57 protein-coding genes (2 of these 57 running past the window's edge) are annotated in these 56,577 nt (G+C 54.0%); 31 read left to right on the top strand and 26 right to left on the bottom strand.

Translation table 11 applies throughout. The features are described from left to right. Together dinF and QZQ97_RS18090 are read left to right on the top strand one after the other, a co-directional pair. Positions 1–759, top strand: partial view of an MATE family efflux transporter DinF gene (dinF, locus tag QZQ97_RS18085; RefSeq protein WP_311994589.1) — the 3' portion only. It extends 579 nt beyond the left edge of the window; the window shows 759 of its 1,338 coding nt (coding positions 580–1,338); its start codon lies beyond the left edge, outside the window; its stop codon occupies positions 757–759. A 318-nt stretch (positions 760–1,077) separates the two neighbouring features. Beyond that, on the top strand, positions 1,078–1,287 hold the full coding sequence (locus tag QZQ97_RS18090; RefSeq protein ID WP_061799184.1) for a CsbD family protein: 210 nt from the start codon (positions 1,078–1,080) through the stop codon (positions 1,285–1,287). A gap of 120 nt (positions 1,288–1,407) precedes the next feature. Here the strand turns inward: QZQ97_RS18090 and zur are convergent, their stop codons facing one another. From zur to QZQ97_RS18110, 4 genes are all read right to left on the bottom strand, one after another. After that, on the bottom strand, positions 1,408–1,920 hold the full coding sequence (gene zur, locus QZQ97_RS18095; protein ID WP_013814747.1) for a zinc uptake transcriptional repressor Zur: 513 nt from the start codon (positions 1,918–1,920) through the stop codon (positions 1,408–1,410). Positions 1,921–2,105: 185 nt separating this feature from the next. Then, a complete protein-coding gene (locus QZQ97_RS18100; RefSeq protein ID WP_311994590.1) occupies positions 2,106–2,864 on the bottom strand; it encodes an anti-sigma factor family protein in 759 nt (252 codons plus the stop codon). Next, positions 2,861–3,310, bottom strand: coding sequence for an RNA polymerase sigma factor (locus QZQ97_RS18105; RefSeq protein ID WP_442995282.1), 450 nt, complete (start codon positions 3,308–3,310; stop codon positions 2,861–2,863). Before QZQ97_RS18105 ends, QZQ97_RS18100 begins: the two co-directional genes overlap by 4 nt. Positions 3,311–3,395: 85 nt before the next feature. After that, positions 3,396–3,929: a tetratricopeptide repeat protein gene (locus tag QZQ97_RS18110; protein WP_311994591.1), complete on the bottom strand. Its 534-nt coding sequence runs from the start codon at positions 3,927–3,929 to the stop codon at positions 3,396–3,398. 203 nt (positions 3,930–4,132) lie between these two features. On the opposite strand from QZQ97_RS18110, the gene dusA reads away from it, so the two are divergent. After that, positions 4,133–5,143, top strand: coding sequence for a tRNA dihydrouridine(20/20a) synthase DusA (gene dusA, locus QZQ97_RS18115; RefSeq protein ID WP_004948772.1), 1,011 nt, complete (start codon positions 4,133–4,135; stop codon positions 5,141–5,143). Positions 5,144–5,298: 155 nt separating this feature from the next. Further along, positions 5,299–5,517, top strand: a complete 219-nt coding sequence (pspG, locus tag QZQ97_RS18120; RefSeq protein ID WP_006317798.1) for an envelope stress response protein PspG — start codon at positions 5,299–5,301, stop codon at positions 5,515–5,517. A 305-nt stretch (positions 5,518–5,822) separates the two neighbouring features. Here the strand turns inward: pspG and QZQ97_RS18125 are convergent, their stop codons facing one another. Next, on the bottom strand, positions 5,823–6,806 hold the full coding sequence (locus QZQ97_RS18125) for a quinone oxidoreductase (RefSeq protein WP_311994592.1): 984 nt from the start codon (positions 6,804–6,806) through the stop codon (positions 5,823–5,825). Between the two features lie 180 nt (positions 6,807–6,986). On the opposite strand from QZQ97_RS18125, the gene dnaB reads away from it, so the two are divergent. Continuing rightward, the gene (gene dnaB / locus QZQ97_RS18130; protein WP_004948763.1) at positions 6,987–8,411 is read left to right on the top strand and encodes a replicative DNA helicase; all 1,425 of its coding nucleotides are present in this window, start codon (positions 6,987–6,989) and stop codon (positions 8,409–8,411) included. 17 nt (positions 8,412–8,428) lie between these two features. After that, the gene (alr, locus tag QZQ97_RS18135; protein WP_311994593.1) at positions 8,429–9,508 is read left to right on the top strand and encodes an alanine racemase; all 1,080 of its coding nucleotides are present in this window, start codon (positions 8,429–8,431) and stop codon (positions 9,506–9,508) included. Positions 9,509–9,551: 43 nt separating this feature from the next. Here the strand turns inward: alr and QZQ97_RS18140 are convergent, their stop codons facing one another. Next, on the bottom strand, positions 9,552–10,319 hold the full coding sequence (locus QZQ97_RS18140; RefSeq protein WP_311994594.1) for a transporter substrate-binding domain-containing protein: 768 nt from the start codon (positions 10,317–10,319) through the stop codon (positions 9,552–9,554). A gap of 13 nt (positions 10,320–10,332) precedes the next feature. Further along, a complete protein-coding gene (locus QZQ97_RS18145) occupies positions 10,333–11,721 on the bottom strand; it encodes an amino acid permease (protein WP_311994595.1) in 1,389 nt (462 codons plus the stop codon). 354 nt (positions 11,722–12,075) lie between these two features. Here QZQ97_RS18145 and QZQ97_RS18150 point away from each other — a divergent pair, with 354 nt between their 5' ends. The 6 genes from QZQ97_RS18150 to maa all read left to right on the top strand — a co-directional run bounded on the left by QZQ97_RS18150 (position 12,076) and on the right by maa (position 16,332). Further along, complete coding sequence (locus tag QZQ97_RS18150) at positions 12,076–12,543, top strand: Lrp/AsnC family transcriptional regulator (RefSeq protein ID WP_004948752.1); 468 nt, start codon at positions 12,076–12,078, stop codon at positions 12,541–12,543. Between the two features lie 313 nt (positions 12,544–12,856). Then, positions 12,857–13,474 (top strand): YitT family protein, encoded by a 618-nt coding sequence (locus tag QZQ97_RS18155; protein ID WP_006317804.1) that lies wholly within the window; start codon positions 12,857–12,859, stop codon positions 13,472–13,474. A 41-nt stretch (positions 13,475–13,515) separates the two neighbouring features. Further along, positions 13,516–14,709: an amino acid aminotransferase gene (locus QZQ97_RS18160; RefSeq protein ID WP_311994596.1), complete on the top strand. Its 1,194-nt coding sequence runs from the start codon at positions 13,516–13,518 to the stop codon at positions 14,707–14,709. A 125-nt stretch (positions 14,710–14,834) separates the two neighbouring features. After that, complete coding sequence (locus QZQ97_RS18165; protein ID WP_006317808.1) at positions 14,835–15,251, top strand: secondary thiamine-phosphate synthase enzyme YjbQ; 417 nt, start codon at positions 14,835–14,837, stop codon at positions 15,249–15,251. A gap of 4 nt (positions 15,252–15,255) precedes the next feature. After that, a complete protein-coding gene (locus QZQ97_RS18170) occupies positions 15,256–15,609 on the top strand; it encodes an MmcQ/YjbR family DNA-binding protein (RefSeq protein ID WP_311994597.1) in 354 nt (117 codons plus the stop codon). A gap of 165 nt (positions 15,610–15,774) precedes the next feature. Then, positions 15,775–16,332, top strand: coding sequence for a maltose O-acetyltransferase (gene maa, locus QZQ97_RS18175; protein WP_311994598.1), 558 nt, complete (start codon positions 15,775–15,777; stop codon positions 16,330–16,332). A 34-nt stretch (positions 16,333–16,366) separates the two neighbouring features. On the opposite strand, the gene QZQ97_RS18180 is transcribed toward maa, so the two are convergent. Both QZQ97_RS18180 and uvrA read right to left on the bottom strand, forming a co-directional pair. Continuing rightward, positions 16,367–17,419: an NAD(P)-dependent alcohol dehydrogenase gene (locus QZQ97_RS18180; RefSeq protein WP_126528839.1), complete on the bottom strand. Its 1,053-nt coding sequence runs from the start codon at positions 17,417–17,419 to the stop codon at positions 16,367–16,369. A gap of 224 nt (positions 17,420–17,643) precedes the next feature. Then, entirely contained in the window at positions 17,644–20,478 is a 2,835-nt protein-coding gene (gene uvrA / locus QZQ97_RS18185) for an excinuclease ABC subunit UvrA (protein ID WP_311994599.1), read from the bottom strand. Positions 20,479–20,755: 277 nt separating this feature from the next. Here uvrA and ssb1 point away from each other — a divergent pair, with 277 nt between their 5' ends. Next, positions 20,756–21,292: a single-stranded DNA-binding protein SSB1 gene (ssb1, locus tag QZQ97_RS18190; RefSeq protein WP_006317814.1), complete on the top strand. Its 537-nt coding sequence runs from the start codon at positions 20,756–20,758 to the stop codon at positions 21,290–21,292. 61 nt (positions 21,293–21,353) lie between these two features. Here ssb1 and QZQ97_RS18195 read toward each other — a convergent pair whose 3' ends face one another. Continuing rightward, positions 21,354–22,103, bottom strand: a complete 750-nt coding sequence (locus QZQ97_RS18195) for a 3-oxoacyl-ACP reductase family protein (RefSeq protein WP_311994600.1) — start codon at positions 22,101–22,103, stop codon at positions 21,354–21,356. A 129-nt stretch (positions 22,104–22,232) separates the two neighbouring features. Between QZQ97_RS18195 and QZQ97_RS18200 the strand changes: the two genes are divergently transcribed. Further along, on the top strand, positions 22,233–23,150 hold the full coding sequence (locus QZQ97_RS18200; protein WP_311994601.1) for a LysR family transcriptional regulator: 918 nt from the start codon (positions 22,233–22,235) through the stop codon (positions 23,148–23,150). 57 nt (positions 23,151–23,207) lie between these two features. Here the strand turns inward: QZQ97_RS18200 and bhsA are convergent, their stop codons facing one another. Beyond that, positions 23,208–23,468 (bottom strand): multiple stress resistance protein BhsA, encoded by a 261-nt coding sequence (bhsA, locus tag QZQ97_RS18205; RefSeq protein ID WP_311994602.1) that lies wholly within the window; start codon positions 23,466–23,468, stop codon positions 23,208–23,210. 197 nt (positions 23,469–23,665) lie between these two features. Here bhsA and QZQ97_RS18210 point away from each other — a divergent pair, with 197 nt between their 5' ends. From QZQ97_RS18210 to QZQ97_RS18230, 5 genes are all read left to right on the top strand, one after another. Further along, positions 23,666–24,109: a lipocalin-like domain-containing protein gene (locus tag QZQ97_RS18210; protein WP_311994603.1), complete on the top strand. Its 444-nt coding sequence runs from the start codon at positions 23,666–23,668 to the stop codon at positions 24,107–24,109. Further along, the gene (locus QZQ97_RS18215) at positions 24,106–24,774 is read left to right on the top strand and encodes a glutathione S-transferase family protein (RefSeq protein WP_311994604.1); all 669 of its coding nucleotides are present in this window, start codon (positions 24,106–24,108) and stop codon (positions 24,772–24,774) included. The genes QZQ97_RS18210 and QZQ97_RS18215 overlap by 4 nt, the downstream gene beginning before the upstream one ends. Before the next feature lie 47 nt (positions 24,775–24,821). Then, positions 24,822–25,229: a VOC family protein gene (locus QZQ97_RS18220; protein ID WP_311994605.1), complete on the top strand. Its 408-nt coding sequence runs from the start codon at positions 24,822–24,824 to the stop codon at positions 25,227–25,229. A 349-nt stretch (positions 25,230–25,578) separates the two neighbouring features. Beyond that, the gene (locus tag QZQ97_RS18225; protein ID WP_311994606.1) at positions 25,579–26,940 is read left to right on the top strand and encodes an NCS2 family permease; all 1,362 of its coding nucleotides are present in this window, start codon (positions 25,579–25,581) and stop codon (positions 26,938–26,940) included. A gap of 183 nt (positions 26,941–27,123) precedes the next feature. After that, on the top strand, positions 27,124–28,773 hold the full coding sequence (locus tag QZQ97_RS18230; protein WP_311994607.1) for a Na+/H+ antiporter: 1,650 nt from the start codon (positions 27,124–27,126) through the stop codon (positions 28,771–28,773). A gap of 38 nt (positions 28,774–28,811) precedes the next feature. On the opposite strand, the gene QZQ97_RS18235 is transcribed toward QZQ97_RS18230, so the two are convergent. Further along, positions 28,812–29,699 (bottom strand): LysR family transcriptional regulator, encoded by an 888-nt coding sequence (locus QZQ97_RS18235; RefSeq protein WP_311994608.1) that lies wholly within the window; start codon positions 29,697–29,699, stop codon positions 28,812–28,814. A gap of 134 nt (positions 29,700–29,833) precedes the next feature. Between QZQ97_RS18235 and QZQ97_RS18240 the strand changes: the two genes are divergently transcribed. Both QZQ97_RS18240 and QZQ97_RS18245 read left to right on the top strand, forming a co-directional pair. After that, positions 29,834–30,256, top strand: a complete 423-nt coding sequence (locus QZQ97_RS18240) for a CidA/LrgA family protein (RefSeq protein ID WP_311994609.1) — start codon at positions 29,834–29,836, stop codon at positions 30,254–30,256. Next, complete coding sequence (locus QZQ97_RS18245) at positions 30,249–30,938, top strand: LrgB family protein (RefSeq protein WP_311994610.1); 690 nt, start codon at positions 30,249–30,251, stop codon at positions 30,936–30,938. The genes QZQ97_RS18240 and QZQ97_RS18245 overlap by 8 nt, the downstream gene beginning before the upstream one ends. Positions 30,939–30,994: 56 nt before the next feature. Here QZQ97_RS18245 and QZQ97_RS18250 read toward each other — a convergent pair whose 3' ends face one another. The 3 genes from QZQ97_RS18250 to lpxP all read right to left on the bottom strand — a co-directional run bounded on the left by QZQ97_RS18250 (position 30,995) and on the right by lpxP (position 37,354). Continuing rightward, on the bottom strand, positions 30,995–34,939 hold the full coding sequence (locus QZQ97_RS18250; protein ID WP_311994611.1) for a non-ribosomal peptide synthetase: 3,945 nt from the start codon (positions 34,937–34,939) through the stop codon (positions 30,995–30,997). Positions 34,940–35,607: 668 nt separating this feature from the next. Next, a complete protein-coding gene (locus QZQ97_RS18255) occupies positions 35,608–36,306 on the bottom strand; it encodes a CTP synthase C-terminal region-related (seleno)protein (RefSeq protein WP_311994612.1) in 699 nt (232 codons plus the stop codon). Between the two features lie 127 nt (positions 36,307–36,433). Further along, positions 36,434–37,354, bottom strand: coding sequence for a kdo(2)-lipid IV(A) palmitoleoyltransferase (gene lpxP / locus QZQ97_RS18260; RefSeq protein ID WP_311994613.1), 921 nt, complete (start codon positions 37,352–37,354; stop codon positions 36,434–36,436). 552 nt (positions 37,355–37,906) lie between these two features. On the opposite strand from lpxP, the gene QZQ97_RS18265 reads away from it, so the two are divergent. The 10 genes from QZQ97_RS18265 to QZQ97_RS18310 all read left to right on the top strand — a co-directional run bounded on the left by QZQ97_RS18265 (position 37,907) and on the right by QZQ97_RS18310 (position 47,234). Next, positions 37,907–39,127 (top strand): tyrosine-type recombinase/integrase, encoded by a 1,221-nt coding sequence (locus tag QZQ97_RS18265; RefSeq protein ID WP_110621006.1) that lies wholly within the window; start codon positions 37,907–37,909, stop codon positions 39,125–39,127. Positions 39,128–39,473: 346 nt separating this feature from the next. After that, positions 39,474–39,665 carry a helix-turn-helix transcriptional regulator gene (locus tag QZQ97_RS18270; protein WP_071824747.1) on the top strand — a complete coding sequence of 64 codons (192 nt, stop codon included), beginning with the start codon at positions 39,474–39,476 and terminating at the stop codon, positions 39,663–39,665. 10 nt (positions 39,666–39,675) lie between these two features. Continuing rightward, positions 39,676–39,972, top strand: coding sequence for a hypothetical protein (locus QZQ97_RS18275; protein ID WP_110621010.1), 297 nt, complete (start codon positions 39,676–39,678; stop codon positions 39,970–39,972). After that, positions 39,969–42,275, top strand: coding sequence for a VapE domain-containing protein (locus QZQ97_RS18280; protein WP_126171312.1), 2,307 nt, complete (start codon positions 39,969–39,971; stop codon positions 42,273–42,275). The genes QZQ97_RS18275 and QZQ97_RS18280 overlap by 4 nt, the downstream gene beginning before the upstream one ends. Before the next feature lie 218 nt (positions 42,276–42,493). Next, a complete protein-coding gene (locus QZQ97_RS18285) occupies positions 42,494–43,795 on the top strand; it encodes a hypothetical protein (protein WP_126171311.1) in 1,302 nt (433 codons plus the stop codon). Between the two features lie 1,060 nt (positions 43,796–44,855). After that, on the top strand, positions 44,856–45,734 hold the full coding sequence (locus QZQ97_RS18290) for a hypothetical protein (RefSeq protein WP_126171310.1): 879 nt from the start codon (positions 44,856–44,858) through the stop codon (positions 45,732–45,734). Between the two features lie 322 nt (positions 45,735–46,056). Then, positions 46,057–46,221 carry a hypothetical protein gene (locus tag QZQ97_RS18295; protein WP_165367314.1) on the top strand — a complete coding sequence of 55 codons (165 nt, stop codon included), beginning with the start codon at positions 46,057–46,059 and terminating at the stop codon, positions 46,219–46,221. Between the two features lie 111 nt (positions 46,222–46,332). Beyond that, entirely contained in the window at positions 46,333–46,638 is a 306-nt protein-coding gene (locus QZQ97_RS18300) for a hypothetical protein (protein ID WP_126171307.1), read from the top strand. Between the two features lies 1 nt (position 46,639). Beyond that, a complete protein-coding gene (locus tag QZQ97_RS18305) occupies positions 46,640–46,825 on the top strand; it encodes a hypothetical protein (protein WP_126171306.1) in 186 nt (61 codons plus the stop codon). Positions 46,826–46,865: 40 nt separating this feature from the next. Further along, positions 46,866–47,234 carry a hypothetical protein gene (locus QZQ97_RS18310; RefSeq protein ID WP_311994614.1) on the top strand — a complete coding sequence of 123 codons (369 nt, stop codon included), beginning with the start codon at positions 46,866–46,868 and terminating at the stop codon, positions 47,232–47,234. 234 nt (positions 47,235–47,468) lie between these two features. Here the strand turns inward: QZQ97_RS18310 and fis are convergent, their stop codons facing one another. The 11 genes from fis to msrP form a co-directional block, all read right to left on the bottom strand. Next, positions 47,469–47,765, bottom strand: coding sequence for a DNA-binding transcriptional regulator Fis (gene fis, locus QZQ97_RS18315; RefSeq protein ID WP_000462905.1), 297 nt, complete (start codon positions 47,763–47,765; stop codon positions 47,469–47,471). A 21-nt stretch (positions 47,766–47,786) separates the two neighbouring features. After that, positions 47,787–48,752, bottom strand: coding sequence for a tRNA dihydrouridine synthase DusB (gene dusB / locus QZQ97_RS18320; protein WP_037416196.1), 966 nt, complete (start codon positions 48,750–48,752; stop codon positions 47,787–47,789). A gap of 382 nt (positions 48,753–49,134) precedes the next feature. Continuing rightward, entirely contained in the window at positions 49,135–49,869 is a 735-nt protein-coding gene (locus QZQ97_RS18325; RefSeq protein ID WP_311994615.1) for a carbonic anhydrase, read from the bottom strand. Between the two features lie 184 nt (positions 49,870–50,053). Then, complete coding sequence (gene prmA, locus QZQ97_RS18330) at positions 50,054–50,935, bottom strand: 50S ribosomal protein L11 methyltransferase (RefSeq protein ID WP_311994616.1); 882 nt, start codon at positions 50,933–50,935, stop codon at positions 50,054–50,056. 11 nt (positions 50,936–50,946) lie between these two features. Next, positions 50,947–52,392, bottom strand: coding sequence for a sodium/pantothenate symporter (panF, locus tag QZQ97_RS18335; RefSeq protein WP_311994617.1), 1,446 nt, complete (start codon positions 52,390–52,392; stop codon positions 50,947–50,949). Then, entirely contained in the window at positions 52,382–52,624 is a 243-nt protein-coding gene (locus tag QZQ97_RS18340) for a YhdT family protein (RefSeq protein WP_013814717.1), read from the bottom strand. The genes panF and QZQ97_RS18340 overlap by 11 nt, the downstream gene beginning before the upstream one ends. Positions 52,625–52,777: 153 nt before the next feature. Further along, on the bottom strand, positions 52,778–54,127 hold the full coding sequence (gene accC, locus QZQ97_RS18345) for an acetyl-CoA carboxylase biotin carboxylase subunit (RefSeq protein ID WP_212557157.1): 1,350 nt from the start codon (positions 54,125–54,127) through the stop codon (positions 52,778–52,780). A 10-nt stretch (positions 54,128–54,137) separates the two neighbouring features. Continuing rightward, positions 54,138–54,605, bottom strand: a complete 468-nt coding sequence (gene accB / locus QZQ97_RS18350) for an acetyl-CoA carboxylase biotin carboxyl carrier protein (RefSeq protein WP_311994618.1) — start codon at positions 54,603–54,605, stop codon at positions 54,138–54,140. 32 nt (positions 54,606–54,637) lie between these two features. Continuing rightward, positions 54,638–55,090, bottom strand: coding sequence for a type II 3-dehydroquinate dehydratase (gene aroQ, locus QZQ97_RS18355; RefSeq protein ID WP_004948665.1), 453 nt, complete (start codon positions 55,088–55,090; stop codon positions 54,638–54,640). Positions 55,091–55,331: 241 nt separating this feature from the next. Next, positions 55,332–55,931 (bottom strand): protein-methionine-sulfoxide reductase heme-binding subunit MsrQ, encoded by a 600-nt coding sequence (gene msrQ, locus QZQ97_RS18360; protein ID WP_311994619.1) that lies wholly within the window; start codon positions 55,929–55,931, stop codon positions 55,332–55,334. Then, on the bottom strand, positions 55,932–56,577 hold the 3' portion of the coding sequence (gene msrP, locus QZQ97_RS18365; RefSeq protein WP_311994620.1) for a protein-methionine-sulfoxide reductase catalytic subunit MsrP. It continues 356 nt past the right edge of the window; only the last 646 of its 1,002 coding nucleotides appear in the window; the start codon falls outside the window, past its right edge; it ends in the stop codon at positions 55,932–55,934.

Consider the following 56,577-nt stretch of genomic DNA (forward strand, 5'->3'; position numbering starts at 1 on the left):
GCGGCGATAGCCACCGCTATCTCTGAATATGCCACGTTATTGTTGGGGTTATGGCTTGCCTGGCGGGTGATGCGCGTACGCGGTATTTCCGCACCGATGCTGCGCCAGGCCTGGCGCGGTAATCTGCGGCGCTTGTTGGCGCTGAATCGCGACATTATGTTGCGTTCATTGTTGCTGCAATTGTGTTTTGCTTCACTGACCATCTTCGGTGCCCGGCTTGGCGGTGATGTGGTGGCGGTAAACGCAGTGCTGATGAATTTACTGACTTTCACTGCCTATGCGCTCGACGGTTTTGCCTACGCGGTAGAGGCACATTCCGGTCATGCCTATGGCGCCCACGACGACAGCCAGCTGCGCAAGGTGTGGCGCGCGGCATGTCGCCAGGCTTGCCTGGTCGCGCTGGCCTTTGGGGTGGTGTATGCCTTTGCCGGGCAGCATATCGTGGCAGCGCTAACCTCTTTGCCGGAATTGCGTACGTTGGCGAGCCATTATCTGCCGTGGCAGGTCGTGCTGCCGCTGGTCGGTGTGTGGTGCTATCTGTTGGATGGCATGTTTATTGGCGCTACCCGCGGCGCAGAAATGCGCAACAGCATGGCGGTGGCGGCCATCGGTTTCGGCCTGACGTTGTTTACCGTCCCCGTATTAGGCAACCACGGATTATGGCTGGCGCTGGCGGTGTTTCTGTCGCTGCGGGGCATTGCGCTGGGCTGGTTCTGGCACCGTCACCGGCTGCACGGCACCTGGTTTGCGGTGCGATAAGTCAGTGAGCCTTACCGAAAATCAAGTAATTTATCTTATGTTTTTATTTATATTTGCTTACATGTTTCGACGTATCGATCCCTTCGGATAGTGCTTTGTTTGTTAGCGTGTTTTTCTGATTAATTGTTTTTTAATGGGGTTTTATTCTGGTTTTTGTTCTGTTTTCGTTATCTGCGTCTACACTTAATCATGTGACTGGCTAAATGAATGGGGGAGTGGCAACCCTTTGGTTGGCGGTAATAGACCATAAAAATTGCTTGGTTAGACGCCCTGTCAGCACAGTGTCAAACTGATTTAGCACAAGTTAACGGAGAGACTATGAACAAAGATCAAGCCGACGGTAACTGGAAACAGTTCAAAGGGAAAGTGAAGGAACAATGGGGCAAGCTGACCGATGACGATTTGGCGGTCATTGAAGGGAAACGCGAACAGCTTGTCGGTAAAATCCAGGAGCGTTACGGCTACCAGAAAGAGGCGGCCGAGAAAGAAGTTAAATCCTGGGAAGACCACAACAAATATCGCTGGTAGCGAGCAGGGCCACAGCGGACGGTGGCCGTAAGCGACTGACTGTAGCCGGCCTGGCGTTTTTTCATCCCCTTAACGCCACGGCCGCAGGTACAGGGAAGTGCCTGACCAACCCCGCGTAATTTATTTTTTCTTGATGGCGATACTGTGATCGTGCTCGCCGCAATCATGCTTGCTGTCGCAGGCCTCTACCTCAACACAGCCTGAACACAGGCCATGCGCTTCCACCACGCTGTGGCGCAGCACAAAACCTGACTCTTTCGCCAGCTTTTGCAGCGTTTCCTCGACCCCTTCGGTGGTGCGCTCAGTCACCTGAGCACAGCGATCGCAGATAAACAGGGCAGAGGTATGCATCGGTTGTTCGAAGTGATGGCACAACACATAGCTGTTGGCTGACTCCACCCGATGAATAAACCCTTGTTCCAAAAGAAAATCCAACGCGCGATATACCGTTGGCGGTTTAGCCTGCGGTTCAGCCACACGCAGCAGATCCAGCAGGTCATAAGCGCTGATGGCACCGGGCTGTTGTGCCATCAGGCGTAACACTTCCAGCCGCTGCGGTGTCAGCCGCACATTGCGTTGCTGGCAGAGTTGTTCTGCCTGCGCCAGCAGCTTTTCCTGGGTGCTTGAGTTCATGGCAAATATCCCGGTACGTAAAAAAGCCGATTTTATCATGATTAAGCGTAATCGCCGAGAGTCGCCCCCTTTTCCGCTGATAAGAGTGTTTCGGGAGGCAGGGGCAGGGTTCGCGCTCCTGAAAAAAAGAGGAAAATCAATCTCTATGCCGATATCTGAACGGTGAGCAACGCTCATTCCCTCTCTCACACGGAAAGTGAGCGTTGCAGGCGCTCCGCCAGCGTGGCCATTTCCGTCGCCGGATTATGGCCAATCAGCATAAAGCTGTGGCTGCCATCGGCCCAATACACCACATTCATCCCTTGGCGGCGCTCGCTTTGTGCGGCTTCCGGCTTGCCCGGTTGTTGAATAATGCACAGTGCCAGCGGGCCAAACCGGGCATCCAGCCAGGTCAACTGAGCAATGCGACGATCGTCGTAAGCCAGCACGCGGGCATTTTTCAGTTCTGCACCCTTTAATGCCAGTTTGGGGGCGGGGAGGGCAATGCCCAGCCGTTCGCTGGTGTGCTGCAACTGGCTGGCGAGCTGTGCAGGGGATCCCTCGAAGCCTGCCAGCGTTTCCGGGGTGTAGAGCGCCATATACTGGGCGACCAGGCCGCGCCAGTTGTCTTCCGGCTGATTGACATGCTGCCAGGCACGATCGCCCGCGACGCCCAACGCGAGAATACCAACTGCAGCGGCAATCAGGACACGGCGACTGATACCGCGTTGCGGTACAGGAACGGCAAGTGGCCACCTGTCTTGTAGTTGTAGCACCGGCGCATCATCCAGCAAAGGGGCGAACGCCTGTTTGAACGGCAGGCTGCTGCGCTCCAGTAATGCCAACCGAGCGGCCAATGCCGGTTCGTCGGCCAGGCGCTGTTCCAGGCTGCGGCGCTGCTGGGGATCCAGTTGATTGTCCAGATAGGCGACCAGCAGTTCATCCGCAGCGTAATATGAGCTCATGATCGTTCTCCTTTTGACTGCGGGGCGCGGGTTTGCAGCGCGCTGTCGTTTGCAAGCCGTAGACGTGCCGCTGCCAGGCGGCTCATGATGGTGCCGATGGGGACGTCCAATACCTCGGCCGCCTCCCGGTAAGAAAGCTCCTCCACGTACACCAGGAATAGCGTATTGCGCTGCGCCTCCGGCAAGCGATTGACCCGCTGCATCACCTCATTGGCCCATATCGCCTCTTCACCGTTTTCCTCGCCGGCCAGATCGTCGACGTCGACAAAACCCTGCCCCTGACGAATATGCCGGGCACGGACTTCATTCAGCCAAATGGAATGCAGAATCGAAAACAGCCAGCGATCCATACGCGAGCCCAGAGTAAATTGTGCGGCGCGCTCCAGCGCCCGCACACAGGTGGCTTGTACCAAATCGTCGGCGACATCCCGCCGGTGAGAGAGCACTAAACCATAGCGCCACAGGCGGGAAAGATACTGGCCGATTTCGTTGCGTATTGCGTCGCTGCTGATATTTGCCTCCGGCCTTACCCTAGGATTCGGGGTGGTGATCGATGGCCGCCGCCAGATCGCGATACTCTTCGCAGCCGGTGCCGCACAGCGATTGGATCACGCTGAGCTGTTCTTTCGCCAGATCCGGACGGCCTTTCACCATATAGGCCTCGCCCAGATATTCGCGGACTTTCGGGTAGTTGGGATCGAGCGCTACTGATTTTAAATAGTAGCCGATCCCTTCATCCGTGCGCCCGAGCTTGCGGGTGGCGTAGCCCCGGTAGTTCAGCGCCACGGCGGTGTTGGGATTTTTCAGGGTGTTCAGCATGTCGAGGGCATCCTGATAGCGGCCGCTTTTTGCCAGCGCATAGGCGTAGTTCGCTCGATCGTTGTCGTCGATCATGCTGCTTTTATCCACCATGCAGGTCTTGGTTTTTGTGTCGTATATCTGGCCTTTCGGGCAGGTCGGCGTGGTTTGGCCGCTGCCGTCACCCCCCATCGCCAGGGCCGCGCCGGAAAACAGCAAAGAGCCGGCAATAACGGGCAGCAACAGGCGTTTAACGAAACTGTTCATGGTTTTTTCCTCATTGGAAAGGAGACGAATTGCCCCCTTGGTGAGAGAACACCTGAAGGGGCGTTTTTATTCGTTTTTTCTTTTTCTTTTTGGCCTGATGGCACGGCGGTTTTCCCAACGCCGCCGATTGTCGTTATAATAGCCGTTTGCGGCAGTACGCCGTTCGTTGAATCCCAGACAGATCAGGTAGCCAGTAACTCAGCATGACGACAGACAACCACGCTTCAAAATATGCCGCCAATCGTTTCTCCATTGCGCCGATGCTCGACTGGACCGATCGTCATTGCCGTTACTTCCATCGCCTGCTGACCAAAGAAACGTTGCTGTACACCGAAATGGTGACCACCGGCGCGATTATTCACGGCAAAGGCGACTATCTGGCCTACAGCGAAGAAGAACATCCGGTGGCGTTGCAACTGGGCGGCAGCGATCCGGCAGCGCTGGCGCACTGTGCCAAACTGGCCGAACAGCGCGGCTACGACGAGATTAACCTCAACGTCGGTTGCCCGTCCGATCGCGTGCAGAACGGCATGTTCGGCGCCTGTCTGATGGGGCAGGCGACGCTGGTTGCCGACTGCATCAAGGCGATGCGTGACGTGGTGTCGATCCCGGTGACGGTCAAGACCCGCATCGGCATTGACGACCAGGACAGCTACGAGTTTCTGTGTGATTTTATCGCCACCGTCGCCGGGCGTGGCGAGTGCGACATGTTTACCATCCATGCGCGCAAGGCCTGGTTGTCCGGCCTCAGCCCGAAAGAAAACCGTGAAGTGCCGCCGCTGGATTATCCGCGCGTGTACCAATTGAAACGGGATTTCCCGCAGCTGACTCTCGCCATCAATGGCGGTGTGAAAACGCTGGAAGAAGCAAAGCAGCATCTGGAGCATCTGGATGGCGTGATGATGGGGCGCGAGGCTTATCAGAATCCGGGCATTTTGGCGCGGGTCGACAGCGAACTGTTTGGCCGCCAGACCGAGGTCATGGACAGCGTGGCGATTATCGAATCGCTGTATCCGTATATTGAACGTGAACTGTCGAACGGCACCTATTTGGGGCACATTACCCGCCATATCCTCGGCCTGTTCCAGGGCGTACCGGGCGCGCGCCAGTGGCGTCGCCATCTGAGCGAGAACGCCCACAAACCGGGTGCCGATGCGCGCGTGGTGGAAGCTGCGCTGGATCTGGTACGTCTGCCGCGTACCGAAGTGGCGTAATACACAAATAATTTGACTAACAGTTAGTCTTTTTCATCAGGCATTCAGCGCTCTGCTGTTTGCCTGTTTTTATATTTCAATTACTTATATTTCCCGCCGTTCTGGCACGTATCTTGTAATACTCCTGCAGAGACTTTATTTGCGAAGGAGCAATCATGTTAGAACTCTTCTTTCTCATTGGCTTTGTAGTGATGCTGATGGTGACCGGGATTTCGCTGCTGGGCGTGTTTGCCGCGTTACTGGTCGCGGCGGCGTTTATGCTGCTGGGCGGCCTGTTTGCGATGGTGATAAAGCTGTTGCCCTGGTTGATTTTGGCGGTGGTGGGCGTTTGGATATACCGTTCGATGCAGAAGCCGCAAATACGCCGTTACTGATTTTTTGTCGAGTAATCAGACAGTCACGCTGAAATTTGCGTAACGAATTCATCGTGAATGCGGCGACGATCACACCTTGGTGTTTTAAATGCGAATGCGGCACATTAAGCGTGTTTTTCGCGTTTGGAGGCTGGTAGGATATTTGTCGATGCAGCGATGCGACCTATTTCATCACCGCAAGAGACAATAATACCCAATACGAGCGTTGCTAAAGCAACCCCCTGTCTCTGGCGGACTCTGCTCTACCCCTACAAATGCAGTAATAGAAAGGGCTCCTTGCGGAGCCCTTTTCTTTTGCCTGGGGATCAGGGGATCAGCAGGCTCGAACCGCTGGTGTTGCGGCTTTCCAGCACCTCATGCGCACGCTGCGCATCGGCCAGCGCAAACTTTTGCTCTTCTTTTACGTCGACCTTGATTGCGCCGCTGCCGATCAACGAGAACAGCTCATTGCTGGCGAATTGCAACTCGTCGCGGTTAGTGACGTAACCGTTAAGCGAAGGACGGGTGACGTACAGCGAACCTTTCTGGTTCAGCAGTGCCAGATCGACGCCGGTTACCGGGCCGGAGGCGTTGCCGAAGCTGACCATCAGCCCACGGCGTTTCAGGCTATTGAGTGAAGCCTGCCAGGTGCTTTGGCCCACCGAGTCGTACACCACGCCGACTTTTTCGCCCTGCGTCAGTTCAGCCACGCGTTGGGCGATATCTTCTTTATGGTAATTGATGGTCGCCCAGGCGCCGGCGCGTTTAGCCAGTTCAGCTTTTTCGTCAGAGCCGACGCTACCGATAAGCTTAGCGCCGAGCGCCTTGGCCCACTGGCAAGCAATCAACCCGACGCCGCCTGCGGCGGCATGAAACAGAAACACTTCACCCGGCTGCACTTCATGGGTTTGGCGCAGCAGATAATGTACCGTCAGCCCTTTCAGGAACGAGGCGGCACCCTGCTCAAAGCTCAGGTTATGCGGCAGGATCGCCACTTTCTCCACCGAAACATTGTGAACGTCGCTGTAGGCGCCGAGTGACGACTGGGCGTAAACCACGCGGTCGCCCGGTTTCACCGCGCTGACGCCGGCGCCCACCTTGATCACCACGCCGGCCGCTTCGGTGCCCAACCCGCTTGGCAGACTGGCGGGCGGGTAAAGACCGCTGCGAATATAGGTATCGATGTAGTTGATGCCGATCGCCTTATTCTCAACCTGCACCTCACCGGCTGCCGGATCGATAGGTGTAAAATCAACGTATTGCAACACTTCCGGGCCGCCGGTGGCGGAGAATTGAATGCGCTTTGCCATTTCATTACCTCATTGGGGTGTCTGATTTCACCCTACGCGTTTTAGTATCGACGATCCAGTTTAGCCGGGTGCGGATTGATACCTTTTTTGCATCGGTTATGCCGCGGGAATCACAGATAAAAATCACGTATACTCTCGCGTCAGGATTCTCCATTCGCAACCGGATAAAGAATACGCTTCATGGCAGGAAAAAAACCAACCAACAAAACTTACGCGGACGAAGCCAGAGATCGCCCCCGAGATCGCCAGATGGAAGGGCTGAAGATGCCGCCACATTCGCTGGAGGCGGAACAGTCCGTGTTGGGCGGTTTGATGCTGGATAACGAACGCTGGGATAACGTATCGGAACGCGTGGTCTCCAACGATTTCTTCAGCCGCCCGCATCGCCTGATCTTCACCGAGATGCAGCGGCTGTTGGAAATGAGCCGGCCTATCGACCTGATCACCCTGTCTGAATCGCTCGAGCAGCGCGGCGAACTGGATTCGGTGGGCGGTTTCGCCTATCTGGCCGAGCTGTCGAAAAATACCCCAAGCGCCGCCAACATCGGCGCTTATGCTGACATCGTGCGTGAACGTGCGGTCGTGCGCGAAATGATCTCGGTGGCCAATGAGATCGCCGACGCCGGTTACGATCCGCAGGGCCGCAGCAGCGAAGATCTGCTCGATTTGGCCGAGTCGCGGGTATTCCAGATCGCGGAAAATCGCGCCAGTAAAGATGAAGGCCCGAAAGGCATCGAGCGCATTCTGGAAGACACCGTTTCGCGTATCGAACAGCTGTACCAGCAGCCGCACGACGGGGTTACCGGCGTGGACACCGGCTATCAGGATCTCAACAAGAAAACCGCCGGTTTGCAAAAATCGGACCTGATCATCGTCGCCGCCCGTCCTTCGATGGGTAAAACCACTTTCGCCATGAACCTGTGCGAACACGCCGCGATGACGCAGGAAAAACCGGTGCTGATCTTCAGCCTGGAGATGCCCGGCAACCAGATCATGATGCGTATGCTGGCGTCGTTGTCGCGCGTCGACCAGACGCGTATCCGTACCGGTCAGCTCGATGACGAGGACTGGGCGCGAATTTCCAGCACCATGGGCATTCTGCTGGAGAAGCGCAATATGTACATTGACGACTCCTCCGGCCTGACGCCAACCGAAGTGCGTTCCCGCGCGCGCCGTATTTTCCGCGAGCATGACGGCCTCAGCCTGATCATGATCGACTACCTGCAGCTGATGCGCGTGCCGGCCTTGTCCGACAACCGTACGCTGGAGATCGCTGAAATTTCCCGCTCGCTGAAGGCGTTGGCGAAAGAGCTGCAGGTGCCGGTGGTGGCGCTGTCGCAGCTGAACCGAAGCCTGGAGCAACGTGCCGACAAACGCCCGGTCAACTCCGACCTGCGTGAGTCCGGTTCCATCGAGCAGGATGCCGACTTGATCATGTTCATCTACCGTGACGAGGTTTATCACGAGAACAGCGACATGAAAGGGATTGCCGAAATTATTCTGGGTAAGCAGCGTAACGGCCCGATCGGTACCGTGCGCCTGACCTTTAACGGCCAGTGGTCGCGTTTCGATAACTACGCGGGGCCACAATATGATGATGAATAATCAACTAAGGAATTGAAATGAAAGCGGCAACCGCTGTTATCGACCGCCGCGCTCTGCGACATAATCTGCAACAGGTGCGCCGCCAGGCGCCGCAAAGCCGCCTGATTGCCGTTGTGAAAGCAAACGCTTATGGACATGGCCTGCTGGAAACAGCTCATACTCTGCAAGACGCCGACTGCTACGGTGTGGCGCGCATCGGTGAGGCGTTGATGCTGCGCTCCGGCGGCATCGTGAAACCGATCCTGTTGCTGGAAGGCTTCTTTTGCGCGGAGGATTTGCCGGTGTTGGTGGCGAATAACATCGAAACCGCGGTGCACAGCATCGAACAGCTTGAAGCGCTGGAGCAGGCCGAGCTGGCGCGTCCGGTGCCGGTATGGATGAAGCTGGATACCGGCATGCACCGTCTGGGCGTGCGTCCGGAACAGGCCGAAGCGTTTTACCGGCGTCTGAGCGCCTGCCGTAACGTGGCGCAGCCGGTCAATATCATGAGTCACTTCAGCCGCGCCGATGAACCGGACTCTGACGCTACGCTCAAGCAAATGCAGTGCTTCGAAAGTTTTGCCCGTGGCAAGCCGGGCCAGCGCTCGATCGCCGCTTCGGGCGGTACTTTGCTGTGGCCGGATGCGCACAATGACTGGGTGCGCCCGGGCATTATCCTGTACGGCGTTTCTCCGATGGAGGATGCCTGCGGCAGCCAGTTCGATCTGCAGCCGGCGATGACGCTGAAGTCCAACCTGATTGCGGTGCGCGACCACAAGGCCGGCGAGTCGGTGGGTTACGGCGGCACCTGGGTGAGCGAAGGCGACACTCGGCTGGGCGTGGTGGCGATGGGTTACGGCGACGGTTACCCGCGCAGTGCGCCTTCCGGTACCCCGGTGTGGATCAATGGCCGTGAAGTGCCGGTGGTCGGCCGGGTGTCGATGGACATGATTTCGGTCGATCTCGGGCCGGGCGCGACCGATAAGGTCGGCGATGAAGTGGTGCTGTGGGGCAAGGCGCTGCCGGTTGAGCGCATTGCCGCCTGTACGGGCATCAGCGCCTATGAGCTGATTACCAAGCTGACGCAGCGCGTGGCGATGGAATATATCGGCGAATAGCCTGTCGTGGGCCGGCAAGGTGCCGGCCCCAACCTTCAACGTGTTACTTCTTTACCGCCAGCCACTGATCGATAATGCTCTGATACTCACCGGTCGCTTTGGCCAGGTGCAGCCACTGATCCACATACAGCTTCCAGCTCAGATCATCACGCGGCAACATATAGGCCTTTTCGCCGTATTGCAGCGGTTTGTCCGGATTTACCGCGCACAGTTTCGGGTAGCGCTTTTGCTGATACAGCGCCTCGGAAGCATCGGTGATCATCACATCGGCTTTCTTGTCCACTAACTGCTGAAAAATACCCACGTTATCATGGGTCAACGTCAGCTTGGCGTTGGGCAAGTAAGCATGTACGAACGCTTCGTTGGTGCCGCCCGCCGGTTCCAGCAGGCGTACGGATGCTTTGTTGATCTGCTCGACAGTCCGGTATTTCTTCACGTCGGTGCAGCGCACCAGCGGGATTTTACCGTCGGTATCCAGCTTATCGGCGAAGAACACCTGTTTTTGCCGCTGTAGCGTGACAGAAATGCCACCCATGGCGATGTCGCATTTGCCGGCGACAAAGTCCGGCGTCAGGGTTTTCCAACTGGTTTTCACCCACTTCACTTTGGCACCGAGGCTCTTGGCCAGCGATTCCGCCATGGCGATATCAATGCCTTCGTAGCTGCCGTCTTCCTTCAAAAAGGTGTAGGGCTTGTAATCGCCGGTGGTGCAAACTTCCAGCGTGCCCTGTTGTGTCACCTTATCCAGATGGGATTGGGCGCTGGCGCTCCCGGCGGCGACCAGCAGTGCGAGAGGTAATAGCTTTTTCATCTGTTTCCCTTGCTTATACGTTATTGGATTCAGCAATGGCGCCCGGCGCGGCGGCGTTCTTTTTCTTCAGCAGATAGCTTGTCGCCAGCACCAACAGCCAAACCGGAATCAACCCTACCGAAATCCGGATGCCTGGCGTCATAAACATAATGACCAAAATCCCGGCTAAAAACAGCAGACAAATCAGATTGGTGAGTGGGTAACCCCAACTTTGGAAACGCGTTTGCTGCCCGGCCAGCCGCTTGGCGCGCCGAAACTTCAGGTGGGTAATGCAGATCATTGCCCAGTTGATCACTAATGCGGACACCACCAACGCCATCAGCAATTCAAACGCTTTGCCCGGCATCAGGTAATTGAGCAGCACGCACAATGCGGTCACCAGGGCCGACACGCTCAGCGCAGCCAGCGGAATGCCGCGCCGGTTGATCTTCAGCAGTGCGCGCGGTGCGTTGCCTTGTTTCGCCAGCCCAAACAGCATGCGGCTGTTGCAATACACGCAGCTGTTGTACACCGAGAGGGCGGCGGACAGCACCACCATGTTCAGCAGCGTCGCCACCAGATTGCTGTCCAGCGCATGGAAGATCAGGACGAACGGGCTGCCGCCTTCCACCACCTTCTGCCACGGATACAGTGACAGCAGCACCGCCAGTGCGCCGACATAAAACAGCAGAATACGGTAAATCACCTGATTGGTGGCCTGCGGGATACTTTTCTCCGGGTTATCCGCTTCGGCGGCGGTAATGCCGACCAGCTCCAGACCACCGAATGAGAACATGATCACCGCCATTGCCATCACCAGACCGCTGATGCCGTTAGGGAAGAAACCGCCGTATTGCCACAGGTTGGCCACGCTGGCGTCTGGCCCGCCGTGCCCGCTGGCCAACAGCCAAGCGCCAAATGCGATCATGCTGATGATCGCCGCCACTTTGATGATGGAAAACCAGAACTCCATCTCGCCGTACACTTTGACGCTGGTCAGGTTGATGGCGTTGATCGCCACAAAGAATACCGCTGCGGAGACCCAGGTCGGGATTTCCGGCCACCAGTACTGCACGTAAATGCCCACGGCGGTCAGTTCTGCCATGCTCACCAACACGTACAGCACCCAATAGTTCCAGCCGGACATAAAGCCGGCAAAACCGCTCCAGTATTTGTTGGCAAAGTGGCTGAAGGAACCGGCCACCGGTTCCTCCACCACCATTTCGCCCAGTTGGCGCATGATAAGGAAAGCGATAATCCCGGCGATGCCGTAACCGAGCAGCACCGAAGGGCCGGCCATTTTTATGGTCTGGGCGATGCCGAGAAACAGGCCGGTGCCGATGGCGCCGCCGAGAGCGATCAGCTGGATGTGACGGTTTTTTAACCCTCTTTTCAACTGGTTTTCTGACTGATGATTGTCCATCTGTGTTCCCCAAAAAGGTAAATGCGTGTCGTTGGGGATTTAGCAACTATCGGGCCAGCGGGTAAGGCGGATGGGGGCGCTTCACTAATAACCTGCTGAAAACATTATTTAATTATTTTTCACTTTGACTCACGGACTGTGCATTAAATTGTGATTATTGCGGTATTTAAGGCGTTTTAGCCTTATTTTTCGCGCGTAATGCTCGTATTGGGTGCTGGTGATGACCGGAAATGGGCCAGGGTGGTGCAATGAAACTGTGAGGCGTCGCCGGGGAATCAAAACGGGGGGGATTACAGGGGCAAAAAAACTGATAGTCTGTAACGTCAACATTTCTTAACGGGTTTACAGGTGGCTATGTACAACATTGACGATTTTGATATGAAAATCCTGACGCTGTTACAGGCCAATGGCCGTCTGACCAATCAGGAACTGAGTGAGTTGGTGGGGTTGTCCGCTTCCCAGTGCTCACGGCGGCGCATCAGCCTGGAACAGGCTCAGTTGATCCGCGGTTACCATGCGCGGTTGGCACCGGAGGCCGTTGGGCTGGGGATGGTGGGATTAATCGAAGTGAGCCTGACCAACCATGCTCAGGAGCATGTGGACAGCTTTCATCGCATGCTGGAAGAGGTTGACGCTATTCTCGACGCCTATAAAACCACCGGCGACGCTGACTATCTGTTAAAGGTGGCGGTGGCCGATCTGGCCGCGTTGAGCGACTTTATCAGCAAAACCCTGTCGATGCACAAGAGCGTAGCGCACGTGAAAACCGCGGTGGTACTGAACCGGCTGAAAGAAAACGGGTTGCTGCCGGTAGCGCGCTGATCGGGCATTGCCGCCTCCATTTAATGAACCATTTAGGGGCGACTTGCACCATTAATGGGCATTTAATGCGGAGGTTGGTCTATAAATCTGCATTTAATGCGTGATGTTTGCGGTTTTTTTGTTTTTTATGCGTATTTTGTGCATTTTTTATTTTAAATAAAAACAGCGGCTTATTGTGCGTAAATGCCTAACATCCTGCGAAATCGTATGATGACGGCTGTTTTGCTTATCTTATGGTGTGGCTTTTGCATTATTCAGCGTACAAGCCCGGTTCACCGGGTGGTGATGGCAACCTACTTTGAGTAATAACACCATGGATAACTGCATCAGCCCTGAAGACAATATTTCCCATACTCTGCTGGAAGACGTGCTGGCGATCCTGATCGGCACACTGATGGTGTCGTTCGGCGTCATCCTGTTGCGACAGGCCGGCGCACTGACCGGCGGCACCGCCGGATTGGCCTTTTTAATCAATTACCTGACACCGCTTTCGTTCGGCGTAGCGTTCTTTTTGCTCAACCTGCCGTTCTATTATCTGGCGATCCGCCGTATGGGGTGGGCATTCACCGTCAAAACCTTCTGCTCGGTGGCGCTGGTGTCGATATTTTCCGATTTGCACCCCTATTTCATCCATTTTGATCGCCTGCAGCCTTTTTATGCAACGGTGTTCGGTAGCATGATCATGGGATTAGGGTTTATTGTGTTATTTCGTCATAAGGCCAGCCTGGGCGGCGTCAATATTCTCGCGCTGTATCTGCAGGACAAATACGGTTTGCGCGCCGGCAAGTTGCAAATGGCGGTCGATATTTCTATCGTGTTGGCCTCACTGTTTGTGGTGAATATTTCCCTGCTAATTGCGTCTATATTAGGTGCAATGGTGCTGAATCTGATTATCGCGATGAACCATCGCCCTGGTCGTTACAGCGTTTGAATCTGTACCCTGTGAATAACCCAATCTAGGAGAACGACCCCGTGTTCCAGAACGTTGATGCCTATGCAGGCGATCCTATCTTGTCGCTGATGGAAAAATTCAAAAAAGACACACGTGCGCACAAGGTTAACCTGAGTATCGGCCTTTACTATGACGAGCGGGGTATTATCCCGCAGATGAAGGCGGTTGCCGCAGCGGAAGCGCAGTTGAACAGCGTGGATCAGGGGGCGTCGGTGTATCTGCCGATGGAAGGCCTGCTGCCTTACCGTACCGCCATCCAGCACCTGCTGTTCGGTGCCGAGCACCCGATGCTGCAGCAGGGGCGTATCGCCACCATTCAGACCGTAGGCGGTTCCGGCGCGCTGAAAGTAGGTGCCGACTTCCTGAAAAGCTACTTCCCGGATTCGCAGGTGTGGGTCAGCGATCCTACCTGGGAAAACCATATTGCCATCTTTGGCGGTGCCGGTTTCAAAGTGAACACCTACCCGTACTTTGATGGCGAAAGCCTGGGCGTGAAGTTTGACGCCATGCTGAGCGCGTTGAAACAGCTGCCGAAACACAGCATTGCGCTGCTGCATCCGTGCTGCCACAACCCGACCGGCTCTGATCTGACCAATGCCCAGTGGGATGAAGTGGTCAAGGTGATCGCCGAACGTGAGCTGATCCCGTTCCTCGATATCGCCTATCAGGGTTTTGGCGGCGGTATTACCGAAGATGCCTACGCTATCCGCACTATCGCCGCCGCCGGCCTGCCGTGCCTGGTGAGTAACTCGTTCTCGAAAATCTTCTCGCTGTATGGCGAACGCGTCGGCGGTCTGTCGGTGGTGTGCGAAAGCGAAGAAGCCGCCGGGCGCGTGCTGGGACAATTGAAGGCCACCGTACGCCGCAACTACTCCAGCCCGCCGAACTTCGGTGCGCAGGTGGTGGCGAAGGTGCTGAACGATACGCAGTTGAACGCCCAGTGGCTGGCGGAAGTGGAAACCATGCGCACCCGTATCCTTGAGATGCGTAAAACGCTGGTCGAGGCACTGAAAATCGCGTTGCCGCAGCGTAACTTCGATTACCTGCTGCAGCAGCGCGGGATGTTCAGCTACACCGGTTTCAGCGTGGCGCAGGTCGATCGCCTGCGTGAAGAGTTCGGCGTGTACCTGATCCACAGCGGGCGCGTTTGCATGGCCGGCCTGAACCACAACAACGTGCATCAGGTGGCCGAGGCGTTTGCCGCAGTGCAGTAATGTTGTTAGGGTGAATTGAAGTTCGCAAAGGAGCGATAGCGATATCGCTCCTTTTTTGTTGTCGGTTTGCCGCCAAAGTTGCCGCAAACCGGATAGAGAATATACTCATTGAGGGGCGCTCACTCATGTGGCATCAGCAAACGCTTATCCTCAGCGCAAAAGCGCGTGGTTTTCACCTGGTTACCGAAGAGATTACCGACCAGTTAACCCACTTACACCGCCTGCAAACCGGCCTGCTGCATTTGTTGTTGCAGCATACCTCGGCCTCGCTGACGCTCAACGAGAACTGCGATCCCACGGTGCGAGCCGACATGGAACAGCATTTCCTGCGTCAGGTACCCGAGAACGCACCCTATCAGCATGACTACGAAGGGCTGGACGACATGCCGGCGCACATCAAATCCTCGCTGCTGGGCGCATCTTTAACGCTGCCTGTGAGTCACGGGCGGCTGATGTTGGGCACATGGCAGGGGATTTGGCTGGGGGAGCACCGCATCCACGGCGGTTCACGCCGTATTGTGGCCACTTTACAGGGGGAGTAACCCAATGAATAACACAGCACTGCTGGAATACTGCATGGCGAAGCCGGGCGCGGAACAAAGCGACCAGAACCAGTGGCAGGCCAGCCAGATCAAGGTCGGCGACGTGATGTTCGCCATGGTATGCGAGGTGCAGGGCCGGCCGGCTCTGGCGGTGAAATCAAGCCCGGAGTTGGCGGAAAGCCTGCGCGAGCATCACCCCGAGATCGTCGCCTGCGACGGCATGAACAAGGCCCACTGGAATACGGTGTTTCTCGACGGCAACTTGCCGAACTCGCAATTTTATACCCTGATCGACAGTTCATATCAGCTGGTGCTGGAAGGGTTACCCGACCACGTGCGGCAGGAACTGCGCGCTTAACCGGCAGGGCAGGCGTGGCTGCCTGCCTTTTCCGCTCATTCATCTCCTTTTTTCTCTTTAAATTGTGATCGCGATTCGAAAATGGGAACGTTCCCTTTTTGTTGAGTACCAGGAAAGACTAGGCTTTTTTAATCGATGAGCCGTGAGACCAAAGGATAACGTGAGATGACCATGAGTGAAGAAAAACGCAAGATGATTGCCGGAGAACTGTACGATGCCGGTGACGAGCTGCTACGCAGCGAACGCAAGCATGCACGTCAGCTGGTGCACCATTACAACCATTCATCCCCGGACGAGGGCGACCTGCGTAAACAGTGGCTGACGGAGTTGCTGGGCCAGTATCAAGGGGGAACCATCGAACCGACGTTCCGCTGCGATTACGGTTATAACATCTATCTGGGGAAGAATTTCTACGCCAATTTTGACTGCGTCATCCTGGACGTGTGCGAAGTGCATATTGGCGATAACTGCCTGTTGGCGCCGGGCGTGCATATTTACACTGCTACCCATCCGCTGGATGCGCACACCCGCATCGGCGGTGCGGAGTTCGGCAAACCGGTAAGCATCGGCAATAACGTGTGGATTGGTGGCCGGGCGGTAATTAACCCTGGTGTCACTCTGGGAGATAACGTGGTGGTGGCGTCCGGGGCGGTAGTCACCAAGGACGTGCCGGCCAACTGCGTGGTCGGTGGCAATCCGGCGCGGGTGATTAAACAGTTGTGACAAAAAACGGGCGCCGCAGTGGGCGCCCGTAGCATTACGCTCGCAGAGAGTTGATATCCACCACGAAACGGTATTTCACGTCGCTTTTCAGCATGCGCTCATAGGCTTCGTTGATTTGCTGCATCGGGATCAGTTCGATATCCGAAGTAATACCGTGCTGGCCGCAAAAATCCAGCATTTCCTGGGTTTCTGCAATGCCACCGATCAGCGAACCGGCGAGGCGGCGGCGTTTCATTATCAGGTTAAACACCTGCGGCGACGGGTGATCGTGTTCCGGTGCACCAACCAGCGTCAAGGTGCCATCGCGCCGCAGCAGGTTGAGGAACGGGTTCAGATCGTGCTGAGCCGCCACCGTGTTGAGAATAAAATCGAAGCTGTTGACGTGCTGCGCCATTTCTTCCGGGTTGCGCGAGATCACCACTTCATGAGCGCCCAGGCGTTTGGCGTCTTCAACTTTGGAGGCCGACGTGGTGAACAGCACCACATGAGCGCCCATGGCTCGCGCCAGCTTGACCCCCATATGCCCCAAGCCGCCGAGGCCGACGATACCGACCTTCTTGCCCGGCCCGGCGCCCCATTGGCGCAACGGCGAATAGGTGGTGATACCGGCGCAAAGCAGCGGCGCAACGCCGGCCGGATCGAGATTTGCCGGCACCCGCAGCACAAAGTCCTGATCCACCACCATAGCGGTTGAGTAGCCGCCGTAGGTGATGGCACCGGTTTGCCGATCCTGGCCGTTGTAGGTGCCGGTAAAGCCGTTTTCGCAGTATTGCTCCAGCCCTTCGTCACAGCTCGGGCAACTGCGACAGGAATCGACCATGCAGCCGACGCCGACCAGATCGCCGACCTGATGGCGCGATACGTGGCTGCCGACGGCGGTTACGCGGCCAACAATTTCATGGCCGGGCACCACCGGGAAAATCGAGTTGTTCCATTCGTTGCGGGCCTGGTGCAGATCAGAATGGCAGACGCCACAGAACAGAACCTCGATTTGCACATCGTGGTCGCGGAGGGCGCGCGGTGTGTAATCGAAAGGAACGAGCGCTGACTTCGCGTCATGCGCGGCATAGGCATGCGTAATGTTCATGGTAACTCCAGTCATCAGTGAATGGGGGAGAATGTTTTCCGGCAGCAGGGTGCCGGTGAGACGCGGCCCAGGTCATACGGGCGGCGCAGAGGGAACATTGATGATAAAAGCTGCGAGCAGGGAGGGAAATGCCTGAAAATGTCTAAATCTTGCCTGTTTCTCTTTAATTTTGGCGAACGGATGAAAGGGCGGGCCGCAAACGGCCCGCCGGCAAGCAAGAAAGGTTATTTCTTCATTTTCAGTAACGGCTTGAGGAAGCGAGCGGTATGCGAAGCTTCGCAGTTGGCCACGGTTTCCGGCGTGCCGGAGACCAGGATCTCACCGCCGCCGCTGCCGCCTTCCGGCCCCAGGTCGACAATCCAGTCCGCCGTTTTAATCACGTCCAGGTTGTGCTCAATCACCACGATGGTATTGCCCTGATCGCGCAGCTGATGCAGCACCGCCAGCAGTTGCTGGATATCGGCGAAGTGCAGCCCGGTGGTCGGCTCGTCAAGAATATACAGCGTCTGGCCGGTACCGCGTTTAGACAGCTCGCGCGCCAGCTTGACGCGTTGCGCCTCACCGCCGGACAGCGTGGTCGCCGACTGGCCGAGGCGAATGTAGGACAGGCCGACGTCCATCAGCGTTTGCAGCTTGCGCGCCAGCGCCGGCACCACGTCGAAGAAATCGCGCGCTTCTTCGATGGTCATCTCCAGCACTTCGTGGATGCTCTTGCCTTTGTACTTCACCTCCAGCGTTTCACGGTTATAGCGCTTGCCTTTGCACTGGTCGCAAGGCACGTAGATATCCGGCAGGAAATGCATTTCCACCTTGATCACGCCGTCGCCCTGACAGGCCTCACAGCGCCCGCCCTTGACGTTAAAGCTGAAACGGCCCGGGTTATAGCCGCGGCTGCGCGACTCCGGTACGCCGGCGAACAGTTCGCGCACCGGGGTGAAGATGCCGGTGTAGGTGGCCGGATTGGAACGCGGGGTGCGGCCGATCGGGCTCTGATCGATGTCGATCACTTTGTCGAAATGTTCGAGGCCGGTCACTTCGCGGAATGGAGCAGGTTCGGCAATGGTGGCGCCGTTGAGCTGGCGTTGGGCGATCGGGAACAGCGTGTCGTTGATCAACGTGGATTTGCCGGATCCGGAGACCCCGGTGATGCAGGTAAACAACCCCACCGGCAGCGTCAGCGTCACGTCTTTCAGGTTGTTGCCGCGCGCGCCGCTCAGCTTCAGCACCTTGGTCGGATCGGCCGGCACGCGCTGCTCAGGAATGGCAATCTCGCGTTTGCCGCTGAGGAACTGGCCGGTCAGCGATTCGGGCTGCGCCATGATGTCTTCGACGGTACCTTCCGCCACGACCTGGCCGCCGTGTACGCCGGCGCCGGGGCCGATGTCGATCACATGATCGGCGGCGCGGATGGCATCTTCGTCATGCTCCACCACGATCACCGTGTTGCCCAGGTTACGCAGGTGGATCAGCGTTTCCAGCAGGCGTTCGTTGTCACGCTGGTGCAGGCCGATCGACGGTTCATCAAGAACGTACATTACGCCCACCAGGCCGGCGCCGATCTGGCTGGCCAGGCGAATACGCTGCGCCTCGCCGCCGGACAGAGTTTCCGCCGAGCGCGAGAGCGACAGGTAGTTCAGCCCGACGTTCACCAGGAATTTCAGGCGGTCGCCAATCTCTTTCAGGACTTTTTCGGCGATCTGGGCGCGTTGGCCGCTGAGCTTCATGTTCTGGAAGAAGGTCATGGCGTGGCCGATGCTCAGATCGGAGATTTCCGGCAGCGTGGTGTCTTCGACAAACACGTTGCGCGCTTCTTCGCGCAGGCGGGTGCCGTGACACGAGGCGCAAGGGCGGTTGCTGATAAACTTCGCCAGCTCTTCGCGCACCGCGCTGGATTCAGTCTCTTTATAACGGCGTTCCATGTTGTGCAGCACGCCTTCGAACGGATGGCGGCGCACGGTGGTATCACCGCGATCGTTAATGTATTTGAACTCGATCGACTCTTTGCCGGAACCGCTGAGCACCGCTTTCTGCACGTTGGCATCCAGGGAGTTGAACGGCGCTTCGACGTCGAAGGCATAATGTTCCGACAGCGAACGCAGCATCTGGAAATAATAAAAGTTGCGGCGATCCCAACCGCGGATCGCACCGCCGGCCAGCGAAAGCTCGGGGTTCTGCACCACGCGCTCCGGATCGAAGAACTGCTGCACGCCCAGGCCGTCACAGGTCGGGCAGGCGCCGGCCGGGTTGTTGAACGAGAACAGGCGCGGTTCCAGCTCGCGCATGCTGTAGCCGCAGATCGGGCAGGCGAAGTTGGCGGAGAACAGCAGCTCATCCGCTTTTTCGTCGTCCATGTCGGCCACTACCGCCGTGCCGCCGGACAGTTCCAGCGCGGTTTCGAACGATTCCGCCAGGCGCTGCGCCAGATCGTCGCGCACCTTGAAGCGATCGACCACGACTTCAATGGTGTGCTTTTTCTGCAGTTCCAGCTTCGGCGGATCGGAGAGGTCGCACACTTCGCCGTCGATGCGCGCCCGGATATAGCCCTGGGTCGCCAGGTTTTCCAGCGTTTTGGTGTGTTCGCCCTTGCGGTCTTTCACCACCGGCGCCAGCAGCATCAGGCGTTTGCCTTCCGGCTGGCTGAGTACGTTGTCCACCATCTGGCTGACGGTTTGCGCCGCCAGTGCTACATGGTGATCCGGGCAGCGTGGTTCGCCGACCCGGGCGAACAGCAGGCGCAGGTAATCGTGGATTTCGGTGATGGTGCCGACCGTGGATCGCGGGTTATGCGAGGTGGATTTCTGCTCGATGGAAATCGCCGGCGACAGACCTTCAATATGGTCGACGTCCGGTTTTTCCATCAGCGAAAGAAACTGGCGTGCATAGGCGGAGAGCGACTCGACGTAGCGGCGCTGCCCTTCGGCATACAGCGTATCAAAAGCCAGCGAGGACTTGCCTGAACCGGACAAACCGGTGACGACGATCAGTTTGTCACGCGGGATAATCAGGTTGATGTTTTTGAGATTATGGGTTCGAGCACCACGAACTTCGATATTGTCCATTTACACTTCCCGTCTTGATGATACACCGCGCCTGTCTGGATTTAGTGCGGGTGATTTTGTGATCAAACGCGCAAAAAATCGGCACAGCCAGTACGAAACGCATAATTATGACACAAAAAAACCTGAATGAATATCCAGTATACGAATGCAACAAGGTCGTTCGAAAGGACAATTCTGGAATACAATACGCAGTTATCAACACGGGTGTCGTTTCAGGCTGAGCGTGTTAAACTTACTCGTTTATACTGTGTAAAAATCAATCATCAGGAGAGTTCTCATGGCCAGCAGAGGCGTAAACAAAGTAATTCTGGTCGGGAATCTGGGCCAAGACCCGGAAGTCCGTTACATGCCGAATGGCGGCGCAGTGGCCAACATTACCCTGGCGACCTCCGAAAGCTGGCGTGACAAAGCGACTGGCGAGCAGAAAGAAAAAACCGAGTGGCACCGCGTTGTGTTGTTCGGCAAGCTGGCTGAAGTTGCGGGCGAATATCTGCGTAAAGGTTCCCAGGTGTATATCGAAGGTGCCCTGCAGACCCGCAAATGGACCGATCAGGCTGGCGTAGAAAAATACACCACCGAAGTTGTGGTTAACGTTGGCGGCACCATGCAGATGCTGGGCGGCCGTCAAGGCGGCGGCGCACCTGCAGGCGGTGGCCAGGCAGCAGGTGGCCAGGGCGGTTGGGGCCAGCCTCAGCAACCACAGGGCGGCAACCAGTTCAGCGGCGGCCAGCAGGCGCGCCCAGCGCAGAACAACGCGCCGGCAGCCAGCAGCAACGAACCGCCAATGGACTTCGACGACGATATTCCTTTCTGATATCAGGTTGTCTGAAGCCAATAAAAAAGCCCCTTGCGGGGCTTTTTGCATTTAAGCACCCTTAGGCCGAGAAGCCACCGTCGATGCTCAGGCTGGCGCCGGTGATGTAGCCTGCTTGCGGGCCGGCCAGGTAGGCGACAAAGCTGGCGATCTCTTCATCTTTACCGTAGCGGCCGATGGCCATCAGCTGTTTCAACTGTTCGGCGAAATCACCGTCGTCCGGGTTCATCTCGGTATCCACCGGGCCGGGCTGCACGTTGTTGACGGTGATGCCACGCGGGCCGAGATCGCGCGCCATGCCCTTGGTCAGGCCGACCAGCGCGGATTTGCTCATCGCGTAAACTGCGGCACCGCCAAAGGGCACGCGCTCGGCGTTAGTGCTGCCGATGTGGATGATGCGGCCACCGTCGTTCATATGGCGCGCGGCTTCCTGGCTGGCAACAAAGACGCTGCGTACGTTCACCGCCAACATACGGTCCAGATCTTCCAGCGCCAGTTCTTCGGTGCTGCCCAACGTAAACACCCCGGCGTTGTTCACCAGAATATCCAGATTGCCGAAGCTGTTCACCGCCTGGCGTACCGCTTGCTGTACTGCTGCGGCGTCGGTGCTGTCGGCTTTGATGGCGGTAGCCTTGCCGCCGGCGGCGGTGATTTCACTCACCACGGCATCGGCCCGGTCGGCGGAAGCTACGTAAGTGAATGCCACCGCTGCGCCATCGCGCGCCAGCCGTTTGACGATGGCGGCACCGATACCGCGTGAGCCGCCTTGAACGAATGCGACTTTGCCTTGCAGAGTGAGGGTTGCTGACATGATGTTTCTCCAGAGTGGGTAAGGTTAAAAAATCTACCGGACCAGTATCGGAGAAACGCAACGCGGCCACTAGCCACAAAGCGCTATAATCAGCTTAAACCATAGGTTTGAAATCTACAGAGGAAAGCCATGCTCGGCTATCTGGAATGTTTTGTCAGCAGCGCGGAAAACGGCAGTTTTTCCGCTGCCGGCCGCAAGCTGGGCATCAGTTCTGCGGCGGTGGGGAAAAATGTCACCAGGCTGGAGACGCTGGTGGGCGTACGGCTGTTCCAGCGCAATACGCGCAAGCTGATCCTGACCGAAGAAGGGGAGCGTTTTCTGCAGGAGGTGAGCGGCGGTTTGCAGTCGATTCAGTGCGCGCTGAAAGGAGTGAGCAGCAGTGGCGGCATAGCGGCGGGTACGCTAAAGGTCAGTATGGGCACCGCTTTCGGCCTGCATTTTGTGATGCCTCTGTTGCCGGCATTTTTGTCTCGTTACCCGTCGATAGTGCCAGACTGGCATTTCGACAATCGCAAAGTCGATATGATTGGCGAGCATTTCGACGCCGCAATCGGCGGCGGCATTGAACTGGCGCAGGGGATGATCGCGCGTGAATTAGCGCCGGCCCACGGGATATTGGTGGCCTCGGCGGACTATCTGCGGTGCCATCCGCCTTTGGAGCAGCCGGAACAGCTGGCGAACCACGCGGGTATTTTTATCCGCTCGCCGCAAACCGGGCGCATTCGCAACCTGCCGTTACGCAATGCGGATAACGAGCAGCGGGCACCATTGATGACTATCAGCATGACGGTGAATGAGCCGGCAGCGGCGGCCCACGCAGCGGAAATGGGACTGGGCATTGCTTTGATCTCCATGCCAAATGCCTTGCCTTATCTGGAAAACGGCCGCTTGGTGCGGATATTGCCAGGCTGGTATGTCGATCGCGGCAGCGTCTATCTTTACTTTCCCACCGTCAAATTCCTGCCGACTAAAACCCGGGTGTTTGTCGACTACATTACCGAGCAATTTCGCCTGCAGAAGCTGGCGGTGCGTTTTGATGCACGCTGAAAATGAGAAAAGCCCCTTGCGGGGCTTTTTTTCTTCCGTCAGTGGGCTGTCTGACGATCAGTTGAAGATTTCAGCGGTGCCGTGCAGTTTGTTCTGGCCACCGGCGGAGATGATGCGGTAAGAGCTGGCGCCTGATGCAGCGGCCTTGTTAGCCAGTTCGGTTTCCAGTGCGCTCAGGTTAGCAGCGCCGGCGACGGAGATGACGCCGATTTTCTGAGCGTCGGCGGCAGGTTGGCTGGAAGGCTGGTCAGCGGCAATGGTAGCGAAAGAAGCGGTAGTCAGCAGTAGAGCGGTAGCAAAAATTTTGATGTTCTTCATGATTCAATCCTCAAGGTGTTTGTCAGGTGAGAGGCTGTTGTCTCTCGATGTGTTGAATGATAGACCGGCATGCCTAAAGAGAAAATCGGAGAGTTTTGAGTATTTAATTCAAATAAATTGACTTAATTTTGAGCGCTGGCGTGCTGGAATAATCGCCACTACCCTTTAATGACAATCCTTAAAGGGGGGGAAGCACCATGGCAATCAATGCGTTTATCGGCAGCTGGTCGCTACTGTCTTCGGTATTTAAAGACGAAGACGGCAAGGTCAATTACCCGCTGGGGGAGCAGGTGTTGGGCCGCATTAATTATGAGGCCAACGGCACCATGGCGGCGCAGCTTTACAGCGCTACGCGGCCGCGCTTTACCGCTGACGATTTTGGCCAGGGCAACGAACAGGAAATCCGCGCCGCCTTCATCAATATGATTTGTTACTTCGGCCGCTATCGGGTGGATGAAAGCGACCAGCGGATTGTTCATCAGGTCGAGGGCAGCTCGTTCCCCAACTGGATCGGCAGCCGTCAGGTACGCTTTTACAGCTTCACTGACGATCGGCTGACGCTGCGCACCGTGCCGCTGCAAATCGGCAACGGCGTGCAGATTGGCGAACTGGTTTGGCAACGGATTGGAGAAACGCCATGATTATCGTGCACCATCTGAATAACTCACGCTCGCAGCGTATCTTGTGGTTTCTGGAAGAACTGGGTGTGCCTTATCAGGTGCAGCGTTACCAACGCGATCCGCAAACCATGCTGGCGCCGCCGGAACTGAAAAAGATCCACCCGCTGGGCAAATCCCCGGTGATTGTCGATGGCGATCTGACCCTGGCGGAATCCGGCGCCATTATCGAATATTTGCAAGAAGCCTACGATGCCCAGGGGCTGTTTATCCCGACCGACCACCATGCCCGCCAGCAATATCGTTACTGGCTGCATTATGCGGAAGGATCGCTGATGCCGCTGCAGGTCATGAAGCTGGTGTTCGGTCGCCTGGGACAACCGCCGATCCCCTGGTTGTTGCGACCGGTGGCGGGGGCGATTGGCAAAGGGGTTCAGCGCGAGTATCTGGACAAACAGATCGCCACGCATCGCGACTATCTCGAGCAGCACCTGAGCAAAAGCACCTGGTTTGTCGGCAACGACTTCAGCGCGGCGGATATCCAGATGAGCTTTCCGCTGGAGGTGATGGCGGTACGCGGCTCGCTGGACGGTTGCCCGAAACTGCGCGGCTATCTGCAGCGAATTCATACCCGGCCGGCCTACCAACGGGCGCTGGAGCAGGGCGGTCCTTATGAACTGCTGAACTGATGGCATGATCTATACTTGAGGGGTTAACGTCTGTTCGGAGGTAGCCTATGGCTACGCAAATTTTTGTTAACCTGCCGGTGGGCAATCTGCCTGCATCCATCGAGTTTTTCACCCGGCTGGGCTTCAGCTTTAATCAGCAGTTTACCGATGATACCGCCGCCTGCATGGTGGTCAGCGATACCATTTATGTGATGCTGCTGACCCACGATAAATTCAAAATGTTCACCCCGAATCCGATTGGCGATGCCAGGAAAGCGACCGAAGTGCTGATTTGCCTGTCGCAGCCCAGCCGGGCGGCGGTGGACAGCGTGGTGCGCAAGGCGATAGCCGCCGGTGGCAATACCTATAATCAGCCGCAGGATTACGGCTTTATGTACGGTCATGGTTTCCAGGATTTGGATGGCCATATCTGGGAACTGATGTACATGGACGAAAAAGCCGCACAGGCTCAGTAACCGCTTTTGCCCCCTGAGCCGGGGGCGCTCCCATCGGATTTACCTATGTGACAAATATCGCCTTTTCGATAATGATTGATCTCGGCGCTTTTCTGCATGAATTACCGCGATCTTTGGTTGATCAGAGGGTATGGAAGGCCGGATAATCGTTTGCCTTGAATAAACCACCATAAATCACCCGCATCACGCGATGGAAGTTAAACGTTTGCCTTTTTACGCGGCGCCAATGGGCGTTGCAGCCGAAGGGCAGGGAAGCCAACGTGACGGAAACGATTCCGTAATTAACATGCGCGGGCGGAATAACAAGCCTTTTGAAACGGGCTGGCAATGAAACACAGGGGACAGCAACATGTCGAATTCTCAAGCGAACAACGCCGTTAAACCAAAAGGCGGGCTTGATGGTTATTTTAATATTTCCGCACGCGGCAGCTCCGTGCGTCAGGAAGTGGTGGCGGGCTTAACCACCTTCCTGGCGATGGTTTATTCGGTGATCGTGGTGCCGAGCATGTTGGGTAAAGCGGGCTTTCCGCCCACGGCGGTGTTCGTTGCCACTTGCCTGGTCGCAGGCTTCGGTTCATTGCTGATGGGGTTATGGGCCAACCTGCCGATGGCCATCGGCTGTGCGATTTCCCTGACTGCCTTTACCGCCTTCAGCCTGGTGCTGGGCCAGCACATCAGCATTCCGGTGGCGCTGGGTGCGGTATTCCTGATGGGTGTATTGTTCACCATTATTTCGATCACCGGCATCCGCTCCTGGATTTTGCGCAATCTGCCGATGGGCGTGGCGCACGGCACAGGTATCGGCATCGGTCTGTTCCTGCTGCTGATCGCCGCCAATGGCGTGGGCCTGGTGGTGAAGAACCCGCTGGATGGCCTGCCGGTAGCGCTGGGCGCATTCACCTCTTTCCCGGTGGTGATGACGTTACTCGGCCTGGCGGTGATTTTCGGGTTGGAAAAACTGCGCGTACCCGGCGGGATTCTGCTGGTGATTATCGCAATCTCGGTGATTGGTCTGCTGTTTGATCCGGCGGTGAAATATCAGGGACTGTTCGCCATGCCAAGTCTGGCGGACGCCAATGGCAACTCGCTGATCTTCAGCCTGGATATCATGGGGGCGTTGCAACCCGTGGTGCTGCCTAGCGTGTTGGCGCTGGTGATGACGGCAGTGTTTGACGCGACCGGTACCATTCGCGCGGTGGCCGGTCAGGCGAATCTGCTGGACAAAGACGGGCAGATCATCAACGGCGGCAAGGCGCTGACCTCGGATTCCCTGAGCAGCATTTTCTCCGGCCTGGTGGGCGCGGCCCCGGCGGCGGTCTATATCGAATCCGCAGCGGGCACCGCAGCGGGCGGGAAAACCGGCCTGACCGCAACCGTGGTTGGCCTGCTGTTCCTGTTGATCCTGTTCCTGTCGCCTCTGTCTTATCTGGTGCCGATTTACGCTACCGCACCGGCGCTGATGTACGTCGGCTTGCTGATGTTGAGCAACGTCACCAAGCTGGATTTCAACGACTTCGTCGACGCCATGTCCGGCCTGTTGTGCGCAGTGTTTATCGTGCTGACCTGTAATATCGTCACCGGTATCATGCTGGGCTTCAGCTCGCTGGTGATTGGCCGCATTTGTTCCGGCGAATGGCGCAGGCTGAATATCGGCACCGTGCTGATTGCCGTCGCACTGGTCGCGTTCTACGCCGGCGGCTGGGCTATTTAATTCTCCGTGTTTCCCCCTCCCGCTGGGCGGGGGAAAGTTTGACCGTATTCCCCTTCAGAAAAATCTCCTTCTGCCTGTGCTGCGTTTTGAAAGGCACAACAAGCTTTAATCGCTGTAAAAAAAGTGATCTACTATCGGGTATACATCAGTGATGTAGTTTGAACCCGAGAGTCTAAGGAAAGCATGGAAATATTTTTTACAATCCTCATTTTGATCCTGGTGGTTTCCCTGTCCGGGGTGGTGACACGTATGTTGCCGTTCCAGGTACCGCTGCCGTTAATGCAAATCGCCATCGGAGCCCTGCTGGCGTGGCCCCATTTCGGGCTGCACGTCGACTTTGACCCCGAACTGTTCCTGGTGCTGTTTATCCCGCCGCTGCTGTTTGCCGACGGTTGGAAAACCCCAACGCGTGAATTCCTGCATCATGGCCGTGAAATCCTGGGCCTGGCACTGGTGCTGGTACTGCTCACCGTGGTCGGCATCGGTTACCTGATTTACGCCATGGTGCCGGGTATCCCGCTGGTGGCGGCGTTTGCGCTGGCGGCGGTACTGTCGCCAACTGACGCCGTGGCGCTGGGCGGCATCGTCGGTAAAGGGCGCATCCCGAAACCGATTATGGGCGTGCTGGAAGGCGAGGCGTTGATGAACGACGCGTCCGGCCTGGTTTCACTCAAGTTTGCGATAGCGGTGGCGATGGGTACCATGGTGTTTACCGTGGGCGGCGCTACCCTGGAGTTCCTCAAGGTTGCTATCGGCGGTCTGCTGGCCGGCGTGGCGGTCACCTGGTGCTACAGCAAATCGCTGCGGATGATGAGCCGCTGGAGCGGCGATGATCCGGCCACGCAGATTGTGTTCCTGCTGCTATTGCCGTTCGCTTCTTATCTGATTGCCGAACACATCGGCGTCTCCGGCATTCTGGCCGCGGTTGCCGCGGGGATGACCATCAGCCAGTCCGGCGTGATCCGCAATGCGCCATTGGCGATGCGCCTGCGCGCCAACAGCGTCTGGGCGATGCTGGAGTTCGTATTTAACGGCATGGTGTTCATCATGTTGGGCCTGCAACTGCCGGGGATACTGGAAACCTCAATCCTGCAGGCGGAGCTGGATCCGACCATTCAGACCTGGTACTTGTTTGCCGACGTGGCGATTATCTATGCCGCGTTATTGCTGCTGCGCTTTACCTGGCTGTGGTTGATGAAAAACGCCAGCCGGCGCTTTATGAAAAAACGGCCATTGCAGTTTGGCGATTACAGTACGCGTGAGCTGTGGGTAGCGTCGTTCGCTGGGGTGCGCGGGGCAATCACGCTGGCCGGCGTGCTGTCGATTCCACTGCTGCTAAGTGATGGTTCCGCCTTCCCGGCGCGCTATCAGTTGGTGTTTATCGCCGCCGGCGTGATCCTGCTTTCACTGATTGTCGGGGTGCTGGCGTTGCCGTTGCTGCTGCGCGGCGTAGTGGTGGCGGACAAGAGCGCCAGCAAGAGCGAGGAGCGGATGGCGATTGCCATGGCGGCTGAAGTGGCGATCGAAAGCGTCAACAAGATGGAAGAACGTTTGGCCGTCGACGTAGAGGAGAACATCGACCCGCAGGTGCTGAAAGAGATAAGTTCACGGGTTGTGGGCACGCTGCGGCGGCGCATCACCACCAAAGACGATATAGAAAATGCGCTGATGCTGGAGAACCTCGAGCGACGTTTCCGCCTGACCGCACTGCGCGCCGAGCGCGGGGAGTTGTATCATCTGCGTGCCACGCAGAAAATCAGCAACGAGACGCTGCAAAAGCTGCTGCACGATCTCGACCTGCTGGAAGCGCTACTGATAGAGCGCGAAGGGTAACGCCAACAGGGCCGCAAACGCGGCCCTTGTTATTGAGGCTATTTGACCGGTGGCCAGTAGTCGCGGCAGCAGGCGATCCAGGCTTGGGCGCCGTGCGACAGGTAGCTGCCCTGGCGCCAGATTAGCCCCACACGCCATTCCATCCTCGGTTCCAGCGGCAGCCAGATCAGGTTTTCTTTATCCAGCCACTGGCATACCGGCTCCGGCAGGGTAGCGATGCCGACCCCGGCCTGCACCATCGATGCCAGAAAATCCCACTGCCCGCTGCGTACGGCAATCTGCGGTTCAAAACCGGCCTGACGGAATGCCTTCATCAGCATTTTGTACAGCGAAAAATCTTCGTTATAAATCAGGATCGGCCAGTTGGCCAATTCGGCGATATCGATGCTGGTGCGGTTAAGCCAGTGCGGCGTACGCGGCGCGACCACGCACATCGGATGGTTCAGCAGCGGCAAGAAGGTCAGCGGCTGATCCAGGTCGACGGGCAACACCGTCATTGCCAGATCCAGCTCGCCGGACATCACCGCTTGCTCAACCGACAACCCGCCCAGCTCGGAAATTTTCAGTTCGATGCCGGGATAGGTCTGGCGAAACTGACGGATCAAATCGGCGATCTGCCGGCCGACCATAGGTGGAATACCCAGCCGCAACACACCTTTTTTCACCGAGCTGATGTCTTCCAGTTCGGCCTCCAACTGGCGGAACTCATCAAGGATCGCCAGTCCGCGCTGGTATACCGCCTGGCCGCTGTCGGTCAGGTGCAGTTTGCGCCCTTCGCGGATCAGCAACGTACACTCCAACTCTTCTTCCAGATGCCGCAGCATCTTGCTGATGGTCGGCTGGGTGACGAACAATTTCTCCGCCGCGCGGGTAAAGCTTTGCTGGCGCACGACTTCCACGAAGTAACGCAGGGTGCGGACATCCACGTTGAGTTCTCCTCAGGGCAATACCGGCGGGAAACTATTCCCTGATGGCATGATATTGATGATTTTAATTCATTTCAGGCAAGGTTTCCTGGCCGCGTATACTGCAACCCTTGAGTTTTTTGAGGTTATCTCCCATGTCACTGGCGTTACGCCGCGCAGCCCCCTCTCTGTTGACCCGCTTGCAGGTGCCGGTTCAGGTAGCTTTGTATGCGGTGCTGTTTCTGATTGCCGATCGGCTGGTACAGCAATTTCATCTGCCGCTGCCCGCCAACATTGTCGGCATGCTGATGTTGCTGGCGTTGATCCTGCTGAAGATTTTGCCGTTGAGTTGGGTCAGGGCCGGCTCGCGCTGGCTGCTGGCAGAAATGCTGCTGTTTTTTGTTCCGGCGGTAGTGGCGGTGGTCAACTATGCCCAGTTACTGATGGTGGAAGGCTGGAAGATTTTTCTGGTGATTGCGATCAGCACCATGCTGACGCTCGGCGCCACCGGGCTGGTGGTCGACCGGGTATACCGCTTAGAGGTTTGGCTGCAGCGACGGAAACAGCGCGATGAATGATTTTATCCTTAGCCTGGCTTGTTTTCTGGCGACGCTGGCGTTGTACTTCGCCAATAAGAAGCTCTACCGCCGCCGCCGTACCCTGTTGCTGATGCCGTTGGTGCTGACCCCCATGATCCTGGTGCTGTTGCTGGTGGTGACGCATATCTCGTATCAGGATTACATTGGTGAAACGCATTGGCTGCTATGGCTATTGGGGCCGGCTACGATCGCGTTTGCGGTACCGGTTTATGAAAATTTGCATATTATCCGCCGCCACTGGCTATCGCTCAGCGCCGGGGTTTTGACGGCGGTGCTGGTGGCGGTCTATAGCTCGGTGTGGCTGGCACGCCTGCTAACGCTGCCGGAAGAGGTACAGCGCAGTCTGGCGGTACGTTCCATCACCACGCCGTTTGCGCTGGAGGCTGCCAAACAGATGGGCGGCCAGCCGGATTTGGTGGCGTTGTTCGTGGTGATCACAGGAGTGTTCGGCATGGCGGTGGGGGACATTCTGTTTCTGCGGCTGGCGGTGCGCAGCAGTCTGGCCAAGGGGGCCGGGCTGGGTGCGTCGTCGCACGGTGCCGGCACGGCGAAAGCTTATGAAATGGGACAGGAAGAAGGCGTGGTTTCCAGCCTGGTGATGATGCTGGCTGGGATTATTACTGTGATCGCCGCACCGCTGATTGGCCAACTGATGTGGTGAGCCGTCGGTTAGCGTCGGAAATGCCTGCGGCGGCGTTCACCGCAGGCAGATTCATCTCACTCGATATCGGTTGAAGTGGCGGGTGAGCGTAAAGACTCCCGCAGTACACCGCCTATTTCATCATGGTTGGAAATAATGGAGTTATGGTTACAGGCCAAAGAGTGCACCTGTAAACGCTCGCAGGCGGAGGAGAGGCCGTTGTCTGCTATTGCCAGAAGTTCTTGCCCATACCCTTGATCGGTCAGGTTCAGATCCACAGCCTGCATGGCTTTAAACAACGTAACCTGTGCGTGCTGCAAAGGTGCGCTGATCTTTTCTTTATTCAGGGATAATTCCGTAGGCTCCGCGCACAACGCCCTGGCGGCAGCTTCCCCCTCAATGCCAAGCAATGCCAGCATGGCTGCCAACGCGCCAGGTTCACTGCGGGTCTGGTACGCGGTTTGATAGAACGTATCCAGCAAGAATATCTGGATGTCGCGAAAACCCAGGTGTTCAAGCTGCGTTGCCATTTCAAGCGCAATCAGTCCCCCCAGTGACCAGCCGAGAAGGCGCACGGGGCGAGCGGGTGAGAGCTTCATATGGCTGAGGTAATGCGACGCCAATTCACGTAATGAAGTGATGTGCGGTTGCATAAACAAATTGTAATTGTTGATGCCAAAGACGTTAAATGCCCCCTCCAGAGAGTTCGCGAGGTCCTGGTAAATATCGCAGCCGGTGACCGCCGGATGGATCATCCAGATAGTGTCAGTGCTGGCTGTTCGGTTAAGACGCCGTACCTGCTTAAAGTTAAAGCTGGTTTGATTCAGGCGCGCCAATAACTGTTGCAAGGGGGCCGGAGAAACCGGAGGTATGGGTTCGTATGAGCTCCCGGCAGTAAGAGCACGGGCCTGGGCGCGCAAGGTTGGGTGCGCGAACAGCGTCTTGATGCCCACCGGATATCCGCAGCGCTTCAGTTTTACCAATAGCTGGATGGCATGCAGTGAATGACCGCCTAGCTCAAAGAAATCATCGTCAAGACCGATCAGCGTGATGCCTAACAGCTCGCTCCATAATGATGCAAGCTGTTGCTCCAATGCGCTTTGGGGCGCTTGGTATTGCACGGAAAATGGTATGGACGAGGCCGGCGCTGGCAAGGCTTTGCGATCAAGTTTGCCGTTGGGAGAAAGTGGGAACGCTTCGAGCCTCACAAAGCTGGATGGCACCATATAATCCGGCAAGTGTTGTTGCAACTGATGCCGCCACTGCGCTGAATGCGATCCTGCATTCGGAGCTACAACATAAGCCACCAGGCGTTTTCCGCCGTGCCCATCCTCTCTTGCCAGTATGACGGCGTCTTCGATTCCTTCACATTGCCGTAGCTGCTGCTCGATTTCACCCAGCTCAATGCGAACCCCGTGGATTTTGACCTGGAAGTCGTTTCTGCCCAGGTATTCGATGTTGCCATCCGGTAGCCAGCGGGCAAGATCGCCCGTTTTATACAGGCGATCCTGAGGATCCGTGCTGAAAGGATCGAAAATAAAGCGTTCCGCGCTAAGCTCTGGACGGTTGAGATAGCCGCGGGCGACCTGAATACCGCCGATATGCAGTTCACCGGCGACACCGGGCGGCAGGGGTTGTAACTGATTATCCAGAATATAAAGCTGGGTATTGGCAATGGGTTTGCCGATGGGGACCCGCGCCCGTTCGTCATCAGGCTGGCACTGCCAGCTGGAGACATCTACTGCGGCCTCCGTCGGCCCGTAAAGGTTATGCAGTTCTGCATGTGGCAGTTGTTGCAGGCAACGTTGCACCGTGGCAAGCGGCAATGCTTCACCGCTACAAATGAGACGCCTTAACGAAGAACACTGCGCCATTTCGCCATGCCGCAAAAACAGTTGCAGCATTGAAGGCACGAAATGCAGCGTCGTGACATTGTGCTGCTCAATGCAGGCTCCCAGGTAGTCAGGATCCTGGTGGCCGCCAGGTTTGGCGATAGCCAGGCGGGCACCGACCATCAGCGGCCAGAAAAACTCCCAAACCGACACATCGAAGCTGAACGGCGTTTTCTGTAACACGACGTCATCGTGCGTCAGAGGATAAGCCTGCTGCATCCAGAGCAGGCGATTGATGACGCCCCGGTGTTCATTCATTACGCCTTTAGGTTTTCCGGTCGAGCCGGAGGTGTAAATCACATAGGCCAGGCTGCGCTGTGGATCACAGGCCAGAGGTGCAAGATTTTCTCTTGGCGCCTGCTGCCACAGATGGCTATCGCGTTGCAGGTGCAGGCGTGGTACGGCTATGCAATTAAGCGAATGCAGCGCGTGCTCGCCGGCATCGTCGATCAAGACGTATTTCGCGCCGCAATCCTGCAGCATATGGCTTAAGCGATCTTGCGGATAATCGGGGTCGAGTGGCACATAGGCCGCACCGGATTTCAAAATGGCATACAGGGCAATCACCATCTCCGGGCTGCGATTAATGCACACCGCGATGCGCTCATCAGGCTGCAAGCCTTGTTGGCGCAGAAACCCGGCAAGCTGGTTAGCCCGTTGGTTCAGCTGTTGGTAACTGATCTGCTGTTGTTCATAGCAAAGTGCCGGTGCGTTTGGCGTACGCAATACCTGTTGTTCTAAAAATTGATGAATGCCTTGCGGCATAGCCCAGGGCTGACGCGTATTATTCCATTGGTGGAAAATGCGCTGCCGCTCAATGGGCAGCAACAAGGGCAGTTGCCCCAGCGGCTGATTAGGATCGCCATCCAGCAGGGTATCTAGCATCTGCACTATGCGGGCGGCGATGCGCTCCCCTTCTTCGTGACTGAACCAGGCTTGGTTTAGATTGAACTCCAGCACAGGGTCGTCGCCAGGATGATAATGGCGCAGGTAGACACCCAGTGGTAGCTGTTCATAACCATGATGCATGTTCTCGACTTTAAACTGACTCCCTTCCAACTCGATGTCGGTAGGGAAGACCTCCAATGAAAAGCTGATATCAAATAGCTGACGCCTCCCTTGCTGATGCAGGTTCAGATGGCGGTTGAGTTCGGCGATAGGGAAACGTTGGTGGCGATAACATTTGCGTAGTTCACTGCCCACCTGCCGTAACAGGTGGGCAAAGGGCTGCTGCACGTCAATGTGGATATTGAGCGGGATCATGGAGGAGAACATCCCCAATGTCTGCTTATGGTCTGAAGTACTGCGGTTATGTACCGGAACCCCGAGGGTGAGACTGTCCACCTGCCAAATCCGGGCGAACCAACTGGCAAGCAGAGCTACCAGGAAGTGCATTGCCGATCCGCCCTGGTGAGCGGCATACTCCTCCAACTGGAGAAAACGCTCTCGTGGCAAACGCTTTACAATTTGGTTGCTGGGGTAGTTTTGCTGTTCACTGTAATTCTGCCGGCGTTCCAAAACAGAGGGCGGCGCAGCGGCAAAACGTTCCAGCCACCAGTCGCGGTCACGCTCATAGCGTGAAGATTGTAGATAGGCCCTGTCGCTAACGACGAAATCACGGTAGCGAGAGTTGCCGACAGCTCGTTTTTCTCCCGCTTTTAATTGCTTATAGCGATCCACGATCATACGGCTTAATAATGAGATAGATGTACCATCAGCGATGAGATGATGAGACGCCAATAACCATAACGTGGTTGAGTCGTCTATCTTGATTAAATGGCAGCGCCAGAGCAGGTCTTCATAGAGTTGGTAAGGTTGAAGAAACTTTTCACGCAGGTGGCTTTGCGCCTGTTCTATGGCATTGTCCTGCTGAGAGAAATCGTGGTAATGCAGCTCGATGTGTTTTTTGATGAATGGCCCCTGAATGACGCCTTGCGGCGTTTCCTCCAGAGTGGTTTGCAAAGCGTCGTGTTGCTGCTGTATGTGCTGAATGGCCTCCGTAAACAGAGGAAGAGAAATCTCCCGTTCCACGCGCCACAGGCAGCCTACGTTATAAAGAGGAATGTCGGGGTTTAATGTTTGGTCGAGCCACACGGCCTGTTGCACCGTCGTCAGGGAATAAGCGGACACGGAACTACCTCCATAAAAATATGAAAGAATCGACATTGAATAATATGTGTAGTCGGTAAGTGCCTATGTATTATAAAAGGTGATATTAAATTATCCTAATTCCATGTTAAATATTTTTAATATTTTAATTTAATAATATTATTTGTATTTATTTACTTTTTAATTGTTTTGGTTTTATTGTTTTTGTTCGATATTATTTTTTGGGATATTAATTACTTTGGTAGGTGTTTTTGCAGGAGGGGAATGAGCGTCTTTAGCGGTGTTTGTTCAGGTTTGTTTTTATTTTATCTGGTTTATATTATTGTTTTTATTGTGTTTTTTAACTTATCCATCTCCCTTTGTGAATGCGATTCATGCCATGGATGTTCAATCTTTTGTCTTTACGATGGTTACCGTGTTTTTTTAATGTCCCAAGTTTGGATATGATGAGTTAATCCTAAGTCAGCGAAGTATAACATCATTCTACAATGTTTCTTATGATATATTAATTAGTAATAAGGTACGGGGTTGTTCGATTGTTTTATCTCTTTTATGGAGTTTTCAGATTAAATGTTTTTTTTCATGACGGTTAAGTTAAATTAAGATGAATAGCAACAGGTCTAATGCCTTTACGTAATGCGGGTGTTATTGGGTAATTATTATGGCCCTCATTATCTGAGGGCTTTTTGCTACCGGGTTACTGCGGCGGTTCGGATCAGTTCAACCACCAGAGGCGACAGCTCATCACGCAACGCGGCACGTTCGGACTGGAACAGCGTAGCGGCGTAAAAACGGTGCCCCGGCAGCTCGATCGAACGTACGTCACCTTCGTGGTCATGGCTACTGATAATCAGCGGGTGTTGCTGCAGATCGGCAACGAACTCCGGGTTAACGCCGAAATTGCAGTGGTAACCTTCATGCGTTTCCAGCTTGCCGTAAGCGCGGGCGACCAGCGTGCCTGGCTGGAAAATAATGTCCCCGCTTTTTTCCACCAACGAACAGCTCAGCGGCGAGATAACCAACCGGCCGCCGGCGTCGGTTTCCGCATGTCCGGCATCGTGCCAGCCCATGACGTTACGAGCGTATTCCACAATCGCATACTGGAAGCCACCGCAGGATCCGAGGAAGGGAATATTCTGTTCGCGTGCATGGCGAATGGTCATAAAGACGCCATCGTCATGGTTGTACGGGCTGCCGGGTACCACCCAGATAGCATCATAATCTTGCAATACCGAGGTGTCGGTAAGAGTTTCTGTGGGCAGCCAGTGGGATTGAATATCGACGTTAAGGTGTGCGGCGGTGAGTTGGAGAGCGATGGGGATGGCTTGGTGAGATACGGCCTGGGGTTTGTAGTCACCGACCAGAGCAATGCGGACTTGAGTCTTCATCGTTTCCTTTTCCTGTGCGGGTAAAAAAAGAGATTACAGCAAAGCCGAAGAGCCAGCCGCAGGTTTTTTAAACGCAGCGCACAAAAAAGCCCGGCGTCTTGGCCGGGCTGGGAAACAGAATCTGGGCTCAGTACAGCGACGGTGCGCCGGTCGGCCGGGTTTTGAAGCGGCGATGCAGCCACATATATTGTTCCGGCGCGCGCATGATCTCTTTTTCCACCACTTTATTCATGTAGGTGGCTGCAGCGAGCTCATCGCCTATCGGGTAATCTTCCAGAGCAGGCTGGATCAACAGGTCATAGCCGCGGCCTTTCTCGCGGCGGATTAGTACCACCGGAACCAGCGCCGGCTTGGCCATGCGCGCCAGCATAAAGGTGCCGCTGGTGGTGGCGGCCTGATCGACGGCGAATAACGGCGCGAATACGCTGCCACGCGGGCCGTAGTCTTGATCCGGAGCGAACCAAACGGCCTCACCGCGTTTCAGGGCATGCACCATGCCGCGCAGGTCTTTGCGATCGAGCATGGCCTTGTTGGAGCGCATGCGGCCTTTGGTCTGTGCCCATTCCATCGCTTTATTGTTGTGTGGGCGGTACATCGCCATCATGGGCTGACACAGCCCCATAGCGCGGCCACCCAGCTCCAGCGACATAAAGTGCACGCCAATCACCAGCACGCCGCGCTCATTCTGCTGCGCCATTTTCAGGTGATTGATGCCGGAGACGTTGAACCAGCGTTTGACGCGCTTATCCGACCAAAACCAGGCCATGCCGGTTTCCAGCAGACCCATGCCGAGAGATTCGAAATTGCCGATGACTTTGCGCTCGCGTTGCGCCTCGTCCATATCCGGGAAGCACAGTTCCAGATTACGACGGGTGATGGAAACGCGGCGTTTCAGGAAACGCATCGAGGTGCGGCCCATCCATACGCCGAGCTTGTGCAGCAACGGGTAAGGCAGTTGAACCAGCAGGAACAGAATGCCCAGGCCGAACCAGGTAAACCAGTAGCGCGGGTGCAGCAGGGCCGAACGGAATTTTTGTGGACGCTTCATATCAACTCATTTATGCAGTAGGGGGCAGTAACCTGTAACGCATAAAGGATCCACTCGATTGCGATACGACTACTAAGACACCCAGACATCATTATGGTTTAGCCAGATTCCATAATTGACTAAATCTTTACACTCGAAGGGGCGGTTCGCGCTGCTGTCAGGCTTCGGAAGGATGGCTGTAGGCCAGCGAAGGCGGCTCCAGGAATGCGTATTGTATCACACAATACGGGCTACGAAGTAAGAGGGGCATGCGAATATTCTCATTCGCATTGCGGCGGGGTTTATTCGGCGCAAAGTTAAAGAAAAAGGCGCTTACCAAATGAGGTAAAAGCGCCTTTTTTCAATACGTTAACTGACTAGTATCAGTTCATGCCGTATGATGAGCTATGGCATAATGATGAATAATCCCATCTCATCTTCAATCACTCTGAATGATGGTTATATTGTTGTTTTTAATGTATTAATTTTTTGTTCTTTGCTCGTATTGTAACATGGTGAATCTATGGTTATCCTACCTGTAGTGTAATTATCGGTGTAACTATTAAAAAGGCTATGGCAGAAAACAAACTAACAGATGTGAAGTTGCGAGCCTTGCTTAAGGCAGAGATAAACAAGCCAACAACGTTAGCTGATGGGCTGGGACTGTCTATTCGTGTGACCCCATCGCAAAAAAAAACAGCCAAAGACGGTAAGCGAGAGGCCAATAATCTATTGTGGCTATTTCGTTATCGCAATTTACATAAAAGCCCAAACCCGCTCACACTGGTGCTTGGTCGTTATCCAGACTTGACCTTGTTGGCAGCCCGCGCACAACGTGAGCAGTGTCGACAATGGTTGGTGAACAACCTTGATCCAAAAGATCAGTACAAATTATCAGCCGCAGATACGTTAAGACCAATCACAGTAAGGGAGGCGCTTACATACTGGATTGATAATTATGCGAGGGACAATCGTGCCAATGTTGATAAACATATAGCGCAGCTCGAAAAGCATATCTATCCCCGTATTGGTTCTATGCCGCTCTCGCTGTGCCATAAAGGGGAATGGCTAGGGTGTTTTGACCAGATAAAAAAAACATCGCCTGTAGCCTCTGGATACATTTTCCAGATGTGTAAGCAAGCTCTCAAGTTTTGTCGGATTCGTGGTTATGCGGAAAGTCATGCCCTTGATGACCTGACGATCGCTTATGTTGGCGAAAAACAAAACCGAAAAGACCGGGTGTTAAACGATGATGAGTTATCGCAGTTATGGTCTGCGATATCTGGCGAGGTGTTCTTGCCCTACTACTCGCGGTTATTGCTGTTGTTAGTGGTATTTGGCTGTCGTTCTCAAGAGGTACGGCTCTCTGAGTGGTCGGAATGGGACTTACAGCGCTGGGTTTGGACTGTACCGAAAGAGCATAGCAAGGGAGGGATAAAGATTGTACGCCCGGTTCCTGAAGGAGTGCGACCATTTATTGAATGCTTGCATAAACAGTATAAAGAGAGTGGTTTTCTGCTCGGTGAGTCGAAAGACTCTAGCGCTGTTAGTCAAACCGGGAGATTAATATGGAAGCGTTTAAATCATGCTGATCCGTGGACTCTCCATGACATACGGCGTACGTTCGCGACCAAACTCAATGACCAAGGCGTGGCTCCCCATGTTGTCGAGCAGCTTTTAGGGCATGCATTACCCGGCATTATGGCTGTGTATAACCATAGCCAATATATGCCTGAAAAACTGACTGCGTTAAATGCATGGTACCGCAGCCTGAATTCATTGCACAAAATTTGAAAATATTTTTCCCAATTAAATCAATGAAATATTTTTTGATGATGATATGGCGTGATGTAGGATTATTTCTAATTAACCAATTGATTTTTATGTAAATTGCAGTCTGTTACGAGACGGTATACATTGAATCCACGCGTTCATCCAGCGCAAAAGAAAAACCCCCGGCAGTGCCGAGGGTTTAGAAAAGGCGGGGCCGGTTTGCTGTTTGGCGACATGAACCGAACCCCTTAAACCAAAACAGCCGGTTAGGGCAGTCATGGTGCGTTATTTGCGTAACGCGAGTTAATTCTAACTCACGCCTGACTTTTAATCAAAGCTCTGCCGGCCCTGTAGTAAGGGCTATAAAATGGAATTATTAACCACAAAGCAGGTTTGTGCTTTAACAACACTCTCACGTATGACTATCTGGCGATATGAGCAGTCAGGGCTATTCCCAGCCAGAATCCAGATTGGTATTCAACGTGTAGCATGGCGTAAATCTGACATTGAAGTGTGGATTGCCTCCCGATTGAACGTAGCACCCGCGACCAAGAAATAAGGCGGGGCTTATGAGGCAACCTAAACGATTTACCCTGCATCGAGCTATGCGGGAATACTCTTACCTTGTCGCGAAAACCAAGCAATCACGTCATCCCACGCTGAGCCAGTTAAATTCTCGTCGATTACAGGCTGCGCAGTATGTAATTGCCTTGGCGCTGATACAGGGTAAGGCTGATATTTGGCGCTGGCTGGCTGATGAAGCTGGCACCGCCCCTGCCGAAATTCCTTTTAGTTTCAGTACGACTGATGCATGGATGATGATGCTGGATATTCAGCACATCATCAGCTTTGGCGGTGAAGTATGAGCCGTTTTGCCGATTATGTGATGATGCGATTTCCTGACCCAGCAGCTACTTTGGTAGAATTTTTCTCTCAAATGCAGGAAGCTGCGGCTAGTGTAGGGGCCAGTATTGAGGTCATACCAATTCTAGATGGTGGACGCCATTATTTAGCCTCCCTGAACGGCCAACGGGATAAGCGACATTACTATAGGGCTGACTTGCACCATGATTCCGATGGCACAGTGTGGCCCTCAGTTACTTTTGGTACGTTTAAACACAGTGGTGCAACGGCATATTTCAAACCTCGTGATTTGGCTTGGCAATGTTGGGAATCCGATAGTAAAGGTATTCCAAAAGATATTGATGATACCCAAAGGCAAGGGTACAAGCGTGCTGCCGACAAGTTAAAGGCAGATGCCGAAATTGCTCGGCAAAAGCGCAATGCTAATATTGAGGAAGGGCGTGATGCTGCTACCGTGGCTGCAATTACAGCATGGGATGCCGCTGAACCTGCTAATACTCACCCCTATCTATCTGATAAGGCCGTTAGAGCATATGGTCTGCGTATAGCCACTGCTTCGAGTTGTGCGCGACTGTACAGCGATGAACAAGGGAAATGGTTAGATAAGGCTACTGTTGTCACTGCGGGAGACCTGCTTATCCCTGTGACCAATGTTGCTGGCAAAATAATTAACTTGCAACGTATCACCTCTACTGGTCAGAAGCGTTTTCTGATCGGTGGCCAGAAAAAAGGTGGCTTCTTCCGCATTCCCGGAGAAGGGATGGCTTTTTTAGTGGAAGGTTATGCAACGGGTGCAACTGTCCATGAAGCGACAGGAAAGGCAACAATCATTGCGTTTGATGCTGGTAATCTCAGCGAAGTTGCTTCATCCCTGAACGGCCAAATTTCTGCTGTGGCAGCGGATAACGATGCTAATAATGTAGGCCAATCCGGAGCGGAAGCCACAGCGTTGCCATATGTGATACCCCCAGAGGTTGGGAGTGACTGGAATGACTATGCAGCTCAATACGGCCTTGATACTGTCTGTAATTACCTTAATTCTATTGTAAAAAGCGGCGTTCCAGCCGTAATTGTGCCGGATGCAAAAACAGATGTTGATATTCACAATATGACACCTGTTCTAATGACATCTTGGCCCCATGTAAGCCATAACGGTCAACCGTTGAATACAATTCCAAATTTGCAACGGTTACTGGAAAACTATGAAATAACCGTAAGGTATAATGTCATCCGTAAGGATATTGATTATGTTTTTCCGGGGAAATGTGGGACAGCCGATAATCAGAATCAAGTTGCACTGAATACGATAACTAGCCTTTGTGCATTGAACCGCTTACCTAAAGCAGATGTTCCAGCCTATTTACTCAGTGTTGCCGATAGACATTTGGTTAACCCGGTTATGGATTTCATTACGGTTCAACCTTGGGATGGGCAGTCACGTTTTTCAGCATTGCTCAATACTATCGAAACCCGCAATGGATTTGATAGGGATCTGTGTGCGCTGCTTGTTCGCCGTTGGTTGATTTCTGCGGTTGCAGCAGCTGCTATGCCGTCAGGGTTTTGGTCAAAAGGTGTTCTTGTTTTTCAGGGGGAGCAATCGCTGGGGAAAACGGCATGGATTCGTTCACTGTTGCCACCTGAATTACGCGATTTAGTGAAGATTGACGCACAGATAGACCCTGACAACAAAGATACGATTATCAGTGCAGTTAGCCATTGGCTGGTAGAAATCGGCGAATTGGATGGAACATTGCGTAAAGCAGATATTGCTAAGTTGAAGGGATTTATTAGCAAAGATCGTGACCAGTTCCGCCGCCCATATGGTAGGGCAGAGGAAAAATTTCAGCGTCGAACAGTATTCTTTGCCAGCGTGAACCCTGAGCGTTTCCTTGCCGATGATACAGGTAATGTGCGCTGGTGGACGGTGCCAGTCACAGGCGTTAATTATGAGCATGATATTGATACGCAACAATTATGGGCCGAAGTCTATGAATGGTTCAAAGTCGGTGAGCGTTGGTGGCTGAATCGCGAAGAAGAGCGCTGCCTTGAAGCAATGAATGCTGACCACCAGCAGGTTGACCCGATGGAGGAAATGATTCTTGCACACTATGAGTGGGGATGTGACCGGATTGGTGCTTACAGGGAGAAAACAGCGACGGACGTGCTCAAGGAGATTGGCTACGACAAACCAAACAAGTCGCAGTCCACTCACGTCAGTAATGTTCTGCGCAGGCTGACAGGAGGAGAGCCAAGAAAAGCACGGTCGGGGCGGTTTTTTAATCTGCCTCCGAGGATTCTATTTTGAAATCAATTAATTAAATTTAATTATTTCTGGTGTTAGTTAATTTAACTCCCTGTGCGTGGGGAGTTTTTATTTCCCCCTCCCTTGATTATTATCTGTTTCTATTGTTATTTATATGTGAACGATACTAGTGGTTTTATGGCGCTTTAATCTTTGATGTTCAGTCACGACAAGTTTGTATAGCTTGTTAATTATTTAAATAAAAATAATATGGGTGAGCAATGACAGCAGAAATAGCAGTTTTTAACAAAAGTGCAGTAGCCTTAGCCGCTGACTCAGCGGTTACTATCACTGGTGATGGAACTCATAAAATATATAATGGCGCAGAAAAGCTTTTCACTTTATCAAAGTTTCATCCTGTAGGTGTTATGATCTATGGCAATGGTGATATTTGTGGTGCTCCGTGGGAATTGGCAATAAAAAGTTATCGCTCTGAGAATGGGACTAGATCTTTTAATTCATTAAAGGAATGGGCGGATAATTTCTTAAGTTTTATTTCCGAAAATGATTCAATTGTAACCGAAGGAATGCGTGAGAAGTATCTTTTTAATTTTCACTCGTCCATTATTCTCCCTGCATTGATTAATGATGTGGAAAAAAAAGCAGAGGCGCTTTCTACTGAGCGCGGTGAGATAATTAAAACTGCTGAGTTTTATGATTTATTTATAAAATATTGTACTGAATTTGTTACTACACTTGAAGGTGCGCCATATTTTGACGGTTTTGATGAGGATGATCTTCCTGAGGCAGCAGGGATTTCTGACCAATACGTCGATTTTCTTTGTACAGAACAATTACGTTTTGATGACGAAGTCATTCCTTTCGAGATAATCGAATTAATAAAAACCATTTTCACTTATACAACTTGCAAAAAAGCGCCTATAGGAAGCAGAAGTGGGATTGTTTTTGCTGGTTATGGTGATGGTGAATATTACCCGGTGGTCTTGTCATACGATATATTAGGTTTTCTTGGGCGTAAGGTGAGAACAATATTTAATACATCAAAAAGTTCGCTTGCCTCAGAAGCGAATATACTTCCTTATGCCCAAGACCAAGAGGTTCAACTGTTTCTACAAGGATGTTATGATGAATTTCTAGAGCATAATAGCGAAGTCCATGAATCCTGCCGTCAAGATATTAAGAATAACTTCAAGGAGATTTTAATTAAATATATATCTCCAGACGATGCTGAAAAGGAATTGGCTGTTCTTGATGGTTTAATTAATGATTGTGTTGAGTCAACTAATACTAAGATAAATAGTTTTATAAATACAAATTATATTCAGAAAGTAATAAGCATGCTAGGTTTTCTTCCCAAACAGGAACTTGCTTATATGGCAGAATCTTTGGTCAACCTCACAGCTTTTAAACGAAAGGTATCAAATGAGCATGAAACGGTTGGCGGGCCTATTGACGTTGCTATAATATCTAAAGCAGATGGTTTTATCTGGGTAAAGCGGAAACATTATTTTTCTCGCGAGCTTAATCACCATTTTTTTGTTAAACATCAACGAGATAGCTGAAAATGAGCGATATCCAAAAGAAGATACTAATAAGTCAGTTTAAGGCCAAATTTCTTAAGAACGAATCCCAAAAAAATCCTAGTTCGTTATTGTTAAGTCAAATTTACCAGAAAAATCAAAGAGCTGAATGAAATTTGATTGTTGTAATAAAAAAAGCCCACTACAAAGTGGGCTTTTTTGTTGTCTGACGGTGACCAAGGTGACCAAGGTGACCAAGGTGACCAAGGTGACCAAGGTGACTAAGTGTGACAAGCGAAAAAGAGTAGTTGGTCACACATTAACTGTTTGTATTTAATGATAAATATAGACTCTGTGACCAAGGTGACTAAGAAAAAAAGAAAAAGGGTAGGGCGTTATCAACCACTGTGTATATATCAGGACGCTTACCTGTCTATATAGAAACGTGGTCACCTTGGTCACGTTGAGTGATGTTTTTCTGATTTTTTATTTTATTTTCAATCAGATGCTAGTGTGGCAAGCGCGTGACTAACTTTGTCTGTTTGGTCACGCTTTGATGCTAGATGGGATTTATGGTGGCTTTCTTCCTGTAAGGCGGGGTTTTTAGATTGTGATTAGGTATACGACATTGCAGCATTGATGCGATATCAAACGAGAACGATTGTCATCGCCAAGAAAAAAGGTACTTCCGACGCCCCGACCGCCTGCGGGGGCATAACCACCGCGAAAAACGCGTTGTGAGTGGCGGTTGAAAATTGGCTTTATAGTTCTAGTGACTTTCGAACGGGAAAATGATTGTAAAAACCTCATGTTACGAGGTTCCCACCATTGCTGAGTGATAAAGTGATTACGTTGTGATACGTGATTTTATATTGAAAAATCAATAAATAACAAACTCCTACCTTTAAGTCTGTCCGGCCAGTTTCAAGTATTTCAATGAAGTACATGTGACAAACCCCAAGAAGAAACTGAGCCTCCTGCATGGTGAAATGCCTCCACTAAGCAAGTGGGCCGCGTAGCACATGTACGGCAAACCCAAAGAAGCATAGATAGATGCGGCCTGGCTTAATGACAAAACCAATCAATAACCGGACGTATTCAAATGAACGTATTATCGGAAATCATCCATGAAGCGCTCAACCATCAGGGCGGGTATGCCAGCGTTGATGGTAACGGCGATGTAACACGTTTTATCGAAGTAGCACCAGCAGGTGTGCGCTACCTGTCACTGAATGACGTGATGACGCCTAAATCAGGTTCGCAGTTCACCCTGAGCGGCTCTCTGGCTATTAATTCACTGGTTGTACGTGCAGGCGCAGAGGTTATCCGCATTCAACCAGTGGAGCAAAGCCCGGCGGGGGCAAGCATTACACTTAAACAACTAGAAGGTAAGTTTGTTACGGTTGAATCGGCTAACTTCAGCGCTGTGCCAGATGGAGTCGAAGTTACCGATTCTATCGCCCCTTACTTAGTAGCCGCTTACGATAGCACTACCGCTCCATGCTACGGCGTAGCTTTCAACCTGTCCCGAAAGCAACTCAAACATGAATTTGTTGACGACACCATAATGCGTGCTGTTAACACCGCAATTGAACTTGGTATTTCCAACCTGGCTGACTTCGTTCTGCTGAACCATCTGGAAGCTGAAGCCCAAACTATGAATGACATAACCTTCAAAGGTTTGGCAAAAGTCGCTGCTGCACGCGGCCTGCGTTGGGACGAGCTTCGCGCTCTGGCTGGTGGTGAATGCACTGGCCTTGAAGTCGACGGTACAGGCATCCTGCGTGCGTTCGGCGTTCGCGCTGAGCTATCTAAGAACACCAGCAAAACCATTATTGGTGCATTTAGCCGTACAGCTATCGGCATAGACGATGAAATCCGCATCATAGCTAAGCGTGAGAAGAATGGTTCAGTTCAGGTTGTCGTATGGGTGAATGCTCAAGCCCTAGTGCCTGATAACACCGCATTTTGGAAAGCATAATTATGGGATGGGGGAAAAAGAAAGTAGTGGCTGAACGGGCCGCTATACCGGATGAGATACTGGCGAGTATCGAGGGCGCGCAGTTTTACACCCGTAATGGTGGCAATGACGCACCACGCATAATTGTACAGCCGGAGGGGTTTGGTGGGTTCATTTTTAGTGATGACTCCGTAGACAAATGGCTCAAGCGCGCCTTCCCGGAGCTAACCCCACACCAGATGGAACGTGCAGCAAATTACTTGGCCTCACTGGTACGTTCGCATTTCCGGGAAAGCCGTAGAAGCCAAGGGAAAGCAAAAAATTGGGTAAATGGGTGGTGAGTATGAATGAACAACGTCAAGCAGTGTCGCTGCGCTTAGAGCAAGATCTGGTTCGCAGAGTTGAGCGTGAGCGCACTAAGTTAGAGCGTCGCACCGGCATCAGACCTTCAAGGACTCAAGTGATTGAAAAACTTTTGAATCAAGGGTTGCTACGCAGCAGCAAGTAAATAGTACGGGCTGGTCGCCCCGGCTCTCAGAACGCGACCAACTGCCAACAGCAAACCGGCTCTGCTGTGTAGTAAAACCGGCCCTTTTAAAAACAATCATTGTGGTGACATATGAACATTTACAAATCTATTTCCGATGAAGCTGAAAAGTTGGCAGCAGAAGCGAAAACCCTTGAAAAAATCGCCTCACGACAACAATTGTGTGTTGAAGTGGTCGAACTCTTGGCAAACGTGCGGCAGCGTTTAAACGTACTTACTCATATGAACGATGAAGCTAGTGCCGGTATGAAAGAAGAAGCAGATGCTGACGCTATCAAACGTAAGCCGAAGCGTACAATCCACACTATGAGTCAGGGAGAGCGCATTAAGCGTCGCCTAGTGAAGCGAGGTGCCATTTTAGTGCGAGGTTACATGTAAAATGGCTACTGAAACAACAAACGTTCATACCATGTTGTTGCTCACTATTAAGACTGCTGAATTGGTGGCTACAGAATCTAAAGCAGCTACCGATACTGAGATTTTAAGGGCAAGAATGCTCTTAACCGCATTAAGGCAGTTCGTTCCTGCCGCCTATCAGTTACGCAATGTTGACGTTTCGGCCTAACTCAAAGATAGCTGAAATTATGAATGCTTCTGAGGTTTGCATGCAACAATCACTATCACTGTGTGTACAGGAAATAGCTGACGTTATTGGGCGTGAACGTGCGCTCTACCTGATTGGTCAGTTACCCCGGATTCATATCGCGTCTCGTCAATACAATAAAGTCATCCTATACGTTCCTAAACGCCTAACACCAGAGCATGTCTTGATTAAAATTTTAGGCCGAGATGACGCTGATAAGTTGGTTAATGCTTTTGGCGGAGAAAACTTGCATCCCGGCAATTGTGAATATCTTTATCGTGATTTCCTGCATCGCACGATCAAACGAATGAGGGGGGAAGGGATGCGGACAAGGGATATTGCAGCGTTATTAGGCATGAGCGAGCGCAATGTTACTCGTCATAAGCTGTAGATAGGCTCTCTTTGCGGCTTGTACGGCTTGCAGGTGTGTTTTTTGACCCATAACGAAGGGAGGTTAACAAAGAAGATTACAGTGGTTTAGAGAGTGATCGAGGCCATTACAGAGATGTGCAAGCTAATGCCAGACAGCAAAACAATTTGTGTAACTATTGTGCCAACTAAAAAGAAAAAGGCGCTTACCAAATGAGGTAAAAGCGCCTTTTTTCAATACGTTAACTGACTAGTATCAGTTCATGCCGTATTTTTTCAATTTCTTACGCAGCGTACCACGGTTGATGCCCATCATCAGAGCAGCACGGGTTTGGTTGCCACGGGTGTATTGCATCACCATGTCCAACAGTGGCTGTTCAACTTCAGCCAAAACCAGCTCATACAAGTCATTAACGTCCTGACCATTCAGTTGAGCAAAATAGTTCTTCAGTGCTTGTTTAACCGAGTCACGCAGAGGCTTTTGAGTCACTTGATCCTGTGAGTTCACGGTAGAAACGGTCAGTACGTCAGAATTTACGCGTTGTTCGAACATAGTTCTGTCAGCTCTTTTTTGTTACGCAAGATTTTCGAAATATGCCTCCAACGCCTCCAGCTGTTCGCTGGCATCCTCTATGGCGTTGAATGTGCGCCGAAACTGGTCATTCGGGGCGTGTTCCTGGAGATACCAGGACACGTGCTTACGAGCAATCCGGAATCCCTTGCCTTGGCCATAAAAGCCGTGCAATTCCCGAATATGCCCTATCAACAAGCGCTTAACCTCGCCAAGCGGCAAAGGTGGCAGCAACTCCCCAGTGTCCAGATAATGCTGGATTTCCCGGAAGATCCAGGGTCTCCCCTGAGCAGCACGGCCTATCATCAGGGCATCGGCCCCGGTGTAGTCGAGCACTGCTCTGGCTTTATGCGGGTCAGTAATGTCGCCATTCGCGATAATCGGAATGGAAACACTCTGCTTAACTGCCCGAATGCTGTCGTACTCCGCGTTGCCGTTGAACAGGCAAGCACGGGTTCGGCCATGAATAGTCAGGGCCTGTATACCACAATCTTCGGCCAGTTGGGCAATCTCTACACAGTTACGGTGTTCTGGCGCCCAGCCGGTGCGAATCTTAAGCGTTACCGGCACATCCACTGCGTTAACCACCGCGTGGAGGATCTGTTTAACCAGATCCGGGTACTGCAGCAACGCAGACCCTGCAAGCTTCCGGTTCACTTTCTTGGCCGGGCATCCCATATTGATGTCGATGATCTGTGCACCGCTGGCCACGTTAATCCGCGCCGCGGCGGCCATATCATCGGGATCGCATCCGGCAATCTGCACGGAACGGATCCCTGGTTCATCGCTATGTACCATACGCAGACGCGACTTATCCGTCCGCCACACCTCCGGATTGGAGGAGAGCATTTCGGATACAGCCATCCCAGCACCCATTGCATGACATAGGGTTCTAAACGGGCGATCTGTAATGCCGGCCATAGGGGCCGCAATCAGGCAATTTGTAAGCTGGTGGTGTCCAATGCGCATAGACAAAGAGTAACCATACTGTGTCCGCAAGGGCGCGTATATTACGCATTTTTGCGTTGAGATGAAAGGCCAAACTTTGACCAATTCGCCGTTATCGGGCAAGGAAAAGGGTCTGCTTCAAGATTCATAAAAATATTGTATATATTTAACAATGAGTTGACTTGATTTGGCTGTTTTGTGCGCAATGAAATATTCCCGACACAACAGAATTTTATCTGTAATCAGTGCGGATTCCACTGGAGAACCGCAGCAATATACGGTGTTTATCAGGGTATTCCGTTGAGAATAGGCTGAATTACGCTGAACTTCCTTGCGCGGGGGCGGCTAAACAGGCGCTTGTGCACCGCCGGCGACCAAAACCGGCGGTAACCTGCTGATAGCCTTAGTCGACGATGACCCGGCCATTCAGCGGCTGTATCGGGCGGTTGTTCGCATGCCGGACTATGCCCTTGAATTGAGCAATCTGTTCGGTCGACGCGCTGACCGGTTTATCCAGCACCATCCAGCTCACCCCTTCGGAGCAGGGTGGCGTGGTCAGTGAACCGCTGAAGCGATAGAAGTTAAACTGCTTGGGCAGCAGGGCTTTGATATCCAGCGGAGTGTTCAATACAGCGGTTTGATCGACGGCGGTCGGTATCTGTTGCCAGGCCCTCGCCAGTTGCGCATTCGCTTTGCCTTGCTGGAACATCAATGCCAGAACCGCCAGTGCGCCGTCTTTGTCCTTATAAACAAAGTGGGCCTCCAGCGGGAACTGTTTGCCGTCAATTTCATTCTCGCTTGGGGCATGGAAGTGGAACTGTTGCAGCGTGAAGGCATTGTTATCCAGCACCAATGTATTGCCGCCGCTGACGTTGACCTGCAGGGTGTGACCGTTGTTGACGATTTGCTGTTTGCCTGGCTGGAACGCCAATTGCAGTTGGCCGTGGTGGGTTTTCAGGGCACCCTTGATATTGACCGGGGACTGGTTTTTACCGGTTTCGCACAACGAGAAGTCTGGAGAGAGCTTGCCCCAGTGCGCCGGATCTTCCTGGCCATCATAGCCCCAATGTGCCTGCTCAGCCGCAGTGACCGAAAAGCTGCCGACTAAAAGCGCAGCAATCAATAAGTGACCTTTCATGTTAACTCCCTTTAAAAACGACAGTGTGAGGTTTGCCTGAAGCGTCGCCTCTGTGGGCGCTGACGCCAGGGGGAGAGAATACACCTACTAATAGTATGTATAAATCAGTCAGGCTAGAGGGAAATAAAAAAATCCACCGGAAGGGGGGACTTCCGATGGATTCTTGCATGAAAGGACGGTGTGATTATTTACGCTGGCCGGTGATGCGGCACCATTCTTCGCGCTCTGCGACCGGATCGAGCGTGAATTTATCTTCATAGGCTTCCGCCACGCTTGCCGCCTGAGTGGCCAACACGCCGGACAGGCCCAGGTAGCCGCCGGACTTCGGCAGGCAGCCGATCAGCGGTGCCAGTTCGCGCAAGGGGCCGGCCAAAATGTTGGCGACCACCACGTCTGCCAGCAGGTCTGCCGGCTGGTCTTTCGGCAGATACAGTTCCAGACGCTCTGAAACGCCGTTACGCTGCGCATTGTCGCGGCTGGCCTGAATGGCCTGGGGATCGATATCGATGCCGATAGCGCGCTCTGCACCGAGCTTCAGTGCGGCAATCGCCAGAATGCCGGAACCGCAGCCGAAGTCGATAATGGTCTTACCGGTCAGATCGAGGCCATCCAGCCACTGCAGGCACAGCGCGGTGGTCGGGTGGGTGCCGGTACCAAACGCCAGGCCCGGGTCGAGCATCACGTTGACCGCGTTCGGATCGGGCACGTCGCGCCAGCTAGGGCAGATCCACAGGCGCTCGCCAAAGCGCATCGGATGGAAGTTGTCCATCCACTCGCGTTCCCAGTCCTTGTCTTCCAGTTGTTCAATCTTGTGGCGGAAACCGGTGCCCAGCAGCGGATGCTGTTCCAGTATCGCCACCACTTCGGCCATATCGGTTTCCGCGTCGTACAGCCCGATCACATCGGTATCGCCCCACAGCAGGGTTTCGCCCGGCAGCGGCTCGAACACCGGGTTGTCGTGGGTGTCCTGGAAGGTCACGGATACCGCGCCGCTTTCAACCAGCGCGTCGCTCAGGTCTTCCGCCTGGCTGCCGGTGGTGTTCAGTTTTAGTTGGATCCAAGGCATAGCTATTCTCTTTAAGAGGGTAATGATGACGCCACCCGGCGCTTTTCGCCGACGACGTTACCGATATAAAACGCCAGCAGGCTGAGCAACAACGAAGGCACGATAGGGTGCAACCCCGCCAACTGCAAATTGAAGCTGGCCAATAGCGTATAGCATACCGCACCCGTCACCATTGAGCTAAGCGCTCCCTGCGCGTTGGCGCGCTCCCAGTACAGCCCAAGCACCAGCGGCCACAGGAATACCGCCTCCAGGCCGCCAAACGCCAGCAGATTCAGCCAGATGATCATTTCCGGCGGTCGCCAGGCCGCCAGCAGCACCAGCAGGCCGAGGATCAACGTGGTCAGGCTGGAGAAACGCTTGATCAACCTTTCGTTCTGCATTTGCTGCGGGCGCACGCCAAGATAGAGATCTTTGACGATAGTGGCGGAAGATTGCAGCAGTTGGGCGTTAATCGTCGACATGATTGCCGCCATCGGTGCGGCCAGGAAAATGCCGGCGGCGTACGGCGGCAGCACGGTAATCATCAGCGTCGGGATCACCTGATCGGGGATCTTCAGGTCCGGCAACACCGCGCGGCCCAACGCGCCGGCCAGATGCATGCCGAACATCAGCACTGCCACCACCATGGTACCGAGGATAATGCCGCGATGTACCGCTTTGCTGTCTTTGTATGAGATGCAGCGCACCGCGGTATGCGGCAAGCCAATCACGCCAAAGCACACCAGGATCCAGAACGATGCCATAAAGGGCAGGCTGAGGATCTGCTCGCCGCCCTGCGGCGATACCAACGCCGGGTCGATCTGTTGCAACTTGTCCACGGCGCTGTGCAGGCCGCCGGCGGCGTGGATCACCGCAACCAGCAGCAGCACGGTGCCGATCAGCATGACCAGCCCTTGCATGGCGTCATTCAGCACGCTGGCGCGGAAGCCGCCAAAGGCGGTATACAGCGCGATGCTGATGCCGAAAATCAACAGGCCGGTGTCGTAAGGGATTCCGGCAGCGGTTTCCAGCAGGCGCGCGCCACCGATAAATTGCACCGTCATGGCACCCAGGAAAGCCACCAGCAGGCTGAGGCTGGCCAGCCATACCAACAGGCGGCTTTGATAACGGCCGTACAGCATGTCGTTCAGAGTGATGGCGTTGTAGCGGCGCGCCAGAATGGCGAACTTTTTGCCCAGCACCCCGAGCGACAGCCACACCGCAGGCAGTTGGATCATTGCCAGCAGCACCCAGCCAAGGCCGTATTTGTAGGCGGCGCCGGGGCCACCGATGAATGAACTGGCGCTGATATAAGTGGCGGTCAGCGTCATGGCCAGCACGAAGCCGCCCATTGACCGGTTACCGAGGAAATATTCGCTGAGGAAGTTGCCACTCTGACGCCGGCTGTAAGCATACACCGACAGCCCGAACACCAGCAGCAGGTAGGCGATCAACGGCAGGATCACTTCAGTTTGCATCGCCATCCTCCAGCGAAATATCGCGGAACACGCCGCGTACCATCAGCCAGCACAGGCCGATAAACAGCAGCGGTACCAGCAGGCATGCCATTTCGAACCAGTGCGGCAGGCCGGTGATGCCGGCATCGCTGTCCGGCAGATAGGCCGCCAGCGACCAGGCCAACAGGTAGAGCAGCGTCAGCCACAGCGCCCAGCGCGCTTCGCGATGTGCCTGAATAAAGCGTTTGTCCATCAGTGTCTCCCACAGGTTTAGGGTGAGGGATGTATCAAAGGTAGGGAATTCTACGGCATGCTATCGTTTTGCCAAGCCGTTACTGGCCTGAAACGAAAAAGAAAAAGGCCGGTGATTAACCGGCCTTCTGTCAGGCAATGCGAACAGCCTGCCTTAGGTTTCCTGCAGACCCAGCTTCTTCTCCAGATAGTGGATGTTGGTACCACCGTGCTGGAAGTTTTCGTCGCTCATGATCTTTTGCTGCAGTTCAACGTTGGTTTTGATGCCATCGATGATCAGTTCAGCCAGGGCATTCTTCATGCGGGCAATGGCCACGTCACGGTTTTCGCCGTAAGTGATCAGTTTGCCGATCATGGAATCATAGTACGGCGGTACGGTATAACCAGCGTAAATATGAGATTCCCAACGCACGCCGAAACCGCCTGGTGCATGGAAACGGGTGATCTTGCCCGGGCTCGGCAGGAAGGTGTTAGGGTCTTCGGCGTTGATACGGCATTCCACCGCGTGGCCGTGAACCTTCACTTCGTCTTGTTTGATCGACAGCGGTTGACCGGCAGCGATGCGCAACTGCTCTTTGATCAGATCCACGCCGGTGATCATTTCGGTAACCGGGTGTTCAACCTGAATACGGGTGTTCATTTCGATGAAATAGAACTCGCCGTTTTCATACAGGAACTCGAAGGTGCCTGCACCGCGATAACCGATTTCCACACAGGCCTTCGAGCAGCGCTCGCCGATGTAACGGCGCATTTCGCTGGTGATGCCCGGTGCCGGAGCCTCTTCAACCACTTTCTGGTGGCGGCGCTGCATGGAGCAGTCGCGCTCGGCCAGATAGATGGCGTTGCCCTGGCCGTCCGCCAAAATCTGAATTTCGATATGACGTGGGTTTTCCAGGTATTTTTCCATGTAAACCATGTCATTGTTGAAAGCCGCTTTGGCTTCCGCTTTGGTCATGGAAATGGACTGCTCGAGATCTTTGTCGCTGCGTACTACGCGCATGCCACGACCGCCGCCGCCGCCGGATGCCTTGATGATCACCGGGTAGCCGATACGCTTGGCGAAGGCACGGTTTTTATCCATGTCGTCGGTCAGCGGGCCATCGGAGCCAGGGACGCAAGGGACGCCGGCTTTCTTCATGGCGTTGATCGCAGAAACCTTGTCGCCCATCAGGCGGATGGTTTCGGCTTTCGGGCCGATGAAAATAAAGCCGGAGCGTTCGATCTGCTCGGCAAAGTCGGCGTTTTCGGACAGGAAGCCGTAGCCTGGGTGGATCGCCACTGCGCCGGTAATTTCCGCCGCAGAGATGATTGCCGGGATGTTCAAATAGCTTTTCACTGAGGGCGCAGGACCAATACAGACGGTCTCGTCAGCCAGCAGTACGTGTTTCAGATCGCGATCGGCTGTGGAGTGCACGGCAACGGTTTTGATGCCCAGCTCTTTACAAGCACGCAGGATACGAAGCGCGATCTCGCCGCGGTTGGCGATAACAATTTTATCAAGCATGTTCGCCTCGTTATTCGATGACGACCAGTGGCTCGTCAAATTCAACCGGTTGGCCGTTTTCTACCAGAATAGCTTTAACAACGCCGGATTTGTCCGCTTCGATCTGGTTCATCATTTTCATGGCTTCAACGATGCACAGAGTGTCGCCGGCATTCACTTTCTGGCCGACTTCGATGAAGGCTTTCGCATCCGGGCTTGGCGTGCGGTAGAACGTGCCGACCATTGGGGAACGGACGATGTGGCCACTCATGGCCGCCGGTGCCGCAGGGGTTTCTGCTGCAGGCGCGCTGGCAACGGCGTTAGCCAGAGCCGGCTGCTGCTGTGCCGGCATGGCATAGGCCTGTGGCATCATTGGGTAAGCCTGCACCGGCGCGGCACGGCTGATGCGAACCGACTCTTCGCCTTCAGAGATTTCCAGTTCAGAAATGCCTGATTCTTCAACCAGTTCGATCAGTTTCTTGATTTTACGAATATCCATGAGTGTGATTCCGTACTCTTTTTGCGTAGCAATTAGTGGGTTTTTGACAGACGGTTAACCGCTGCCTGTAAAGCAAATGTGTAGCCATCCGCGCCGAGGCCGCAAATCACGCCTACCGCTACATCGGAGAGGTAGGAATGATGGCGGAAAGGCTCGCGGGCGTGCACATTGGAGAGGTGGATCTCGATAAACGGGATCTGCACCGCCAGCAATGCATCACGCAGCGCCACGCTGGTATGCGTGAACGCGGCAGGGTTGATCAGAATAAAATCCGTGTTGCCGCGTGCCTGATGTATGCGATCGATAAGTTGATACTCGGCGTTGGATTGCAGATGGCTCAGGGTGATATCCAGCGCGGATGCCTGGTTTTCCAATCCGTTAACTATCTCTGTCAGCGTCGTGCTGCCGTACTTCTCCGGCTCGCGCGTCCCCAGCAGATTCAGATTGGGGCCGTTCAAAAGCAAAATGTGAGACTTGTCTGCCATTGTGCTGGTATCTCCGGCAATAAAACCATCATCGTAGAAAATAACCCGATGTCACCGATTTGTCACCTGTTAAGGGGGAAATTCACCCTGTGAACAGGAGCAAGGTCGGGCATTATAACGATATCGTAGCAATTCGCAGCTAAATACTGGTCTTATCAGCGAAGATATTCAACCCCAAATCGGCATACTGACGATGGCGTTATCGCATTATGAGGGGTAGAACACAGAAAAGTTCCGCTCTTTAACGCCACCAATTGCGGAATTTTTTGTATCGCAGCGCCAGCAGCAGTATAGCCAACAGGGCGTAAATGAAAGGTTGTGGCGAAAAGGTTTTTACCGACCACAGGTAGTGAATCGGTGCCAATATCGCCGCCAGATAGACGAAGTTATGCAACGTCTGCCATTTGGCGCCCAGTTTGCGCATTGCCCATAGCGTAGAGGTGGCGGCCAGCGCGAGCAAAATCAGCCAACTGATAATGCCTAGCGTCAGATAAGGGCGGGTCACCAGTTCTCGCCCCAGTAGGCCGATATTGCTCAGCCCCAATTCGAGCGTCGAATAGCTTATCAGATGCAGCGTGCCCCAGGCAAAGCACCACAACCCCACCAGGCGGCGGCAGCGGATCAGCAGCGGTTGGCGGGCATAGCGCGCCAGCGGGGCAATCATCAAGGTCGCCAGCAGCAGTTTCAGCGTCATTCTGCCGGTAAAATGCTGAATATCCTTGGCCGGATCGGCGCTGAACCAGCCCTGATCCACTGCCAGCAGCAGCCAGAGAAACGGCAGGAATGCCGCCAGATAAATGGCGATCTTGATCCCTTTGATGTGAAGCGGAGTTAAACGCACTTAGAAATTCTCCCGCAGGTCCATCCCGCGATACAGCGACGCAACCTGATCGGCATAGCCGTTAAACAGCAGCGTCGGCTGGCGTTTGACATCCAGAATGCCGCCGGAACCGATAAAACGTTCGGTGGCTTGCGACCAGCGCGGATGATCGACGTGTGGGTTCACGTTGGCGTAGAAACCGTATTCGTTTGGCGCAGATTCATTCCAGGTCGTCGGCGGTTGATCGCGCACCAGGCGGATATGCACAATTGATTTAATGCCTTTGAAACCGTATTTCCATGGGGTGATTAGCCGCAGCGGCGCGCCATTTTGCGGCGGCAGCGTTTTGCCGTACACGCCAACGGTCAGCAGCGCCAGCGGGTTCATGGCTTCATCCAGGCGCAGCCCTTCGACATACGGATACTTCAGGCCACCGCCGATAAAGCGGTCCTTTTGGCCAGGCATCTGTTCCGGATCGTACAGCGTCTGGAAGGCAACGTAGCGTGCATTGCTGTTTGGCTCTGCAAGTTTAATGAGTTTACCCAGCTCAAAACCAATCCAGGGTACGACCATCGACCAAGCTTCTACGCAGCGCATGCGGTAGATGCGCTGTTCCAATGGGAAGCGTTTGATCAAATCATCGATATCCAGCGTGATCGGTTTGGCG

The organism is Serratia sp. root2, assembly GCF_031931805.1.
GTDB classification, from domain to species: domain Bacteria; phylum Pseudomonadota; class Gammaproteobacteria; order Enterobacterales; family Enterobacteriaceae; genus Serratia; species Serratia inhibens.

Bases quoted from the DNA above. Each gene is read 5' to 3' on its own strand.
- QZQ97_RS18125 (WP_311994592.1), bottom strand. From the start codon at position 6,806: ATGGCAAAGCGCATTCAATTCTCCGCCACCGGCGGCCCGGAAGTGTTG.
- QZQ97_RS18225 (WP_311994606.1), top strand. From the start codon at position 25,579: ATGTCGAATTCTCAAGCGAACAACGCCGTTAAACCAAAAGGCGGGCTT.
- QZQ97_RS18145 (WP_311994595.1), bottom strand. From the start codon at position 11,721: ATGGACAATCATCAGTCAGAAAACCAGTTGAAAAGAGGGTTAAAAAAC.
- QZQ97_RS18090 (WP_061799184.1), top strand. From the start codon at position 1,078: ATGAACAAAGATCAAGCCGACGGTAACTGGAAACAGTTCAAAGGGAAA.
- alr (WP_311994593.1), top strand. From the start codon at position 8,429: ATGAAAGCGGCAACCGCTGTTATCGACCGCCGCGCTCTGCGACATAAT.
- QZQ97_RS18245 (WP_311994610.1), top strand. From the start codon at position 30,249: ATGAATGATTTTATCCTTAGCCTGGCTTGTTTTCTGGCGACGCTGGCG.
- zur (WP_013814747.1), bottom strand. From the start codon at position 1,920: ATGAACTCAAGCACCCAGGAAAAGCTGCTGGCGCAGGCAGAACAACTC.
- QZQ97_RS18310 (WP_311994614.1), top strand. From the start codon at position 46,866: ATGCAACAATCACTATCACTGTGTGTACAGGAAATAGCTGACGTTATT.
- QZQ97_RS18100 (WP_311994590.1), bottom strand. From the start codon at position 2,864: ATGAGCTCATATTACGCTGCGGATGAACTGCTGGTCGCCTATCTGGAC.
- dnaB (WP_004948763.1), top strand. From the start codon at position 6,987: ATGGCAGGAAAAAAACCAACCAACAAAACTTACGCGGACGAAGCCAGA.
- pspG (WP_006317798.1), top strand. From the start codon at position 5,299: ATGTTAGAACTCTTCTTTCTCATTGGCTTTGTAGTGATGCTGATGGTG.
- panF (WP_311994617.1), bottom strand. From the start codon at position 52,392: ATGCAAACTGAAGTGATCCTGCCGTTGATCGCCTACCTGCTGCTGGTG.
- QZQ97_RS18165 (WP_006317808.1), top strand. From the start codon at position 14,835: ATGTGGCATCAGCAAACGCTTATCCTCAGCGCAAAAGCGCGTGGTTTT.
- fis (WP_000462905.1), bottom strand. From the start codon at position 47,765: ATGTTCGAACAACGCGTAAATTCTGACGTACTGACCGTTTCTACCGTG.
- aroQ (WP_004948665.1), bottom strand. From the start codon at position 55,090: ATGGCAGACAAGTCTCACATTTTGCTTTTGAACGGCCCCAATCTGAAT.
- dusA (WP_004948772.1), top strand. From the start codon at position 4,133: ATGACGACAGACAACCACGCTTCAAAATATGCCGCCAATCGTTTCTCC.
- QZQ97_RS18295 (WP_165367314.1), top strand. From the start codon at position 46,057: ATGAATGAACAACGTCAAGCAGTGTCGCTGCGCTTAGAGCAAGATCTG.
- bhsA (WP_311994602.1), bottom strand. From the start codon at position 23,468: ATGAAGAACATCAAAATTTTTGCTACCGCTCTACTGCTGACTACCGCT.
- QZQ97_RS18255 (WP_311994612.1), bottom strand. From the start codon at position 36,306: ATGAAGACTCAAGTCCGCATTGCTCTGGTCGGTGACTACAAACCCCAG.
- QZQ97_RS18195 (WP_311994600.1), bottom strand. From the start codon at position 22,103: ATGTCAGCAACCCTCACTCTGCAAGGCAAAGTCGCATTCGTTCAAGGC.
- QZQ97_RS18110 (WP_311994591.1), bottom strand. From the start codon at position 3,929: ATGAACAGTTTCGTTAAACGCCTGTTGCTGCCCGTTATTGCCGGCTCT.
- uvrA (WP_311994599.1), bottom strand. From the start codon at position 20,478: ATGGACAATATCGAAGTTCGTGGTGCTCGAACCCATAATCTCAAAAAC.
- QZQ97_RS18305 (WP_126171306.1), top strand. From the start codon at position 46,640: ATGGCTACTGAAACAACAAACGTTCATACCATGTTGTTGCTCACTATT.
- QZQ97_RS18210 (WP_311994603.1), top strand. From the start codon at position 23,666: ATGGCAATCAATGCGTTTATCGGCAGCTGGTCGCTACTGTCTTCGGTA.
- QZQ97_RS18200 (WP_311994601.1), top strand. From the start codon at position 22,233: ATGCTCGGCTATCTGGAATGTTTTGTCAGCAGCGCGGAAAACGGCAGT.
- maa (WP_311994598.1), top strand. From the start codon at position 15,775: ATGACCATGAGTGAAGAAAAACGCAAGATGATTGCCGGAGAACTGTAC.
- QZQ97_RS18220 (WP_311994605.1), top strand. From the start codon at position 24,822: ATGGCTACGCAAATTTTTGTTAACCTGCCGGTGGGCAATCTGCCTGCA.
- QZQ97_RS18300 (WP_126171307.1), top strand. From the start codon at position 46,333: ATGAACATTTACAAATCTATTTCCGATGAAGCTGAAAAGTTGGCAGCA.
- QZQ97_RS18150 (WP_004948752.1), top strand. From the start codon at position 12,076: ATGTACAACATTGACGATTTTGATATGAAAATCCTGACGCTGTTACAG.
- QZQ97_RS18215 (WP_311994604.1), top strand. From the start codon at position 24,106: ATGATTATCGTGCACCATCTGAATAACTCACGCTCGCAGCGTATCTTG.
- accC (WP_212557157.1), bottom strand. From the start codon at position 54,127: ATGCTTGATAAAATTGTTATCGCCAACCGCGGCGAGATCGCGCTTCGT.
- QZQ97_RS18265 (WP_110621006.1), top strand. From the start codon at position 37,907: ATGGCAGAAAACAAACTAACAGATGTGAAGTTGCGAGCCTTGCTTAAG.
- QZQ97_RS18180 (WP_126528839.1), bottom strand. From the start codon at position 17,419: ATGAACATTACGCATGCCTATGCCGCGCATGACGCGAAGTCAGCGCTC.
- QZQ97_RS18240 (WP_311994609.1), top strand. From the start codon at position 29,834: ATGTCACTGGCGTTACGCCGCGCAGCCCCCTCTCTGTTGACCCGCTTG.
- QZQ97_RS18275 (WP_110621010.1), top strand. From the start codon at position 39,676: ATGAGGCAACCTAAACGATTTACCCTGCATCGAGCTATGCGGGAATAC.
- dusB (WP_037416196.1), bottom strand. From the start codon at position 48,752: ATGCGCATTGGACACCACCAGCTTACAAATTGCCTGATTGCGGCCCCT.
- QZQ97_RS18280 (WP_126171312.1), top strand. From the start codon at position 39,969: ATGAGCCGTTTTGCCGATTATGTGATGATGCGATTTCCTGACCCAGCA.
- lpxP (WP_311994613.1), bottom strand. From the start codon at position 37,354: ATGAAGCGTCCACAAAAATTCCGTTCGGCCCTGCTGCACCCGCGCTAC.
- accB (WP_311994618.1), bottom strand. From the start codon at position 54,605: ATGGATATTCGTAAAATCAAGAAACTGATCGAACTGGTTGAAGAATCA.
- QZQ97_RS18285 (WP_126171311.1), top strand. From the start codon at position 42,494: ATGACAGCAGAAATAGCAGTTTTTAACAAAAGTGCAGTAGCCTTAGCC.
- QZQ97_RS18340 (WP_013814717.1), bottom strand. From the start codon at position 52,624: ATGGACAAACGCTTTATTCAGGCACATCGCGAAGCGCGCTGGGCGCTG.
- QZQ97_RS18140 (WP_311994594.1), bottom strand. From the start codon at position 10,319: ATGAAAAAGCTATTACCTCTCGCACTGCTGGTCGCCGCCGGGAGCGCC.
- QZQ97_RS18325 (WP_311994615.1), bottom strand. From the start codon at position 49,869: ATGAAAGGTCACTTATTGATTGCTGCGCTTTTAGTCGGCAGCTTTTCG.
- ssb1 (WP_006317814.1), top strand. From the start codon at position 20,756: ATGGCCAGCAGAGGCGTAAACAAAGTAATTCTGGTCGGGAATCTGGGC.
- QZQ97_RS18170 (WP_311994597.1), top strand. From the start codon at position 15,256: ATGAATAACACAGCACTGCTGGAATACTGCATGGCGAAGCCGGGCGCG.
- QZQ97_RS18155 (WP_006317804.1), top strand. From the start codon at position 12,857: ATGGATAACTGCATCAGCCCTGAAGACAATATTTCCCATACTCTGCTG.
- prmA (WP_311994616.1), bottom strand. From the start codon at position 50,935: ATGCCTTGGATCCAACTAAAACTGAACACCACCGGCAGCCAGGCGGAA.
- QZQ97_RS18290 (WP_126171310.1), top strand. From the start codon at position 44,856: ATGAACGTATTATCGGAAATCATCCATGAAGCGCTCAACCATCAGGGC.
- QZQ97_RS18270 (WP_071824747.1), top strand. From the start codon at position 39,474: ATGGAATTATTAACCACAAAGCAGGTTTGTGCTTTAACAACACTCTCA.
- QZQ97_RS18230 (WP_311994607.1), top strand. From the start codon at position 27,124: ATGGAAATATTTTTTACAATCCTCATTTTGATCCTGGTGGTTTCCCTG.